The sequence below is a fragment of the Microvirga puerhi genome, from assembly GCF_020089865.1.
Classification (GTDB): Bacteria; Pseudomonadota; Alphaproteobacteria; order Rhizobiales; family Beijerinckiaceae; genus Microvirga; species Microvirga puerhi.
In genome coordinates, this window is sequence record NZ_JAIRBM010000005.1 from 115,954 (window position 1) to 172,002 (window position 56,049).

Annotated in this window: 52 protein-coding genes and 1 pseudogene (2 of these 53 cut by a window edge); 25 read left to right on the forward strand and 28 right to left on the reverse strand. The window is 62.5% G+C overall.

The annotated features are described in order from the left end of the window. The 6 genes in view from K9B37_RS08390 to K9B37_RS08415 are tightly spaced (at most 40 nt apart) and all read right to left on the reverse strand, a layout consistent with a single transcriptional unit that may run on beyond the window. Positions 1–354, reverse strand: partial view of an ABC transporter substrate-binding protein gene (locus K9B37_RS08390; protein ID WP_439651703.1) — the 5' end (the start) only. It extends 1,560 nt beyond the left edge of the window; the window shows 354 of its 1,914 coding nt (coding positions 1–354); it begins with the start codon at positions 352–354; its stop codon lies beyond the left edge, outside the window. Continuing rightward, positions 354–2,219, reverse strand: a complete 1,866-nt coding sequence (locus tag K9B37_RS08395) for an ABC transporter ATP-binding protein (RefSeq protein WP_224312635.1) — start codon at positions 2,217–2,219, stop codon at positions 354–356. Before K9B37_RS08395 ends, K9B37_RS08390 begins: the two co-directional genes overlap by 1 nt. A 40-nt stretch (positions 2,220–2,259) precedes the next feature. Further along, on the reverse strand, positions 2,260–4,188 hold the full coding sequence (locus K9B37_RS08400; RefSeq protein ID WP_224312636.1) for a glycosyltransferase: 1,929 nt from the start codon (positions 4,186–4,188) through the stop codon (positions 2,260–2,262). Continuing rightward, positions 4,185–5,321, reverse strand: coding sequence for a glycosyltransferase family 4 protein (locus K9B37_RS24885; protein ID WP_224312637.1), 1,137 nt, complete (start codon positions 5,319–5,321; stop codon positions 4,185–4,187). Before K9B37_RS24885 ends, K9B37_RS08400 begins: the two co-directional genes overlap by 4 nt. Next, entirely contained in the window at positions 5,318–6,595 is a 1,278-nt protein-coding gene (locus K9B37_RS08410) for a glycosyltransferase family 4 protein (protein ID WP_224312638.1), read from the reverse strand. The genes K9B37_RS24885 and K9B37_RS08410 overlap by 4 nt, the downstream gene beginning before the upstream one ends. 31 nt (positions 6,596–6,626) lie before the next feature. Continuing rightward, positions 6,627–7,871 carry a glycosyltransferase family protein gene (locus K9B37_RS08415; protein ID WP_224312639.1) on the reverse strand — a complete coding sequence of 415 codons (1,245 nt, stop codon included), beginning with the start codon at positions 7,869–7,871 and terminating at the stop codon, positions 6,627–6,629. A 172-nt stretch (positions 7,872–8,043) separates the two neighbouring features. On the opposite strand from K9B37_RS08415, the gene K9B37_RS08420 reads away from it, so the two are divergent. The 3 genes from K9B37_RS08420 (at position 8,044) to K9B37_RS08430 (ending at position 12,450) form a co-directional block, all read left to right on the forward strand. Continuing rightward, entirely contained in the window at positions 8,044–10,767 is a 2,724-nt protein-coding gene (locus K9B37_RS08420; RefSeq protein WP_224312640.1) for an ABC transporter transmembrane domain-containing protein, read from the forward strand. Then, the gene (locus K9B37_RS08425; RefSeq protein WP_224312641.1) at positions 10,764–11,210 is read left to right on the forward strand and encodes a Crp/Fnr family transcriptional regulator; all 447 of its coding nucleotides are present in this window, start codon (positions 10,764–10,766) and stop codon (positions 11,208–11,210) included. The genes K9B37_RS08420 and K9B37_RS08425 overlap by 4 nt, the downstream gene beginning before the upstream one ends. Positions 11,211–11,370: 160 nt before the next feature. After that, a complete protein-coding gene (locus K9B37_RS08430; RefSeq protein ID WP_224312642.1) occupies positions 11,371–12,450 on the forward strand; it encodes a transglycosylase SLT domain-containing protein in 1,080 nt (359 codons plus the stop codon). A 37-nt stretch (positions 12,451–12,487) separates the two neighbouring features. Here the strand turns inward: K9B37_RS08430 and K9B37_RS08435 are convergent, their stop codons facing one another. Together K9B37_RS08435 and K9B37_RS08440 are read right to left on the reverse strand one after the other, a co-directional pair. After that, positions 12,488–12,724, reverse strand: a complete 237-nt coding sequence (locus K9B37_RS08435) for an Lrp/AsnC family transcriptional regulator (protein ID WP_224312643.1) — start codon at positions 12,722–12,724, stop codon at positions 12,488–12,490. A gap of 211 nt (positions 12,725–12,935) precedes the next feature. Next, positions 12,936–14,243 carry a UDP-glucose dehydrogenase family protein gene (locus K9B37_RS08440; RefSeq protein WP_224312644.1) on the reverse strand — a complete coding sequence of 436 codons (1,308 nt, stop codon included), beginning with the start codon at positions 14,241–14,243 and terminating at the stop codon, positions 12,936–12,938. Positions 14,244–14,399: 156 nt separating this feature from the next. Here K9B37_RS08440 and K9B37_RS08445 point away from each other — a divergent pair, with 156 nt between their 5' ends. Then, a complete protein-coding gene (locus K9B37_RS08445; RefSeq protein ID WP_224312645.1) occupies positions 14,400–15,407 on the forward strand; it encodes an asparaginase in 1,008 nt (335 codons plus the stop codon). Positions 15,408–15,495: 88 nt separating this feature from the next. Here the strand turns inward: K9B37_RS08445 and K9B37_RS08450 are convergent, their stop codons facing one another. The 6 genes from K9B37_RS08450 to meaB form a co-directional block, all read right to left on the reverse strand. Beyond that, positions 15,496–15,885 carry a cupin domain-containing protein gene (locus tag K9B37_RS08450; protein WP_224312825.1) on the reverse strand — a complete coding sequence of 130 codons (390 nt, stop codon included), beginning with the start codon at positions 15,883–15,885 and terminating at the stop codon, positions 15,496–15,498. Positions 15,886–16,055: 170 nt separating this feature from the next. Continuing rightward, complete coding sequence (locus K9B37_RS08455; protein ID WP_224312646.1) at positions 16,056–16,478, reverse strand: DUF1801 domain-containing protein; 423 nt, start codon at positions 16,476–16,478, stop codon at positions 16,056–16,058. A 3-nt stretch (positions 16,479–16,481) separates the two neighbouring features. Then, positions 16,482–16,703: a hypothetical protein gene (locus tag K9B37_RS08460; protein ID WP_224312647.1), complete on the reverse strand. Its 222-nt coding sequence runs from the start codon at positions 16,701–16,703 to the stop codon at positions 16,482–16,484. Between the two features lie 50 nt (positions 16,704–16,753). Then, positions 16,754–17,164 (reverse strand): SRPBCC family protein, encoded by a 411-nt coding sequence (locus K9B37_RS08465; protein ID WP_224312648.1) that lies wholly within the window; start codon positions 17,162–17,164, stop codon positions 16,754–16,756. Beyond that, positions 17,161–17,484, reverse strand: coding sequence for an ArsR/SmtB family transcription factor (locus tag K9B37_RS08470; RefSeq protein WP_224312649.1), 324 nt, complete (start codon positions 17,482–17,484; stop codon positions 17,161–17,163). The genes K9B37_RS08465 and K9B37_RS08470 overlap by 4 nt, the downstream gene beginning before the upstream one ends. Positions 17,485–17,615: 131 nt before the next feature. After that, positions 17,616–18,599, reverse strand: a complete 984-nt coding sequence (meaB, locus tag K9B37_RS08475; protein ID WP_224312650.1) for a methylmalonyl Co-A mutase-associated GTPase MeaB — start codon at positions 18,597–18,599, stop codon at positions 17,616–17,618. Positions 18,600–18,938: 339 nt separating this feature from the next. Between meaB and K9B37_RS08480 the strand changes: the two genes are divergently transcribed. After that, positions 18,939–19,439: a GNAT family N-acetyltransferase gene (locus K9B37_RS08480; RefSeq protein WP_224312651.1), complete on the forward strand. Its 501-nt coding sequence runs from the start codon at positions 18,939–18,941 to the stop codon at positions 19,437–19,439. An 85-nt stretch (positions 19,440–19,524) separates the two neighbouring features. Here the strand turns inward: K9B37_RS08480 and K9B37_RS08485 are convergent, their stop codons facing one another. Beyond that, entirely contained in the window at positions 19,525–20,274 is a 750-nt protein-coding gene (locus K9B37_RS08485; protein WP_224312652.1) for a DUF3750 domain-containing protein, read from the reverse strand. Positions 20,275–20,444: 170 nt separating this feature from the next. Here K9B37_RS08485 and K9B37_RS08490 point away from each other — a divergent pair, with 170 nt between their 5' ends. The 5 genes from K9B37_RS08490 (at position 20,445) to K9B37_RS08510 (ending at position 25,185) form a co-directional block, all read left to right on the forward strand. Continuing rightward, entirely contained in the window at positions 20,445–22,142 is a 1,698-nt protein-coding gene (locus tag K9B37_RS08490) for a hypothetical protein (protein WP_224312653.1), read from the forward strand. A gap of 10 nt (positions 22,143–22,152) precedes the next feature. Beyond that, a complete protein-coding gene (locus K9B37_RS08495) occupies positions 22,153–22,482 on the forward strand; it encodes a hypothetical protein (protein WP_224312654.1) in 330 nt (109 codons plus the stop codon). A gap of 204 nt (positions 22,483–22,686) precedes the next feature. Next, positions 22,687–23,295 (forward strand): N-acetylmuramoyl-L-alanine amidase, encoded by a 609-nt coding sequence (locus tag K9B37_RS08500; protein WP_224312655.1) that lies wholly within the window; start codon positions 22,687–22,689, stop codon positions 23,293–23,295. A 199-nt stretch (positions 23,296–23,494) separates the two neighbouring features. Next, entirely contained in the window at positions 23,495–24,475 is a 981-nt protein-coding gene (locus K9B37_RS08505; protein ID WP_224312656.1) for an alpha/beta hydrolase, read from the forward strand. Positions 24,476–24,558: 83 nt separating this feature from the next. Then, positions 24,559–25,185 (forward strand): LysE family translocator, encoded by a 627-nt coding sequence (locus K9B37_RS08510; RefSeq protein WP_224312657.1) that lies wholly within the window; start codon positions 24,559–24,561, stop codon positions 25,183–25,185. A gap of 38 nt (positions 25,186–25,223) precedes the next feature. On the opposite strand, the gene K9B37_RS08515 is transcribed toward K9B37_RS08510, so the two are convergent. Together K9B37_RS08515 and scpA are read right to left on the reverse strand one after the other, a co-directional pair. Continuing rightward, a complete protein-coding gene (locus tag K9B37_RS08515; RefSeq protein ID WP_224312658.1) occupies positions 25,224–25,982 on the reverse strand; it encodes a class I SAM-dependent methyltransferase in 759 nt (252 codons plus the stop codon). Positions 25,983–26,027: 45 nt separating this feature from the next. Further along, positions 26,028–28,196 (reverse strand): methylmalonyl-CoA mutase, encoded by a 2,169-nt coding sequence (gene scpA, locus K9B37_RS08520; protein ID WP_224312659.1) that lies wholly within the window; start codon positions 28,194–28,196, stop codon positions 26,028–26,030. A 166-nt stretch (positions 28,197–28,362) separates the two neighbouring features. Here scpA and K9B37_RS08525 point away from each other — a divergent pair, with 166 nt between their 5' ends. After that, positions 28,363–29,271 (forward strand): DUF817 domain-containing protein, encoded by a 909-nt coding sequence (locus K9B37_RS08525; protein ID WP_224312660.1) that lies wholly within the window; start codon positions 28,363–28,365, stop codon positions 29,269–29,271. Between the two features lie 43 nt (positions 29,272–29,314). On the opposite strand, the gene K9B37_RS08530 is transcribed toward K9B37_RS08525, so the two are convergent. The 3 genes from K9B37_RS08530 to K9B37_RS08540 all read right to left on the reverse strand — a co-directional run bounded on the left by K9B37_RS08530 (position 29,315) and on the right by K9B37_RS08540 (position 32,671). Further along, on the reverse strand, positions 29,315–29,710 hold the full coding sequence (locus K9B37_RS08530; RefSeq protein ID WP_224312661.1) for a hypothetical protein: 396 nt from the start codon (positions 29,708–29,710) through the stop codon (positions 29,315–29,317). Positions 29,711–29,762: 52 nt separating this feature from the next. Further along, positions 29,763–31,649, reverse strand: a complete 1,887-nt coding sequence (locus tag K9B37_RS08535) for a methylmalonyl-CoA mutase family protein (RefSeq protein WP_224312662.1) — start codon at positions 31,647–31,649, stop codon at positions 29,763–29,765. An 80-nt stretch (positions 31,650–31,729) separates the two neighbouring features. Continuing rightward, the gene (locus tag K9B37_RS08540; RefSeq protein WP_224312663.1) at positions 31,730–32,671 is read right to left on the reverse strand and encodes a LysR family transcriptional regulator; all 942 of its coding nucleotides are present in this window, start codon (positions 32,669–32,671) and stop codon (positions 31,730–31,732) included. A 104-nt stretch (positions 32,672–32,775) separates the two neighbouring features. On the opposite strand from K9B37_RS08540, the gene gstA reads away from it, so the two are divergent. Beyond that, the gene (gene gstA, locus K9B37_RS08545; RefSeq protein WP_224312664.1) at positions 32,776–33,393 is read left to right on the forward strand and encodes a glutathione transferase GstA; all 618 of its coding nucleotides are present in this window, start codon (positions 32,776–32,778) and stop codon (positions 33,391–33,393) included. Positions 33,394–33,599: 206 nt separating this feature from the next. Here gstA and K9B37_RS08550 read toward each other — a convergent pair whose 3' ends face one another. Beyond that, positions 33,600–33,980 carry a DUF2267 domain-containing protein gene (locus tag K9B37_RS08550; RefSeq protein WP_224312665.1) on the reverse strand — a complete coding sequence of 127 codons (381 nt, stop codon included), beginning with the start codon at positions 33,978–33,980 and terminating at the stop codon, positions 33,600–33,602. Positions 33,981–34,100: 120 nt separating this feature from the next. Here K9B37_RS08550 and K9B37_RS08555 point away from each other — a divergent pair, with 120 nt between their 5' ends. From K9B37_RS08555 to K9B37_RS08565, 3 genes are all read left to right on the forward strand, one after another. After that, complete coding sequence (locus tag K9B37_RS08555; protein ID WP_224312666.1) at positions 34,101–35,642, forward strand: helicase HerA-like domain-containing protein; 1,542 nt, start codon at positions 34,101–34,103, stop codon at positions 35,640–35,642. 217 nt (positions 35,643–35,859) lie between these two features. Beyond that, positions 35,860–37,245, forward strand: coding sequence for a M20/M25/M40 family metallo-hydrolase (locus K9B37_RS08560; protein ID WP_224312667.1), 1,386 nt, complete (start codon positions 35,860–35,862; stop codon positions 37,243–37,245). A 6-nt stretch (positions 37,246–37,251) separates the two neighbouring features. After that, positions 37,252–37,944, forward strand: a complete 693-nt coding sequence (locus K9B37_RS08565; RefSeq protein ID WP_224312668.1) for a glutathione S-transferase family protein — start codon at positions 37,252–37,254, stop codon at positions 37,942–37,944. Here the strand turns inward: K9B37_RS08565 and K9B37_RS08570 are convergent. Beyond that, complete coding sequence (locus K9B37_RS08570; protein ID WP_224312669.1) at positions 37,941–38,618, reverse strand: haloacid dehalogenase type II; 678 nt, start codon at positions 38,616–38,618, stop codon at positions 37,941–37,943. The genes K9B37_RS08565 and K9B37_RS08570 overlap by 4 nt on opposite strands. Positions 38,619–38,707: 89 nt before the next feature. On the opposite strand from K9B37_RS08570, the gene K9B37_RS08575 reads away from it, so the two are divergent. The 3 genes from K9B37_RS08575 (at position 38,708) to K9B37_RS08585 (ending at position 41,883) form a co-directional block, all read left to right on the forward strand. Beyond that, positions 38,708–39,412 (forward strand): SDR family oxidoreductase, encoded by a 705-nt coding sequence (locus tag K9B37_RS08575; protein WP_224312670.1) that lies wholly within the window; start codon positions 38,708–38,710, stop codon positions 39,410–39,412. A 292-nt stretch (positions 39,413–39,704) separates the two neighbouring features. After that, positions 39,705–41,306, forward strand: a complete 1,602-nt coding sequence (locus tag K9B37_RS08580; RefSeq protein WP_224312671.1) for an ABC-F family ATP-binding cassette domain-containing protein — start codon at positions 39,705–39,707, stop codon at positions 41,304–41,306. Positions 41,307–41,742: 436 nt separating this feature from the next. Beyond that, complete coding sequence (locus K9B37_RS08585) at positions 41,743–41,883, forward strand: hypothetical protein (RefSeq protein WP_224312672.1); 141 nt, start codon at positions 41,743–41,745, stop codon at positions 41,881–41,883. Between the two features lie 241 nt (positions 41,884–42,124). Here the strand turns inward: K9B37_RS08585 and K9B37_RS08590 are convergent, their stop codons facing one another. Then, the gene (locus tag K9B37_RS08590) at positions 42,125–42,937 is read right to left on the reverse strand and encodes a M15 family metallopeptidase (protein WP_224312673.1); all 813 of its coding nucleotides are present in this window, start codon (positions 42,935–42,937) and stop codon (positions 42,125–42,127) included. Between the two features lie 509 nt (positions 42,938–43,446). Further along, complete coding sequence (locus tag K9B37_RS08595) at positions 43,447–44,205, reverse strand: nucleotidyltransferase domain-containing protein (RefSeq protein ID WP_224312674.1); 759 nt, start codon at positions 44,203–44,205, stop codon at positions 43,447–43,449. 71 nt (positions 44,206–44,276) lie between these two features. Here K9B37_RS08595 and K9B37_RS24890 point away from each other — a divergent pair. Further along, positions 44,277–44,435: pseudogene (locus K9B37_RS24890) on the forward strand (GNAT family N-acetyltransferase); the annotation flags it as partial. A 71-nt stretch (positions 44,436–44,506) separates the two neighbouring features. Here the strand turns inward: K9B37_RS24890 and K9B37_RS08605 are convergent. Continuing rightward, positions 44,507–45,226: a winged helix-turn-helix transcriptional regulator gene (locus K9B37_RS08605; protein WP_224312675.1), complete on the reverse strand. Its 720-nt coding sequence runs from the start codon at positions 45,224–45,226 to the stop codon at positions 44,507–44,509. A 104-nt stretch (positions 45,227–45,330) separates the two neighbouring features. On the opposite strand from K9B37_RS08605, the gene K9B37_RS08610 reads away from it, so the two are divergent. The 3 genes from K9B37_RS08610 to K9B37_RS08620 all read left to right on the forward strand — a co-directional run bounded on the left by K9B37_RS08610 (position 45,331) and on the right by K9B37_RS08620 (position 47,483). Then, positions 45,331–46,191, forward strand: a complete 861-nt coding sequence (locus K9B37_RS08610; RefSeq protein WP_224312676.1) for a class I SAM-dependent methyltransferase — start codon at positions 45,331–45,333, stop codon at positions 46,189–46,191. A gap of 232 nt (positions 46,192–46,423) precedes the next feature. Beyond that, positions 46,424–46,708, forward strand: coding sequence for a TetR/AcrR family transcriptional regulator (locus tag K9B37_RS08615; RefSeq protein ID WP_224312677.1), 285 nt, complete (start codon positions 46,424–46,426; stop codon positions 46,706–46,708). Positions 46,709–46,886: 178 nt separating this feature from the next. Further along, positions 46,887–47,483 (forward strand): tetratricopeptide repeat protein, encoded by a 597-nt coding sequence (locus K9B37_RS08620; RefSeq protein ID WP_224312678.1) that lies wholly within the window; start codon positions 46,887–46,889, stop codon positions 47,481–47,483. Positions 47,484–47,568: 85 nt separating this feature from the next. Here the strand turns inward: K9B37_RS08620 and K9B37_RS08625 are convergent, their stop codons facing one another. After that, complete coding sequence (locus K9B37_RS08625; protein WP_224312679.1) at positions 47,569–48,351, reverse strand: hypothetical protein; 783 nt, start codon at positions 48,349–48,351, stop codon at positions 47,569–47,571. A gap of 203 nt (positions 48,352–48,554) precedes the next feature. On the opposite strand from K9B37_RS08625, the gene K9B37_RS08630 reads away from it, so the two are divergent. Beyond that, a complete protein-coding gene (locus K9B37_RS08630; protein WP_439651699.1) occupies positions 48,555–49,472 on the forward strand; it encodes a metallophosphoesterase in 918 nt (305 codons plus the stop codon). Positions 49,473–50,029: 557 nt separating this feature from the next. Here K9B37_RS08630 and K9B37_RS24775 read toward each other — a convergent pair. Then, entirely contained in the window at positions 50,030–51,319 is a 1,290-nt protein-coding gene (locus tag K9B37_RS24775; protein ID WP_305072142.1) for a right-handed parallel beta-helix repeat-containing protein, read from the reverse strand. A 934-nt stretch (positions 51,320–52,253) separates the two neighbouring features. On the opposite strand from K9B37_RS24775, the gene K9B37_RS08645 reads away from it, so the two are divergent. Continuing rightward, positions 52,254–53,138 (forward strand): branched-chain amino acid aminotransferase, encoded by an 885-nt coding sequence (locus K9B37_RS08645; protein WP_224312681.1) that lies wholly within the window; start codon positions 52,254–52,256, stop codon positions 53,136–53,138. A 106-nt stretch (positions 53,139–53,244) separates the two neighbouring features. Further along, positions 53,245–54,591, forward strand: a complete 1,347-nt coding sequence (locus K9B37_RS08650) for an esterase-like activity of phytase family protein (RefSeq protein ID WP_224312682.1) — start codon at positions 53,245–53,247, stop codon at positions 54,589–54,591. Between the two features lie 311 nt (positions 54,592–54,902). Here the strand turns inward: K9B37_RS08650 and murJ are convergent, their stop codons facing one another. After that, positions 54,903–56,049: the 3' portion of a murein biosynthesis integral membrane protein MurJ gene (murJ, locus tag K9B37_RS08655; RefSeq protein ID WP_224312683.1), read on the reverse strand. Its footprint extends 380 nt past the window's final position; only the last 1,147 of its 1,527 coding nucleotides appear in the window; its start codon lies off the right edge, out of view; its stop codon occupies positions 54,903–54,905.

Below are 56,049 nucleotides of genomic sequence, written 5' to 3' on the forward strand. Positions count from 1 at the left end.
GCGGATCGTGAACGTGAAGACCCGGTCATCCTCGTCGCCGACCTTTTCGAGAATGTCCGGCTTGAGCTCGAGGTTTCGGTCATAGCCGACGAGGCGGGAATACGCGAATGTGGAGATGTAGCGGATGTCGCGGGCACGGGCGACCAGGGTGACGATGTCGCCGCCGTAATCTCCGTTCGCCTGTTCGGACACGAAGGGAGCCTGAGGAACACGATCGGACACCGGCGGCATCTCGCCTTTGGACACCTTGTCCTTGAAATACGGCTGTTCCACGTAATCCGCGGCAAGGGCGGGCAGGGGAAGGGTGAGCAAAAGAGCCAGCAGGCCGGATCTCAGACGTGCGTTCGTCCACATCATGCAGCCTCCTCCACAGAGAGCCGTCCCAGGCGGACCAGGTGCCCCGGCTCGATCTCCTTCATGAAACCTTCTTCGCCCTCTTCGAGACAGAACGGTTCCGGCCATTCGTTCGGGTGAGAGAAGCGGTCGGCGCGCAACTGCGCGAAATCGAGCGGCCGGTCGAGGTCCGGGTCCGGAACGGCGGCGAGAAGGGCCTGGGTATAGGGATGCACCGGATTCCTGAACAGGGACGTCTTGGGCGCCTGCTCGACGATGTAGCCCCGGCACATAACCGCGATGGTGTCCGCGATGTAATCGACCACCGCGAGGTTGTGAGACACGAAGAGATAGGAAAGGCCGAGTGCCGTCTGCAGATCCTTCAGAAGGTTGAGGACCTGTGCCTGGACGGAGACGTCGAGGGCGGAGACCGGCTCGTCGCAGAGCAGGACGCGCGGTTCCAGAGCCAGTGCGCGCGCGATGCCGAGCCGCTGCCTCTGGCCGCCGGAGAAGGAGTGCGGATAGCGGCGCAGCGAATGCCGGTCGAGGCCCACCATGTCGAGCAGCTGCTTGGCGCGATGATAGCGCATGTCGGCATCGCCGATGCCGTGAATGATCAGCGGCTCGGTCAGGATTTCATAGACGGTCATTCTCGGATTGAGGGACGAGAACGGATCCTGGAAGATGAACTGCACGCAGCGGCGATAATCCTTCAGGGCATCGCCTTCGAGTTCGTGGACGTTTCTCGGGCCATTGCCGTCGTCGAAAAGCACCTGTCCCGAATCCGGAGCCATGGCGCGCATGATCATCTTCGACACGGTCGTCTTGCCACAGCCAGATTCTCCGACAAGGCCGAGGGTCTTGCCCACCGGTAGTTCGAGCGAAACGCCATTGACTGCGTGGATGGTCCTGAGATGGCCGGAGAACCATCCGGAACGGAGGGTGAAGGATTTCGTCAGGTTGTGCGCGCTGAGGATCGGCCCCTTCGGCTCGATTCGCTCGGGCTTGTGCGCTTCGGCGAGCGTTGCGCTCTTCACCTCGCGGATCGGGGTCAGCCGCTCGTCTTCGGCCATGGCGAAGCGCGGCACTGCCCGCATGAGAGCCTGCAGATAGGGATGCTCCGCGTGACGGAAGATAGCATCCCGCAAGCCGGATTCCATGATCCTCCCGCGATACATGACGACGACTTCGTCGGCCACGTTGGCGACGACGCCGAGATCGTGCGTGATGAGCAGGACCGACATACCGGTTTCGGCCTGGAGTTCCTTGATCAGATCCAGGATCTGCGCCTGCGTCGTCACATCGAGGGCGGTGGTGGGTTCGTCCGCGATCAGAAGCGCCGGGTGGGTGATCAGCGCCATCGCGATCATCGCGCGCTGCCGAAGGCCGCCGGACAGCTCGAACGGATAGGTTCTCAGCGCGCGGACCGGGTCCGGGAATCCGACGCGGGCCAGAACCTCCTTCGTCCGCTCCAGGGCTTCCGCTTGTGAGGCTTTCGCGTGGATGACGAGCGCCTCGGAGATCTGGTCGCCGATGGTGTGGAGCGGCGACAGGGATGTCATCGGCTCCTGGAAAATCATCGAGATGCGCCCGCCGCGCAGCGCGCGCATGGCGTCCGAGCTCGGTGCTAGAGTCGCGATGTCGACGGGCTCGCCCTGCATCGGGTCGTTGAAGAGGATGGACCCGCCCGCGATATGCGCCTTCTTCGAGAGGATCTGGAGGATGCCCTGGGCAGTGACCGACTTGCCGGACCCGGATTCGCCCACGAGTGCCACGGTCTTGCCCTTGGGAACATCGAAGGACAGGCCGTCCACGGCCCGGAAATGTCCGGTCTCGGTCTCGAAATCGACCGCGAGGTCGCGGATCGACAGGAGCGGCTTCTCCATGAACTCCTCCGGGTGTGACCCGTCACGCCACACTAACGCATTATGTGTCGACGACGATCCTGTTCTTGTTACAAAATAGCTCGTCGATCGCAACGAAACTCTCATTGTTTCGTGACAGATAAACCAACAGGTTCTCGCAAAATGTCCAGACCTTCTCGTCATGAACGAGATGGTGCGTCAGGAAGCCGATGGGCTCCTCCGGATCAGCCGCACCGGAAACCCGACGCTCCACGGCGTCCGTAAGGTTGCGGATCAGGCCCAGGGGATCGGAGAGGCTTCGGCTGCCGTGCCAGTCGATGGGATCCACATGGGTGTTGACGATCGCGAGGCCTTCGGCCGTGCGCGCCGTCGTCCGATCCTTGAAGATGGATATGGCCCTGTAACCCGCCTGCGGCAAGTTCTCGACCAGTGTGGGAGTGATGCGGTTCCAGGGCGGCACGAAAACCGGCAGAAGGCGGTCGCCGAGCATCGCCGCCGAACGCCCTAGGCCTTCCGCGACCTCCTTCGCCATCTCTGTCACAGGGCGATGAGCGCCGAATTCCGCTTTCTTTTCGCCGTGCGGCGCATGATTGGCGTGGCTCGAGCCATGGACGAGGGCAAAAGCGCCCTCGGCGCCACGAAGGCTTTTCGCAAGCGAGGGTTCGAGACCAGCCGGCACGCAGGCGATCCCGAGACCGGCCTGATATCGTCCTGCAAGCGCGAGCAGCCTGTCGAGTTGCGGCGTCCGCGCCACCGCGTCGTCGTCCCGCCACCAGAAACGGATGGGGCAGCCGCGATCCCGGGCGCGATGCAGGGCATCGGACAAGGGCGACCAATCGAGGCGTGCATGATGCTGCGGTGCAGCAAGGATAAGCGACTCGACGATGGCGACACTCCGCCTCGCACCGTCGAATCCGAGAGAGAGAGGCTGCGGGTATGGAGCCGCGAGACTATTCCGAACCGCGTCGGCAATCTTTGCGCCGGTTATGTCCTCCTCGGGCACGACGCGAGCGAGGCCCATGGCCTGGAGCCGGTCCGCGCGCAGGCGTTGCTCGGTCTCGCGGCCAGCTTCGAAAGGCACCAGAATCTGCCTGACGCTAGTGCGAAGGAGATCGACACAGGTGTTGTAGCCGGCCTGGCTGATCGATAACTCCGCGGAGGCCAGCAACATCCGGAAATCGGGTCTCGTACGCTCCACGCTCACGTGAGGTGGGGCGTCTTTCATCAGACGTTCGACATCCTCTTCGCTGACGCCCCGTCCGATCAGAAGGCGCCAGGGCCGATCGTCGACGATGTGTGCCGCTGCCATGGCGGCCCGATAGAGCGGTATTCCAGCTGCACTCGAGCCGCCAGAGACGACGATGCCGTGCCTTTCTTTCGAACCGACAGGATCGACGCCTTCATCCACATAGCCGGTGTAATGCAGAAGAGGGCGCAGCACGCCGCTGACCGGCCATGACGCGTCGAGGGCGACGAGTTCCGGATCACCGTGAACCAGCACCGCATCATAGAGATGCATAAGCCGACGATGGGTTTCCGCGACGCGCTCGGGCTTCGAGGGTGCTACGAGAATGTCTCGGATCGAAGAGGCGATCTGCGGCCTCGGCGTCATTACCCGCGCCGCCTCCAGCAGGGCCATGAACTCATCGGCGAGAGCCCGGCGGCCGAAGGGGAAGAGTTCGGTGATCAGCACATGCGGCCGTACGGCGTTCAGGGTCTGGAGAAGAAGGTCGCGCCGCTGGTCGAGATAGGCGCCGGAAACCGGACGTCCCGCCTCATCAAGCAGGGTCCGGAAGTCGGTGCCGATTGTGCGAACCGGCGGAAGCTGCACCATTCGAACGGTGTCGAGGAGCACTTGGGCTGAAGCACCGCCCGATACGAGAACCGTCTCGTGGCCTGCCTCGGCGAAAGCGCGGGCGAGGGCGGCCGCGCGGGTGAGATGGCCGGCGCCGAGAAGGTGAGTCACGACGATCAGGACACGAAGGCTCATGTTTCGGCCTTCTCGATGAGCGGCATCAGCGTTTCTCGCAGGCGAGACGCAGCGCCCTCCAGGCTGCGCTCCGTTCGTACGAATGTGTGCGCCGCCTCTCCCATATGGCGCAGTCCCTCTGGTGCGTCGAGGAGCGTCGCAAGTCCCCGTGCGAAGGCGCGTGCGTCGCCCGGCTGAACGAGCAGGCCGGTCGTTCCGTCGCGGACGACGTCGGCGACGCCTCCATAGGCGCCGGCAAGGACGGGGCAGCCGAAGAGCTGGGCCTCGAGCAGCACCATGCCGTAGGCTTCGTTGACGGCGGGCCAGACGAACAGGCTGGATCTCTCGTAGAGCGCACGAAGATCCCGCCGGTCATCGATCTGCCCTTGGAAGTCGACACGCTTCCCGAACGGGGCAAACAGGGCGCGTACGTTCTCCAGCTCCTCGCCGTCGCCCACGATGTCCAGCGTCCAGGCCCTGTCCATGAGGCGGCTCAAGGCTTTGGCGAGGATCCGGTACGAGGCGAACTTGTCGCCCTTGCGCATCATGGCGACGGTGAGAAGCCTTGATCCCTGCCGGGCAGGAGCAGATTGCGACGCGGAAAACTCCCATTCCGCGAGATCCAGAAACGGGGGCAGGATAACGGTGGCCTGGTGCGACGGCCGGAAGGCATCGAGCGCCTCCTTGTCATGCCCGGTCATGGCGAAGACGACGCGGGCGTGGTCCAGGGCGGCCTCTGCTCCCCGATGGCCGAGGGCCCAGGGACCTTCTGCCCGCTTTCGCGCCCGCGACCCCTCCGCGACCACGTAGGGAATGCGCAGAGCCTGCGCCACCTGCGGTCCGATCCAGTCGGGGGCTTTGTAATAGACGTGATAGGTGAACCAAAGGCGCGGACGTTCGTGCGGCGGTAGGTGCCGATATCGCTCGATCAGGCCATCGGCTTCTGCCAGGGACCGGTGTTTGATATCCGCCTGAAACGCGGGAGTGCCCTCCCGGTCCAGCGTCCGGAATGTGCTGGCGAGATGCGGCGAGAAGCCTGCCCGCTCCAAGGCCTTGAGAAGCAGGCGCGCCATGGTCCGGTCGCCCGAGGGTGAGAGATGATCCGGGCTCTTGAGGGGCGCATAGAATGCGATGGGTCTTCTCTGGCTGCTCACACCGCTACAGGCTCGCTCGTGATCCTCTGATCGCTGATGGTGCGGAAGCGTTCCTCCAGCATGTCGATTCCTCCGTCCATGGAGAAATCGCGCCGCAGGCGCTCAAAGGCGGCGGCACCATAGGAGATCCGGCGCTCCGGCTCCCTGGCTAGGAGATTGAGGGCGTTGGACAGGGCCTCCCAGTCTCCCGGCGGCACGAGCGCCCCTTCGATATCGTCGCGGATGAATTCGGGAATGCCTGCAAAGTCACTTGCGACGATGGCGAGTTTCTGGCTGGCGGCCTCCATCAGAACGTTCGGAAGGCCATCCTGATCACCGGAGCGCGCCTTTCTGGAGGGCAGGGTGAAGATGTCGGCCTGCTGCAGGAGGGCGACGACGTCGGGCTGCGCCTTGGGTCCGAGAAACGCCACCTTGTCGGCGATGCTGTCGCGCTTCGCCTGCGCCTTGAGGCTGTCCAGCAGTTCACCGCCACCCACATGGACGAAACGCCAATGCAGGTCGGGCGGCAGGGCGGCGAGGGCCTTGAGGAGATCTCCGAAGCCTTTCTTCGCGACCGCCCGGCCGATGGATACGATACGCACCGGATCGGCTGGATCCGAGCCGTCCCTCTGCGCGTGGCTTTGAGGCGCCTCCGGAAAGCGGGACAGATCGAGGCCGTGATAGACCAGAGAGACGTGGTCGGGTGTGGGGGAGAGAGCTTGCAGATGCCTGGCGCCTTCTGCCGTGCAGGTGACACCCCACCGGGCTTCGGCCAGTTTCTCGCGCTTTTCCCAGTCCGGCGTCGTCCAGATGTCCTTGGCATGGGCCGAGAAGGTCCAGCTGCGGCCGGTCAGCAGAGCCGCATAACGGACGACCGAGGCGGGGGTGTGCAGGTAATGGACGTGCAGATGTCCGACCTCCGGGCTGAGCTCCCGTCCCATGACGAAAGCCTGGCCGAGACGCCGCACTCGGTTGGGCGTGAAATCGCGCTTCAGGTCGGCCCAGAAGGCCCGCATGAGGGCGCCGAAACGGCGCTGTCGCAGACTCCAGAATGCGCCTTTCAGCACCCGGATCGGCTCCTCGTAGAGGTATTCCGGCAGATACGTGACTTTCGCCCGGATGGCCCGGTTCATCGGATGCATGGCCTTCTCCGTCGGATGGCGGAGAGACCAGATTTCCAGCTCCAGGCCGCGCTGCTCCAGAGCGAGGATTTCCTGCGCAATGAAAGTCTCGGAAAGGCGCGGGTAACCCTTCACGGTGACGGCGATGCGGCGTTGAGGCGAAGACTGTGGCATGCAGGCTGTCTAGCGCAGCGAAAAGCCGCCGTCACTCGGCGGCTTGCCGCGGAGCCATAAAGGGCTGCTCGATATCCAGGAGGGACTTCAGCCTTTCCTGGACACGATCCAGCCCGTCGAGCAGGCCGGGAATCACGACCTCGGAGGGCCGGGGCTGGTCGGCGAGACCCTTGAGCGCGAGCGCCATTCTGTCCGGCGTGCGCGCGGCATCGTAATCGCTCAGCATGCTCGCCAGTCCGAGGCGTTCGGCGGCTACAGCGCGGATGTGCTGCTCCAGCCTTGGACGCGTCCGCGGCACGATCAGGGCGCGCTTGTCGAAGGACAGGATCTCGCAGAAGGTGTTGTATCCGCCCATCGCGACGATCGCCGCCGCCTTCTGCATCAGGTGCTCGATCTTGGTATCGAAGGCGATCGCGTCGAGCTTGGGATGGCGGGCGATCCGCTCCATGAAGGACCGGCGCATGTCCCGGTTCACGAACGGGCCGAAGACGATCAGCGCCGGCATCTCGATATCGGCATCATGCTCATAGGCCGAGATCACCCAGTCGATCAGGTCGTCCCCATCGCCACCGCCGCCGGTCGTGACCAGTATGAAGGGCTGCTTGGTGATCTTCGGGTAGCGCGTGAGAGAGGGGGTGGGGGGAACTTCGCGGCGCAGATAACCGGTATAGGTAATGCGGTCGGTGACCGTAGCAGGCAGGTCGAGGGCGTCCAGCGGACGGTACACGTCCTCGAGCCCATAGACCCAGACTTCGTCATAGGAGCGGACCAGGATCTCCTTCGCACCCTTACGTTCCCATTCCGGAACGAGAAGCGCAGGCTCGTCCATGACGTCGCGAATTCCGAGTACCCGGCGGCAGCCCTGGCTCTCGAGATAGTCCAGAGCGGGCACCACCTCGCCACGAAAGCCCGTAGGTTCCTTATCGACGATGAAGACGTCAGGGCGGAAAGATTGCGCGGCTTGTAAAATAAGGTCCTGGCGCAGCCCGACAGCTTCATCCAGGTTCACGTTGAGGTTGAGGCTGCGGTAATCGCCATCGGGAAGCTTGGTGACGCCCGGAATGCGGATATAGTCGACGCCGCTGCCGAACTCGAAATTGCCGATCACCGGTGAGCCGGAGATGATCACGATGGAGCAGTCAGCCCGTTCCTCGGCGATGGCATTGGCAATCGCCCGTGAGCGGCGCAAATGGCCCAGCCCGAACGTGTCGTGGCTGTAGATCAGGACCCGGGCGCCGTTCTGGCGCCCCGATGGAAGCGGCAAAGGGTAGTCCATCTTCAAGTCCGTCAGAAGGGTTGCTGTTTGGGCACTCAACCTGTGACTGCCCGGCGAACGTTACGGCACCGTCCTCTAGCGTTGCAATAGCCCCTGGAAAAGAAGCTAAGGCGGCACCCCTCGCAGGGAAAGAGGGGTGGTTTGACGAATTGAAGATGGTATCGTCCCGGCAATGGAAAAGAGCCTGTTTCGATATATCTGGACGCATTCGAAGCGCGATCAGCTGATCGTGTGCGCCGTCGTGCTCGCTTCCCAGCCGTTTTATTTCGCATCCCTCGACCTGCCCCGCCAGATCGTGAACCAGGCGATTCAGGGGGAGGCGTTCCGAGAGGGGCAGGCGCTCGCCCCTTTTCTGAAGCTCGACCTCCATATGCCGAACTGGCTCGGCGGCCATACTTTCCACGTCTTTGATGGCTTCGAGGTCGGGCGTATCGGATTGCTGCTCGGCCTCTCCTGCCTCTTCCTGTTCTTTGTGGTTATCAACGGCGCGTTCAAGTATTGGATCAACGTCGCCAAGGGCGTTCTCGGCGAGCGCATGCTAAGGCGAATGCGCTTCGACCTGTTCAGCATGGTGCTGCGCTTCACGCCGGAAGCCTTGCGGACCGTCAAATCCTCCGAGACCGCAACCATCATCAAGGATGAGGTGGAGCCGGTCGGCGGCTTTATCGGCGACGCCTTCATTACCCCGATCTTCCTAGGGACTCAGGCCCTCACGGCCATATTCTTCATCATCATCCAGAATCTCTGGCTCGGGCTGATGGCCATCGGGGTGGTGGGCGTTCAATTCACCGTCATTCCGTATCTGCGGCGCGAACTCCTTCGGCTGGGCAAGCAGCGACAGCTCGCCTCTCGCGAGTTGGCCGGACGTATCGGGGAGGTGCTCGACGGCATCGAGGCCGTACACGTTCATAATGCTTACGGCTGGGAGAAGGCGGAGATCGGGCATCGGCTGTTCCGGCTCTTCGACCTTCGGGTGAAGATCTACAACCGGAAATTCGTCGTCAAATTCCTCAACAATTTCCTGTCCCAGCTGACGCCGTTCTTCTTCTATGTGGTCGGTGGTTATTTCGCGATCCGGGGCACTTTGGACATCGGCCAGCTCGTTGCGGTCATCGGGGCCTATCGGGAGCTGCCGCCGCCCCTCAAGGAGCTGATCGATTGGGACCAGCAGCGCCTCGACGTCCAGGTCAAATACGATCAGGTGACCGAGCACTTCGCGGAAGAGCGGCTTCTGCCATTCGTATCGGCCCGCGAAGAAGAGGAGCAGGACAAGCCCCTCGTCGGGCCTCTCAAGGTCGAGGAGCTTCGGATCAGCGATGCCCATGGCGGTCTTATCCTCGACAACGCCTCCTTCGAGATCGAACTGCCCGCGAAAGTCGCGATCATTTCAAACGGCGGAGGGGCGGCGAGCACTCTGGCGCGGATCCTGGCACGCCGCATGAACGGTTTCAGCGGCCAGGTCCGGATCGGCGAGCGCGATCTCCTGCAGCTCCCTCTGGCGGTCGCCGGCGACAGGCTCGCCTACGCGGGCATCGACCCGATCCTGTTTCCGGGCTCGATTCGCGACAACCTCATCTATGGCCTGCGCCACAAGCCTTTGGGGTCGCCGGGATCACCCGATTCCCGTGAGGAAATGCGCCGGATCGTCGAGGCGGAGCGGACCGGCAATCCGGTCGATAGCATTGCCGATCAGTGGATCGATTACGAAAAGGCGGGCGCCAAGGATGCGGAGGATCTCGACCACATTCTCGTGACGCTGCTCAACAGGCTCGGGATGGGAGGGGAGATCTATCTCTTCGGCCTCACCGGATGGATCGTGCCGGAAGACGAGCCCGAACTTGCCGAGCGCATCGTCGAGGCCCGCCATCGCCTGCGCGAGACCTTCCAGGCAGAAGGAATGGCCGGTCTCATCGACCCGTTCGATCCCGAGAGCTACAACGAGCAGACCACGATTGCCGAGAATCTTCTGTTCGGCGTGCCCAAGACCGATGAGTTCAAGGGCCGGAACCTCGCCTACAATCCGGATTTCCGGGACGCCATCGACCGTGCCGGTCTGACGGATGATCTGGTCCATATGGGCCTTCAGATCGCCGAGACGATGACTGAAATCTTCCAAGGCCTGCCTCCGGGACATTCTCTGTTCGAGCAGTTCTCCTTCATCGGCGCGGAGGAGCTGGCGGAATTCGAGATGATCCTGCGCAGGCATGCGCGCTCCGATGTGGCCCTGTCGAAAGAGGATCGAGCAAAGCTCCTCTCCCTGCCGCTGGCCTATATCGAGCCGCGTCACCGCCTCGGACTTCTCGATAATCATCTCCGGCTGCTGCTGGTGCACGCCCGCCGCCTGGTGCGCGAGATGCTGCAGATGGCGGATGCGGACGGAGTAGAATTCTATGATCCGGAAAAGATCTGTGCGGCTGCGCCGTTGCGGGATAATCTCCTGTTCGGCCGCATCAGCTACCGGGTCGCGAACGCGCAGGCCCGGGTCGCAGAAGCGGTGTCAGCCGTCGTTCGGAACATGGAATTGCTGGAAGATATTGAGCGGATCGGCCTCGACCATCAGGTCGGCACCGCGGGGCGGCTTCTCACACCGCAGGAGCGGGCATGCGTCAACCTTGCCCGGTGCGTAGTGAAACGTCCCGACATCCTCATTCTCGACGGCGCTCTGTCGCCTTTCGACGAGGCCCGGAGCCAAAAGATGGTTGAGGTACTCTTCGGGCTATGCGAGGGACGGTCTCTTCTCGTCGTCCTTCCCAACGATCGGCAGGCCGATCCTTTCGATGTTCTGATACGCTTCCGGGATGGACAAATCGTCCTGGAAGAGCCGAGAGGCCCGGCGCAGCGCGCCAGACGGCCCGCCCCTGAAAGCTCTCAACCGATAGCAGGAGAGGTTGCATGACCCTTGAGGCCGAGGTTCAATCGCTGCGCCAAGTCCCGATGTTCCGGGACATCGACCCGGCCCGCTTGAAGCTGCTCGCCTTCACCAGCGAGCGTGTTCAGTTCGCCGGTGGGCAGCGGTTCTTTTCGCAGGGGGATGCGGCCGATGCTGCCTATGTGATCCTCGACGGGCGGGCACAGGTGCTCCTCGATACGCCGCATGGCGAGATCCGTGTGGCGGAGTTGGGCGAGAACGCCCTCGTAGGGGAGATGGGTATTTTGTCGGACACTCCGCGCTCCGCCACGATCATGGCGGCCATTCCGACGACCGCGCTGCGGATCGACAAGCGGGTCTTTCTCGAGCTCCTGGCTCAGTTTCCGCAGATGGCGCTCGCCGTCATGCGCGAGCTGGCCAAGCGCCTCGAGCAGACCAATGCGCAGCTCGTGGCGCAGTCGGCTTCCTAATTTCCGGTTAAAAACCCTTCCTTAACCAATAATTTCCCAGGAATTTCACAATCTTACGGTCAAGCTGACCGATTCTCGACACATCTCCCGGCCAACCCTTGTCTCAGAATGACACAAGGGAAGGTCCTGCCGTCCGGCAGGGCCGTGCGGGAAAGTAAGTATGTCGACCAATGTGAGGACGCCGCAAGGCGCTGCTTCGCGTTTCGCGCGGAGCGTCTCCGCAGCATGTGGGCGATGGAGCCGTCGCCCGTTCCATGCCCTTCTGGCCATGAGTGTTCTAGCCGGTACCCAGGTGCTGGCGGCAGGTCCAGCAGCCGTTGCGACCGTGCCGAGCGCGGTGATGGCAAGGCCGTTCCTCCCGGCGCCCGTCTCCCACGTCGAAGCTGCTGTCTTCTCGCCGCAGCTGGGTACGATTCCGGGCCTGTTCCGCTCGATCCTCGAGGACGCCTTTCCTAGCCTGAATGTGGCGCGGGCTTCGAGCCGCGAGGAGGAAACGACCGTCGCGACAGGCAATCCGGATGAGATGATTCCGTTCAGCGGCCGCAGCGCGCCGAGGTGGCTGGTCCATTCCATCCTGAAGGCTGCGCGCGTGACGGGGGTCGACCCCGTCTACATGATGACCCTGGCCGACGTGGAATCGAGCCTCTCGCCGGAGGCGAAGGCGCCCACATCCACGGCGGAAGGCTTGTTCCAGTTCATCGACCGGACCTGGCTCGAAACGGTCTATGCCCATGCCGCCGATTACGGCTTCGCGGCTGCTGCGAAGGCGATCCGGATCGTCGACGGCGAACCGGCCGTGGAACAGAAGGATAAGGCTTGGATCCTCAGCCTGCGCACCGATCCCTACTTTTCCGGCCTGATGGCCGGGGAGCTGATCAAGGATGTGGAGCAGGCCCTTCGGGCGCAGGGAGAGCGTGAACTTGCCGAGGCGGAGCTCTACTTGGCCCATTTCCTTGGCGCGAGCAGCGCCGTGCGGTTTCTCGACGTCCTCGACAAGGATCCGAGCACCAAGGCAGCGAAGCTCTTCCCCCAGGCCGCCAAGGCCAATGCAGCGCTCTTCATGGATGGGAAGGGACGCAAGCGCCGGTCCGTGAGCGTCGCCGAACTCTACAACCGGATCGATTCCAAGATCGTGCGGCGCATGGACCGCTACGAGGATATTCGGCCGCTCCTCGCTGAAATCTCGCATCCACAGCGGATAATCGAGAAGACATTGGAGGCGAGTGCACTCGCCCAATGACGAGGGACGGCCTCTAAACCATTGTCCGGATTATTCTTCAGAACGCCTTGAACGTAATGATCGTGTGCGTGTCGGCAATGCCTTCGACCGACTGCACGTTCTTGGCGATGAAGTGGCCGATATCCACCTCGTCATCCACGTGGAATTTGGCGAGGATGTCGTAGTTTCCGGCCGTCGAATAGATTTCCGATGCGATCTCCCGGTCGGCGAGCTGACTCGCCACTTCGTAGGTCTTCCCGAGTTTGCACTTGATCTCGACGAAGAAGGTCTGCATCGGGCACTCCGCTTTCGGATGGGATGGTCTTGAGCTTGATCGTCTATGCCACGAGAGCGCGGTCGCGTGAACCTCGGAACGCGATCAGGTGGCAGGTTCTAGCGCATCGTGCGGAAAAGTGGATCCGGTTTTCCGTTCTAACGATGCGCTCTTCAAAGAGCGGAGCATCGGATAGGATCCCAAAAGTGGGTCCACTTTTGGGTCCGATGCTCTATGACGGGCGTCCGATGGACACATAGGTGAAGCCGCTCTGCTTCATGTCGTCGGGGCGGTAGATGTTGCGCAGGTCGACGATCATGGGACTCTTCATTCGCCCTTTCAGGCGCCTGAAATCCAGCGCCCGGAACAGGTCCCATTCGGTCACGATCACCAGAGCCGAGGCTCCTTCTGCGCAGTCATAGGCGTCCCGGGCATAATCCACGTCCGACAGGAGCGCCTGTGCCGCCGTCATGCCTTCCGGATCGTAGGCTCGCACATGCGCTCCCGCATCCTGCAGCGTACGGATCACGTCGATCGCGGGGGCTTCGCGCATGTCGTCGGTGTTGGGCTTGAAGGTCAGTCCCAGGACGGCGATCGTCTCGCCCCGCACCGAGCCGCCGCAGGCCGTGATCACCTTGCGGCCCATGGCCCGCTTGCGCTGGTCGTTCACCGCCGCCACCGTCTCGACGATCCGCATCGGTGCATCGTAGTCCTGCGCCGTCTTGATCAGCGCCAGCGTATCCTTGGGAAAGCAAGAGCCGCCATAGCCAGGGCCAGCATGCAGGAATTTGCTGCCGATGCGGTTGTCGAGCCCGATGCCGCGGGCCACGTCCTGGACGTTGGCGCCGACCTGCTCGCACAGATTGGCGATCTCGTTGATGAAGGTAATCTTGGTGGCGAGGAAGGCGTTGGCCGCATACTTGATCAGTTCGGCCGTGCGCCGCGCGGTGACGAGCAGGGGAGACTGGTTGAGATAGAGCGGCCGATAGATTTCGGTCATGACCCGAGCAGCGCGTTCGTCCTCGGTGCCGATGACGATGCGGTCGGGGCGCTTGAAGTCGGCGATAGCGGCTCCCTCGCGCAGGAATTCAGGGTTGGACACGACTGCGAAGGCAGCGTCCGGGCGGGTTTCGTGGATGATGCGCTCGACCTCGTCGCCAGTGCCGACCGGTACCGTGGATTTGGTCACCACCACCGTATAATCGGTGAGCGCCATGGCGATCTCACGGGCAGCCTGGTGGACATAGGAGAGATCGGCATGGCCGTCGCCGCGGCGGGAGGGGGTCCCGACCGCGATGAACACCGCCTCGGCGGCCGAGACGGCCTCGGGTAGGGCGGTGGTGAAGGTCAGGCGGCCTTCGCGGACGTTCTTCGCCACCAACTCGGCCAGGCCCGGCTCGAAGATCGGGATCGCGCCGCGGTTGAGGGCTTCGATCTTGGCCGGATCCTTGTCGACGCAGCACACCGTGTGGCCGAAATCGGCGAAGCACGCTCCCGACACAAGACCTACATATCCAGACCCGATCATCGCAATGCGCATAGGAAAGTCCCGTTCTTGACGCCCGAGGGTTTAAGGGGCAGTGGGCTTGGCTGCAAGCGCGACGTGATCGACTTACGAAAGCGTTTTGAAACAAGGATTCCTTTGACATCCGGTCCGCTCGCGGACAAAACACCGCCGTTCAAAACGGGGCCATTCATGGACAATCCTATTCTCGTCGAGGTTTCTCGCGGTCGCCTGGTCGAATCACGGCATCGGGGCAGTGTCGCGGTCGTCGACGCGGAGGGCAGCACGGTTTTGACCCTGGGAGACGTGGAGCGGCGCGTCTTCCCGCGCTCGGCGGTGAAGGCGCTGCAGGCCTTGCCCCTGGTGGAGAACGGTATCGCCGACAAGTACGGCCTGACGGATGAGGAGATTGCGCTCGCCTGCGCCTCGCATTCCGGGGAACCGGATCATGTGCGGGTGGCGGCGTCCATGCTGGCGAAGGCCGGCCAGAACGAAAGCTGCCTGGAATGCGGCGCCCATTGGCCCCTCGGCGACGCGGCGACTCGCGCCCTGGCGGCCTCGGGCGGGCAGCCGACGCAACTCCACAACAATTGCTCCGGCAAGCATGCGGGATTCATCTGCCTCGCCTGCGGCCTTGGCGACGATCCGAAGGGCTATGTGAAATCCCAGCATCCCGTCCAGCAGGCGGTGCGCCATGCCCTTGAGGACCTGACTGGGGCCTCCCACACGGAGGATGTGAGCGGCATCGATGGCTGCTCCATCCCGACCTATGCCATTCCGCTGCCGGCGCTCGCCTTCGGCTTCGCCAAGTTCGGCTCCGGCGTTGGAATATCGCCCGGCTGCAAGGCTGCCTCGGAGCGCATCCGTACGGCTGTCGCGCGCCATCCCTTCATGGTTGCGGGCACCGGTCGGTTCGACACGAAGCTTATGGATATCCTGGGCGAACGGGCTTTCGTGAAGACCGGGGCCGAGGGTGTCTACTGCGCGGCCTTCCCGGAACTCGGCTATGGAATCGCGCTCAAGGCGGATGACGGCGCAGGCCGGGCCGCTGAGGCCATGATGGCCGCCCTCATCCTGCGCTTCCTGAGGCTCGACGACAACGAGCGGGCCATGATCGACGCCATGGCGCAGCCGATTCTGAAGAACTGGAACGGCATCGAGGTCGGCCGTATCCGCGCGACACAGGAACTGATGGTCTAGGGTCTGGATCGAGCCAGGGTGTTGCCGCGGCTTCGGTTTCGTGGAGGGCGGACTCTCGGCAGAAGCGCCGACAGCGTGTCCACACGGGCTATGCGGGCGGTAACTCAAGGCCGTTCGGGAGTGAGATCCAGATGACAGTCTGCGCCTCTGGCGAATGGCGTGACAGATGGCCCTTGCCGTGTGTGTCCTCCACTAACACGAAGCTACCCGCCGGAACGTGACGCACCTCTCCGTCGCTCGTCTCGTATTCAACCGAACCATCCAGCCTGACCGTCAGCACCGGCTCTGGGACCGTATGCCAAGCAACCTCGCGCATGCCCGCCGGGATGTGGGTGATGCGGACGCGAGACGCCGGATAGCTGCCGGTAACGTCGAACGGCACGGCATCGGGGTGCACCGACCTCTCCGTCGTCGGCAATTCGACCTCGTCGAAATGCGACTCGCCATCCGGGGTGGCATAGATGCGCAGGCACTTCATTGCGGCCGACTCCTTCATGATAAGCATGCCGAACGAAGCGTGCCTACCATGAAGGAAGCGGGGTAGACCATGGGTCCGGTGCGAGAGCCCGGTGTGGGTCGTGAGCCGAATCGCGCCGTTCGAGCGGTCGTGTCCAGACCCTAGAGGGCCTTACGCCTCAAGCCTTTCGTTTACATTTTCTCGCCGGGCAGAAGGCTTGCCTGTTTCACCCACTCGGTAAACTGCGCAGCATCGAAGGGGCCATCCTCAGGAATGTCGAGATAGCGCACATCCTTCTGTTTCGATGGGCCGGGAGGCAGTGGGCAAAGAGCCGAGCCGCGGAAGAAGGCAACCTTCACGGACTTGGTCAGACAGTGGAACCCGAGGAACCAGCCTCGATCAGCGATTCCATAGAGAGGTGAGTTCCATTTGACGGCCTTCTTCACGTCAGGGATGGCTTCCGTGATGAGCGTGTCGATGCGGCGCCCGACGGCGCTTTTCCAGCCGGGCATCGCTTCGATATAGGTCCGCACGGGTCCGTCGCCAGAGCCTTTCGAAATCTGCGGGTTGCCACCGGCCAGAAGTCTCGGCTTGCCGGCGTCTGCCTCATTCATGGCTCAGGCTCTTGCCGGTGCGCTGCGGCCCCTTCTGCGCTTGCCGACATAGGGCTGCACGAACAGGTAAAGGCCGCTCGGCAGGAGCAGGACCAGCGGAAAAGCGGGCAGATAGTAAAACCATTCCGGCATGGTTCCGAGTGCGGGACCGGTAAAGATGGCGACCACCGCCAATGTGAAGGCTAGGGAAACCCAGCGGTGGATTTGTCGTATCGCCATGTTCATTCCATATACTCCTGTACTGCACGCAAAGTCCGATCCGGAGGTTCCGGAGATCATTCCAGGTTCGCCAGAACCCGTTCCATCTGCTGGAGAAACCGTGGCCATCCGACTGTGGCGCCCTGGAAATACGACCGTTGCTCTGGCCTGAAGCCACGCTGCTCCATGCGCAGCGTCGTGCCTTCGCCCGTTCGGGTCAGAGTCCAGGTGACGACGCTCCGGAGATCCTTCGTGTCCCACGAATAGGAGAGGGATCGGTTCGGCTCGACCGTCTGCACCTGACATTCGACCGCCCCCCAGTCTGCTGTCAGCGAGAAGCGATGCCCCGTCTCAGGGCTGAAGTCATTCTTCATCAGCCATTCGGCGATCAGATGCGGTTGGGTCAGCGCACGCCAGATCTTTTCCGGCGGATAGGGCAAGCCTCGCTCCACGATGATGGAGCGCGTCTCGGCCATGACTTCGTTCATTGGTCCATCCTTTTGAGAAGATCTTCGAGATCGTCGAAACGATCCTGCCAGAAGCCGGTCATCTGGTTCGTCCAGTCGATCAGCGGGGCCAACGCGTCGCGCTGCGCGGTGTAATAGGTGTAGCGACCCTCGTGGCGGTCGCGAACCAGTCCGGCGCCCTTCAGCACCTTCAGGTGCTTCGAAACCACCGGCTGCGAGACGCCGGCCCCTGCCAGCAGCCCCACGACGGTCGTGTCTCCCTTGCGGCAAAGGTGTTCGAAGATCCCTCGACGCGTCGGATCGGCAAGGGCCCTGAAAACTACATCCTGACCGTATGACATCGCATTCATACCTGTTTGGCTATGGATTATGCATAGCCAAACAGGTATGGGTCGGTCAAGCCTCGCTTGCGCCGCGTCGTGGGAATAAACGGATCGGAGACGTGAAAGGCGATAGCGCGACGCGCTGCGCGTCAGATCCCCAGAAGCCGGACGATCTCGTCCGCGCCCGCCGTCGGAGAAAGCTCTCCACGGGCGATCTGCCGCTCGATGTCCGGAACCCGCCTGCGCAGGGCAGGGTCGTGGGTGAGCCGGTCGTGCAGGCGTTCGTGCACAAGCGCCCACATCCATTTCGCATCCTGCGCCCGCCGCTTGGCCTCAAGCTCCCCGGTGGCCTCGAGGCGACGGCGATGGTCGAGGACCTTTTGCCAGAGCGCGTCGAGCCCCTGACCGGTCAGTCCTGAGATCATCAAGACCGGTGGCGTCCACGCAGCGGAGGCGGGCGTGAGGATCCGGAGCGCCGCCCGGTATTCGGCCGCCGCGGCTTTCGCCCGTGCCTCGGCATCGTCCGCCTTGTTGACGGCGATCATGTCGGCGAGCTCGAGAATGCCCTTCTTGATCCCCTGCAATTCGTCGCCGGCGCCGGGCAGCATGAGGACGAGGAAGAAGTCGGTCAGATCGGCCACGGCCGTTTCCGACTGTCCCACTCCGACGGTCTCGACCAGGATCACGTCGAAGCCTGCAGCTTCGCACAGCAGCATAGTCTCGCGGGTCTTGGCCGCGACGCCCCCGAGAGTGCCGGAGGAGGGGGAAGGGCGGATGAAAGCGTTCGGATCGACTGCGAGGCGCGCCATGCGTGTCTTGTCGCCGAGGATGGCGCCGCCGGTGCGGGTGGAGCTCGGGTCCACGGCGAGCACGGCAACCTTATGGCCCTGTTCGGTAAGCATGTGGCCCAGGGTGTCGATAGCGGTCGACTTGCCGACGCCGGGAACGCCGGTGATGCCGACCCGCACCGCATGTCCCGTGCGCGGCATGAGAGCTTGGAGAAGTTCCCGTGCCGCAGCGCGATGGTCGGCGCGACGGGATTCCATCAGCGTGATGGCGCGCGCCAGCGCGGCGCGGTCGCCCTTGGCGATCATCTCAGCCGTCACTGCCGTTTTTTGAGTGGCGTTGGTCACGGGACAGCTTTAGCGCATCGTGCGGAAAAGTGGATTCGGTTTTTGAGCTCCTTGGTGCCGACTACATCCGCTATGGCAAGAGAGATCGGCTTGCTCCATCTAGGTCGCTCGATGACCGGCTTCTGCCGAATCATCGCTCTAGGGCTTTCCGATCAGCCTTTCTCCAAAATAATATGACCAATCCGTTCATGTTCGTTTCGAGAGGAAGCCTCCGTTTGAGATCAGCCTCGGTTCTATTGGAAAAGGGCTGCATGAATAGTTGCATCTGGCACCGCCGTATTGAATTGTATCGACGGTTTCATGGTGGCAGTGCGGCCGAGTCCTGCCCAAGGAAGTCTCATGACTGAAGTTGACCACTCCGATTCGTTTTTGAACCGTATTTCTGTCAGGTCGCATGTGCCTCAGGACTTCGAGTTGTTGGGGCGAATGAACCGGGAGTTGATCGAGGATCAGGCTCACCGCAATCCTATGACAATTGATCAGCTCAGGGATCGTTTTAAGCGGCTTGTGGCAGACGGCTGGAAGGTCGATCTCTTCGAAGTCGATGGCGAGGTCATTGGATATGCCGTCCATCGCTATGAGCCTGATCCGGCAGAGCCTCGCGGCGAGCGCGTGTTCTTGCGACAATTCTTCATAGCGCGCCATCGCCGACGCGGGGGAGCGGGCTCTGTCGCGTTGAAGGAACTTATGCGAGCCCGTTTCCAAGCCGGTGACCGCATTTATCTGGACGTCATCGAAGCAAACCCCGGAGGGAAGATGTTCTGGACGCGGACTGGCTTCGTCCCATACGCCACAATCATGGAGAGAGTCGTTTCCGCTGAGGAAGTGGAGACGATCTGATTGCAATAGACCCTTCATAACCCTGATAACGTCCTGGCCGAACCCTCCGTTCTCTTAGAGCAGGCGCATCCCGGCGCTGCCTTCATCAGATGATCGGATCCATGCCGATCCGTCCCCAACCAGGCAGCTTGATGGCGGGCCGGCGCAGATCGACGCCGGCCACGAGGCCCAGCAGATCCACCTCGATGCCCTCGACCCAGCCGACGGAGAGGCCCGCATAGCCGCCGAGGGAGACCTGAAATCCTGTATGGCTCGGAGTCAGTCCGACGATGTCGTGGAACGGCTGCCAGTCCTTACCGAGCGCGGTGGGTGGCATCGCGGCGCCCAGTTCGGGCACCGAGCGCATCACATGCGCCACGAAGGTGTTGGAGTTCGGTCCCGGCCAGGCGTTGTAGTCTCCCGCCTTGCTGTAGGGATAACGCGCGACCGCCTCCCGGATCTGCGGAATAAGGCGGGCCGCTGCTTCGCCCTCAAGATAGACGATCGGCTGCGGCGGGTTGCCGAACCAGCGGCCATCGGCCACCCATCCGTTGGTGCGCACCGGACTGCCCCATCCGACCTTGTCGAAGCGCGTATAACGGTCGGCGCCGTTATCCTTCACGACGATCCAGCTGTGATGCGCGAAGATTCCGCGCCAGCGCCCGACGCGTGCAGCATAAATCGCAACGATTGCCTGCGGCGCCTCGCGGGGCGCCGGCAAGAGTTTCGCACTCGACCAGTCCGCATCACGCCAATTCGGTGCCACATCCCGGAAGGACCACCACAGGGCATGGGCTCCAAGAGGAAAGAAGAACAGACCAACGATGAAAAGGAGTGCACGCGCAAGCAATATCATTGCTCGAAAGATAGAAACCGGCCGGTACCATATCAAGGCGCTGTCACCGTCCATGCGGCCCTGCGGCTGCGCCGGTTTACCAGAAATACCCAGATTCCATCCTTCCTTTCCTATTCGCGCGGAGGATCTCTGTCGCGATCCTAGAGGCGCGGTGCATGCGGAGGCATCTGATGCCCTGGCCTCAGTTCAAAGCGGTTCTCAACACGTTGAAGTTGGCGGTGATTGCGACTTTGACCCTCGGCATCGTCGTCGTCGTGTCCCTGCTGATCGCTCTCATGCAATTTCAGATCCGGTTGTCAGAGGCGCAGAACCGAAGTCCGGATTTCTCGCTGAGCCAGGTGATCCATCTGGCGAATGTTGAGCGCGGAATTGAGAAGGATCTGGGTTCCTTCCAGTCCGGTTCGGTTCTCAACGACGATTCCATTTCCGTACGACGGATCGTCGAGACATACCGCATCAAGATCAGCGACCGGAGCAACTACATCTGCGAGTACGTCCTGAGACACGGGACGAGAACCAATGTCTCGAGAGTGACAGGAGCTCCTGCGCCGAAAGCCGAGACAGAGGGCGGCGACGCCACGGGGGCAGTGACCGCCGCTGTGGCGTTATCGGCGCAAGCCTCCGACAGAGAGGCCGCGGAGCGGTGTGCCAAGAATATCTTCGATTCCGTGGACGTGGATCTGATCTCTGTCGCGCACAGCACGCAGCCGAAAGTGGTCGCGCTGTCGAATCCCAATTTCATGGAGCCGGCAGCGCTGCTCGACGCGATGACCATCGAACTGTCTCCCGAGTATCAGGGATGGTTCGACCTGGAGCTCAGGAAAATCCGCGACGATGCGAAGAGGCTGTTCGATTTTCTCTACGAGCCCAAGACGGCTTCGGCCTTCCAGGTGGTGCTGCGCGCCTGCGACAGGCTCAAGGATATGGCCAATGCGGTGCAGATCGCATCGAGCGTGCAGTTCGATGCCTTGGCGATCATCCAATTCTATTCATCCCAGAATTGCGGCGCCGTCATCAGCCTCGGATCTCCCGCTCCGAACGCCCAAAAGAGCGTCGACCGCAACCTGATGTCGGAGCTGATCTCCTATTATCGGTTCTATAGCTTCCTGTTCGGTTCCCTGCTGATGCCGGATCATGCCCAAGCGTCTACGCCTGTCGCAACCGGGCAGATCGCGAGCGCAAGTCTTGATGGCGGGGCCGTCCTGTCGGATGCCGTGATCAGGGAGAACGCATCCTTCAACGATGTCCATACCTCGCGGCAGCAGGGACTGATCGATATCGTCTTCGCACCACTCGATTTCACCTATGCAGTTCTCGTGGTTTTCTCCGGCATCCTCGGCGCGCTGTTGCGGTATGTCTGGGAGGTTGCGACACGCTGGGGGATCTATCGGACCGCGGCTGCGAACGCCGCCGATCGCGCTGCAGGTCAGCCACAACGGCTTTCTCGCATGAACATCCAGATTCAAGAGGTTCTGGTACGGATCCTCCTCGCCATCATGTGCGCCCTGACGATCTATGTGCTGGCGCGCATTTCTCTCGTGGCGTTGGGAGACCGGACAGCCCTTGCGGGCGGATTGCAGCTGAACCCGTTTCTCGTCGCTTTCCTGGCCGTGATCTCGGGAATCATGACGGACGAGACCTTCGGCCTCATTCGGCGCCGGGCGGAATCGATCCTCGACAATGTGGGGTCGGACATCTCCGCTGTCCGGCGAAAGGAAGAGGTCGTGATCGAGCGCGAGACGCCGAACTCCGCCAAGACGCCGAACGCGAAGACGGAGGGAAGCCGAAAGAGAGGCGAGGCGAAGACCGAGACCAAGGCCGACCCTGCGCCGCCGCGTGCGCATGAAGGCAATGGCGAGGGACAATAGGACGATGGCGATGCTGATACAGGTCGGACTGCTGCTGAGCTTGACCAACGGAACGCTGCCGCTTGCGCCCGCACAATATTATCCGCCGCCGATCGTCCCGGCATTTCCACAGGCGCAGCAATATGCACCGCAGGGCAATTATGCTCGGCCGAATGTAGGACCGAACTACAACGGCGGCTCGGCATTCGGAGGTCCACCGATACAGCGTCCGGCAGTACAGCCGGGCTTTCGCTGCGCCACGCAGGCCCTGGTCTGCATGATGGGTTCGCCGGGCCCGGTCGGAGGACCGTGCACCTGTCCGACGCCCTATGGCTTCGTACCGGGCCAGATCATCAACTGACGAGAGGCGTGATTTTGCGACATTCTTGGAGAGTTTTTAGTTTTATAGAGTGATTGTTCAGATAATTCTCACTCTAAAAGAATGGAAAATTTTCATCGTATAAAATAGTTACCTCTGAATATTCGAGGTTTAGGCTTGTTTATTACTTAGTTTGTTCTTCCATAATTCATAAAATCCTTCTCTTCGAGAAGAAGGGAGGAACAAATGAGCTTTCAGGTAAAATCGCAGAGACTTGAATCCAACGGAAGGCCTGTCACGTATATCGAGTCGCCCAATCGGGGCGGGAACCTGCGGCCGCTCTACCTGATCATGCATTATACGGCCGGGGGCTCTGCCGAGGGGGCCATCAGCTGGTTCAAGGATCCGAGGGCAAAGGCCTCGGCTCACCTCGTGATCGGCCGGGATGGGGAGGTGACTCAGATGGTTCCGTTCAACCGGGTCGCCTGGCATGCCGGCAGAAGCAGCTGGAACGAACTGGAGGGGATGAACAGCTACGCGATCGGCATCGAGTTGGCGAATGCCGGGAAATTGCGGAAAAATGAACAGGGGGATTGGGTGAACTGGGCGAGCAACAAGGTCCCCCCTGCCGAGGTCACTGTTGCGACCCATAAGGACGAGACCACACCGGCGGGATGGCAGCTCTATACGTCAGAGCAACTTGAAGCGGCCCTCGGCGTTGCGATGGCCCTCCACGAAGCCTACCGGTTCCTCGATATCCTCGGCCACGAGGACGTATCTCCGCGACGCAAGGTGGATCCAGGCCCGGCCTTCCCGATGATCAGCTTCAAGTCGAAGGTCCTGGGCCGGCAGTAACAGGTCCGCGAATGAGCGGCCTCTACGGGAAACACTGTCGTGGAGGCCCCTGGGCTAGCAGGCGCTGAGCGGGAGGAACCGGGTTCACGGATGATTCACCAAGGTGGGCAAGTTCTTCGAACTTCGGCGCTGCTCGCCTTGCCCTTGCCATCATCCCTGGCAAAAGAGCCGGTCCGAACTCTTTTGCCCTCTCGGTTCCATGTTTTCACCCATCGCCCGTTTTCCGGTCATCGGCATTGTCGCACTTGCCCTTTCGGGCTGCCTCGGCGACGAATCGGCTCTGACGAGTGCGCCATTGGCCCCGCGTCCGGGTCTTTCGGCCGATCCGCGTCTTCTGGTCGCCACGACGCGCCTGCCGGTCGGCGATCCGATTCAGAAGCCCTGGTTCAGCGGCGAGCGCTCCGCAGACCTCGTTTTCGCCGAAGCGCGCCTGACGCCTCCGAGCCGCTCGCTGATCGGGAGCGGGGGATGGAGCATCGCATCCGTCGAGAACGTGACCCGCAATAACGCTGCCGGGGCCTTCGCGCAGGCGGCACTCGGGCGAGACCTGCTGCTCTACATCCACGGCTATCGCGAGAGCTTCGACACCGCCGCCACGTCGACGATCCAGCTTTCGGAAGGCATCCGCTTTCCCGGAGTGACGGGCCTCTTCACGTGGCCGTCCGCCGGCTCGACCTTCAGCTATGTGGCGGACCGCGAGGCCGCCATGTGGTCGCGCGATTCACTGGAGGATCTTCTGGCGGCCATCGCCAAGACGCCGAGCGGCGGGAAGATTCACATCGTGGCGCACAGCATGGGAACGCTGCTGACCCTCGAAGCACTTCGGATGCTGCGCACCGATGGCGGCACCAACGCCATGGAGCGGATCGGCGCCATCGTCATGGCGGCGCCCGATATCGATATCGATCTCTTCGCCCGCGGTCTCGAACGCCTGGGGCCCGATGCCAAGAAGATCACGGTCATCAGCTCCACGAACGACCGGGCTTTGGCCGTCTCGAGCCGTCTTGCCGGCGGAATCGTCCGGGCCGGCGCCGCCGACCGGGAGCGGCTGGAGGCGCTCGGTGTGCGTGTTGCCGATGCGTCGGAATTCGGCAGCGGCATCATCAACCACGATCTCTTCCTCTCGAACAAGGAGGTGGAGCAGGTGGTTAAGCGCGCCATCGAGCGCGCGAGGATGTAAGGGCTGTCCTCTGTCTTTCTGAACGCCTCTCGACACATCGCATCGCGTATGGCTTGCTGACCTGTCATCACAGGGACCTTGCCATGACCGTCGAAACCTGGCTCGCCTTTGCCGCCGCCTCCGCGATCCTCCTCGTCATTCCGGGACCGACCATTCTGCTCGTCGTGTCCTATGCCTTAGGCCAGGGCTGGCGCACCGCGCTGCCGATGGCGATCGGCGTGGCCCTGGGGGATTTCACGGCCATGACCCTGTCGCTTCTGGGACTTGGAGCCTTGCTCGCCGCCTCGGCGACCGTGTTCACGATCCTGAAATGGGCAGGCGCGGCCTATCTCGTCTGGCTCGGGATCAAGCTCTGGCGAGCAGGCGGGGCCTTGGATGCGAAGCCGCGGACGGATGCCGTATCCACCCTGAAAATGCTGAGCCACGCCTGGCTGGTGACGGCTCTCAACCCCAAGGGCATCACCTTCTTCGTAGCCTTCCTGCCGCAATTCATCGATCCCAAGGCGGATCTCTTTCCGCAGGTCGGCATCTTCGCCACGACCTTCCTGGCGCTCGCCTTTGCCAACGCCTTCACCTACGCGCTCGTCGCGTCGCGCGCCCGCAACGCCGTGCGCAATCCGAGAGCGATGGGGATCGTCAACAAGGTCGGCGGAAGCCTGCTGATCGGTGCTGGCATCGCGACGGTGGGATTGCGGGCCAGTCAGTCCTGAAGCGATCTGGAAGTGATCGACGGCCGGAGAACGCAATCTCACGCCAGGCGACCGACCGGGATGATCTCTTTCGCGCCGGAGTGGTAAGGGCCGCCCCGCCAATCGCCGAGCCATTTTTCAACCACGAGGCCGGCGGACGTGATCATGTCCGCCAGCTCCTCCTGCGGTGTGTAGTGGATCTTTGCCGATCCTGAATGTTCTTGCCCGGTGCTGATGATCCGATAGCCGTTCTCGTAGGTCAGAACACGGGTGCGCGGATCGTAGGACGAGACGTTCCATGCTTCGACCTCACCGAGCTGCGGATGATTGAGGCGCTGCATGGCGTCGTTTCGCGTTCGGTTTTCCTTCACGCCGTTGGCCAGATTCCGGCTGTCGAAGATGAAACGTCCGCCGCGATCGAGGTGAGCGGCGATCGTGGCAAGAACTGCGCGCTGATCGTCGGGCGTCAGAAAGACCTGGAACACGTGCCCGGTCAGGACGACGAGATCGAAACGCTCGCCAAGACGGACCGAGCGGGCATCGCCCTCGATCCAGGCGACCTTGTCTCCGCCTGGTCGCTTTCGAGCGATGTCGAGCATCGCTGCCGCAGGATCGACACCCGTAACCCTCTGGATTCCTAGGTGCTGCGCGATTGCGCTTGCAAGTTCGCCGGTTCCGCAACCGAGATCGAGAACCGACTTCGCCTCCGCCGCGAGGGCCATGCAATAGTCGAAATCGGCATCCCATCGATTCACGGCATCGTAGAACAGTGCAAGATCAGGGGCGCCGTAGAGGGTCTTGTGCCCTTGGTCGCTCATCTGGCGGTCTCTCGCGAAGATCCGTGTCGATGAAGCAGCGTCATGCTACTCCGCTGCCGCCTTCGATCCGTACCCGAGCCTGCGGTTCAATTCGCCGATGAGATTGACGGCGGCTTCCGCGATCACCGTGCCGGGCGGGAAGATCGCGGAGGCGCCAGCGGCGTAGAGGGCATCGAAATCCTGCGGCGGGATCACGCCGCCGACCACGATCATGATGTCGTCGCGGCCGTATTTCGCGAGCTCCGCCTTGAGTTCGGGCACCAGCGTCAGATGTCCGGCGGCGAGCGATGACACGCCGATGATGTGGACATCGTTCTCCACCGCCTGACGTGCAGCCTCGGACGGCGTTGCGAAGAGCGGTCCGATATCCACGTCGAAGCCGAGATCCGCGAAGGCGGATGCGATCACCTTCTGGCCGCGATCGTGTCCGTCCTGGCCCATCTTGGCGACGAGAATACGCGGGCGGCGGCCATCGTTCTCCTCGAATTCCTCCACGAGCTGGCGCAGCTTCGCCAGCACCGGCGACTCCATGCCGACCTCCCGCTTGTAGACGCCGGAGATCGCCTTGATCTCGGCCCGGTGACGTCCCCAGACCTTCTCCAGGGCATCCGAAATCTCGCCCACCGTCGCCTTGGCCCGCGCCGCCTTGACGGCGAGATCGAGCAGGTTGCCTTCGCCGGAGGCCGCGCCTTGCGACAGCGCCGCGAGTGCTGCTTCCACGTCGGCTCCGCTGCGCTCGGCCTTGAGACGTTGCAGCTTCTCGATCTGGCGCGCACGCACTGCGGCGTTGTCCACTTTCAGGATCTCGATCACCGCTTCGTCCGATGGCCGGAAGGCGTTGACGCCGACGATGATCTGATGACCGGAATCGATGCGCGCCTGGGTGCGGGCCGCGGCTTCCTCGATCTTGAGTTTCGGGATCCCGGCCTCGATGGCCTTCGCCATGCCGCCTAAGCTCTCCACTTCCTGGATGTGGCCCCAGGCCTTCTCGGCCAGTTCCTGCGTGAGACGCTCGACATAGTAGGAGCCGCCCCACGGATCGATGATCCGCGTCGTGCCGCTTTCCTGCTGCAGGAAGAGCTGCGTGTTGCGGGCGATCCGTGCGGAGAAGTCGGTCGGCAGTGCCAGTGCCTCGTCGAGGGCGTTGGTGTGCAGCGATTGCGTATGGCCCTGTGTCGCCGCCATCGCCTCGATGCAGGTGCGCGACACGTTGTTGAACACGTCCTGCGCGGTCAGCGACCAGCCGGAGGTCTGCGAATGCGTGCGCAGGGGCAGCGATTTCTCGCTTTGCGGGTTGAACTGCTTCACGAGCTTGGCCCAGAGCAGGCGCGCAGCGCGCATCTTGGCGACTTCCATGAAGAAGTTCATGCCGATCGCCCAGAAGAACGACAGGCGGGGCGCGAACTGGTCGATGGTGAGACCGGCCTGCAATCCGGCGCGGATATATTCGACGCCGTCGGCGAGCGTATACGCGAGTTCGAGGTCCTGCGTCGCTCCGGCCTCCTGCATGTGGTAGCCGGAGATCGAGATCGAGTTGAACTTCGGCATGTGCGCCGAGGTATAGGCGAAGATGTCCGAAATGATGCGCATCGACCCTTTCGGCGGGTAGATGTAGGTGTTGCGCACCATGAATTCCTTGAGGATGTCGTTCTGGATCGTGCCCGCGAGCTTCGCGGCCGGTACGCCCTGTTCCTCGGCCGCGACGATGTAGAGCGCGAGCACCGGCAGAACCGCGCCGTTCATGGTCATGGATACGCTCATCTGGTCGAGCGGAATGCCCGCGAACAGCGTGCGCATGTCGTAGATCGAGTCGATGGCCACGCCCGCCATGCCGACATCGCCGGCGACCCGTGGATGATCGGAATCGTAGCCGCGATGGGTTGCGAGATCGAACGCGACGGACAGGCCCTTTTGGCCCGCGGCGAGATTGCGTCGGTAGAAGGCGTTCGAGTCCTCGGCCGTGGAGAAGCCGGCGTACTGGCGCACGGTCCAGGGCTGGTTCACGTACATGGTCGGGTAGGGGCCGCGAAGATACGGCGCGATGCCCGGATAGGTGTCGAGAAAATCAAGGCCTGCCCGGTCCGTCTCGCCATAGGCCGCCTTGACTGGAATGCCCTCCGGCGTCAGCCAGGGCTCCGCCTGACGCGCGCCCTCGATCGCCGGGAGCGGTGCTGACGCCCAGGAGACGCTCATAAAGTCCGGAATGCTGGTCATGACGGGGTTCAAATCTCGATCGGTCTCAAAGAACGGCAATCTTAGTCCCGTCGCGTTGAAGGAGCCACCCCTCCCACTCGTCGGAATCGCGCTCAAGTTGCCGCTGCGTTGCGTTTGACTCCGACGGGCTGCACGTCTAACCATCGGGTGCGCAACATCATATCGCATGCTCCTCCGCCGCCCTGTTCCCCAAATTCCGAGTGCCGCTTTTGCATGGCCATTCCTGGCGCGATTCATCGCCAGGGAGGAAGCGTTGGGGCAGGCTGCCGAACGCCGTGGGCCGATCGCGGCCGGGCTCTACGAATTCCTGCGTTTCGGCATCAAGGAGGGATGGGCCTGCTTGTTCGGCGGCGCCATGTGTGCGCTCCTTCTCGGAACCCATTTCTTCTATCCGGCTGACGCGGCGCTCGCGCGGTACGATTTCCTCTTCCTCGCCGCGCTCGCGATCCAGGCGCTTCTGATCGGGCTCAAGCTCGAGAGCCTTGACGAGGCCAAGACGATTTTCATCTTCCATGTGGTCGGGACGGCGATGGAGGTCTTCAAGACGCAGGTCGGGTCCTGGATCTATCCGGAGCCGAGCCTTTTTCGTCTCGGAGGCGTCCCGCTCTTTACGGGCTTCATGTACGCGTCCGTCGGATCCTACGGAGCAAGAGCCTGGCGCTTGTTCGACTTCCGCTTCACGAACCATCCGCCCTTTGCGGCGACGCTGCTGCTTTCTCTCGGGATCTACATCAACTTTTTCAGCCATCATTATGCGGCCGACATGCGATACGTGCTGTTCCTGGCGGCAGCGGCGCTTTACGGACGAACAATCCTTCACTTCAAGGTCTGGCGGACCTATCGCCGGATGCCGTTGCTCCTCGGCCTCTTCCTCGTGACGATCTTCATCTGGTTCGCGGAGAATATCGGCACCTTCACGGGGACGTGGCTTTATCCGTCCCAGCTCAAGGGCTGGTCGATGGTTCCCTTGAGCAAGCTCGGCTCCTGGTTCCTGCTCACTATCATCTCGTTCGTGCTGGTCTCCGCCGTAAACCGTCCGCGCGAGATGTCCGGCTCCGATATCGGCCGCACATAAAAAAGCCGCCCTGCGGGGCGGCCTTCGCTTCGGCGTTGAGAGATCAGCTTTGCACGACGCTGGAGCGTTTCTGCGCCGTCCAGCGGCCGGAGCAGCCGAGCATGTTCAGCTTCCAAGTTCCGGAGCCGCTCGACCCGCGCAGCTGTCCGTTGGCGTCGACCTTGGCGATGCTGCGGTAGATGTTGAGTTCCACGAGGCCGTTCGGCTGGACCTGGCCCTTCACGGTGGTCGGCGAGTCGCCGGGGGCCAGCAGGTAACGGACGTTCCCGTTCTCGATGGCAATGGAGTAGTTGTAGGTGCTTTCGCAGAGGCCGGAATCGGTCACCATCCGCACGCTCCAGGTCCCATTATGAGGCGAGGACCCGGAGGCGGCCAGGGCGGCGCCCGCCGGCAGGGCGGCAAGGGTGCAGGCAATCATCAGATGTTTGGCGGCAATCATGCACAGTCTCTCATTGTCTCGTTGGGACGATGGTGCGCGATGCCGCCGGGTGTTACGCCCCCGCGCGATCAAGGGCCTCGTTCAGAAGCCCCAGGACATCGCATCCACCATAAATAAAATCGGTAACGCCGGCGGCCCTCAGGTCCTGTTCCAACTCTGCCGGGCGGCCAGCCAGGTAGATGGGTTGAGCCATTGCTGCGCGCAAGGCTTTTACGGCTTCAATCGCCTGCTCCCGATAGATTTCATCCGATGAACAGAGGCAGATAAGCTGTGCTTGACTGTCGAGCGCGCCTTGCGTCAGCTCAGATAAGCTTGAGTGTCCGTCGGCGGAGACGGATTCTATGCCTCCAGCCTCGAAGAAATTCTTCGCGAATGTGGCGCGGGCCGTGAAGGCAGCCAGCGGTCCGAGATTGGCCAGGAAGACCCGAGGACGCGCTCCCGTCTGAGCGAGGAAAGCATCTGACCGGTCGCGTAGCTTCTCGAAAGGCGCGGCAGTGCGGAGGCTCGGCAGGGGCGCGATGTGGACCGGCTCATGGACGGAGGGGGCGCTCTGCCTGGACTTCGGCCCGGCATTCGCGCCCGGCTCGGGGAACGGGAGCAGCACCGAGACCGGAGCCTCGCCGAGGTTGGGGAATTCACTGGTGCCGGTGATCGGCTCCCGCCGTGTCGCAACGGCACGCTCCCGCTTGGACCGCGTCTCGGCAATGCGCTCTTGCAGAGTGCCGCGCATCAAGCTCTCGACGATCCCGCCATCGCTCTCGATGTCCTGGAACAGGCTCCAGGCCCGCTCGGAGAGCGCCTCGGTGAGGGCTTCGAAGCCGCCGGCGCCGGCGGCCGGATCGGCGACCCGCCAGAGGTTCGACTCGTGGAGGAGGATGGCTTGCGTGTTGCGGGCGACGCGGCGGGCGAAGGCGTCGGGCAGGCCGAGCGCGGCCGTGAAGGGCAGAACCGTAATCGCATCGGCGCCGCCGATACCGGCTGAGAAGGCTGCGATGGTGCCGCGCAGCATGTTGACCCACGGGTCGCGCCGGGTCGTCATCCGCCAGGCGGTCTCGGCGTGGATGCGGATCGGCTTCGGCGCGAGGCCGGATGCCTGCTCGATCCTGGCCCAGAGGCGACGCAGGGCGCGGAATTTGGCGATCGTCAGGAATTCATCCGCGTCGGCGACGAGAAGGAAGGACAGGGCGTTTCGCGCGGCATCGAGGGAGTGCCCGTAGGTTTCGAGCGCCCGCAGATAAGCGACGCCGGTGGCGAGCACGGCCGCCAGCTCCTGCGCCTCTCCTGCGCCCGCTTCATGATAGGGCCGTCCGTCCGCAAGCGCCGTCCGGCCTGAAAAGCCGCGCTCCGTCAGATCGGCGAGGGTCTCGCCGAGTCGTCCCGCCACCACGGGCCAGGGGGCGGAGAGAATGCCGAGCGCAGCCATGGCGCCGATGGGATCGAGGCCGAGATCTGCGGAAATGCCGGAAAGTGCATGGCCGCGCCGCTCCGCGAGGGTCGCGAAATGGCCGGCCACGATCCGGCCCTGTCCGCCTGCATCGAGACGCACATGGATGAGGTCGAGCATGACGCCGGCGAGCGTGCGATCGAGATCCTCGACGGTCAGCGCCTGCACGCCGAAGCCGCGCGCCGCGGGAGCCTTGCGGGTCACGAGGGTCAGCGAATCCGCACCGCCCTCGAGATCGGCGAGCGCTTGCGCATTCGCGGCTTCGGGATCCGGATGATCAACCCGCTGCGCGACGCGCCACGGCGCCACCTCGGCGCGGGCTGTGAGGGGAGCATGCTCGGCCTTGGGATAGAGCGGCTGAATCGACAGTCCCTCGGGTGTTCTGGAAACGAGCTTCTTCTCGAAATCCGCGCCCTTCAGCACGCCCTCGACCAATCGGAGCCATTGCTCGCGGGAGGGAGTGGGGAAGTCGGCGGCGAGGGAAGGATCGTCCATGGCTGATATCCGTCAGGGGAAGCGTCTTGCCTTGTAGCTGGTTCGCAGCGCGAACCAAAGCCTGCATGGCCTCCGCGTTTTCATCCGTCGGAGGGCAACGACCCGGTCAGGAGCGGGCGCGCCGCCGTCATACCCTCTCCGATCACGTCGAGGAATGCGCGGACCCGGGCCGTGCGACGCAGATCCGCATGGGTCACGATCCACAACTCGCGGCCGAGCGCGGAGATCGGCTCGCGGACGAGGCGCATGAGATCCGGCTCCGGATCGCCGAGATAGCAGGGCAGGACCGCGACGCCGATGCCGGCTTTTGCGGCGACGAGCTGGCTGACGATGCTGTTGGTGCGATAGACGATGGCCTGCGACGGCACATGCTCGGCCATCCATTCGGCCGCGTTGATGCCGCTCGCGTTTTCCTCCCAGCCGATCACCGGATAGGCGGCAAAGTCCGTCGGCCCGGTCGCCGGCGCGCCTCCTGCGAGCAGGCTTCGGGAGCCATACGCGGTCCAGGCGACGTCAGAGAGCTTGCGCCCATAAAGATCGCCCTCACGTGGGCGGTTGATCCGAAGCGCAATGTCGGCTTCGCGCCGCGACAGGTTCAGGACCCGGTTGTCGATGACGAGCTCGACGAGAATTCCGGGGTGAAGCTCTCGGAACTTGGCGATTTGCTTCGTCAGCACCCGATACGCGAGCGTTTCGGAGGAGGTCACGCGCAGCCGTCCTGTCAGGCTGGTGTCGCGGCCGACGATCTCGCGATCAAGGGCGTCGGTTTCTGTCTCGATCCGCTCCGCGGTCGCAGCCATGCGCTCGCCCGCCTGGGTCGGAGCATAGACGCCGCCGGGAAGCCGCTCGAACAGCCGGACCCCGATGGCATCCTCCAGCGCTCCGAGCCGGCGAAACGCTGTAGAGTGATTGATCTCGAGGTCTTTCGCGGCTCCTGTCAGGCTGCCGTTGCGGGCAATCGCCAGCACGAGCCGCAGATCGTTCCAGTCATCCATCGGAACAGCGTAGGCTGGCGCTTGCATGGACGCAAGTGTGACTTCTGAAAATGCTGATGGCTATGCGCCAAGGCAAGGGATATTTCTGTCTCATCCCGCCGCCCCGGCGGCCCATCCAAGGAGATGATTTCATGAAGCTCTATTATGCCCCCGGCGCCTGCTCCCTTGCCGTTCATATCGTGGCCCGCGAGGCAGGGACTCCCGTCGATCTGGTGAAGGTGGATCTGAAGGCCCACAAGCTGGAGAACGGCGCCGATCTGGCAAGCGTCAATCCGAAGAATGCCGTCCCGGCCATCGCGCTGGACAATGGCGAGGTCCTGACGGAGGCGGCGGTTCTCGTGCAATGGGTGGCGGAGCAGGCCGGCAAAAGCGATCTGCTGCCGGCGGCCGGCACGATGGCGCGCTTTCGGGTGCAGGAATGGTTGAACTTCGTCGCCACGGAGCTGCACAAGGGCTTCAGCCCCTTGTGGCACCCGGAGACGGAGGAGGGGACGAAGCGGGCCGCGCGCGAGAAGCTGGCGAGCCGCTTTGCCCAGTTGGATGAGCGCCTGGGCCGCAGTGCCTATCTCGCCGGCGAGCACTTCACGGTGGCCGATGCCTACGCGTTCACCATTGTGAACTGGTCGCATTTCCTGAACGTGGACCTCAAGCCCTTCCCGCGTCTTTCAGCCTATCTCGACCGGATCGCAGCCCGTCCGGCCGTGCGTGAGGCGCTGATGGCTGAGGGGCTTTTGAAGAAGGCCGCATAGGAGCTGGATCGTTGCAGCGGGCCATGAGGCCCGCTGCCCTAACCCATAACCCGTCATTCCGGGGCCGCGCAGCGGAGCCCGGAACCCATAAACGTCAACCTTTCGGGCCAGAGAGCGGCAATAGCCGCTGCTCTTCATTCTGTGACGTCATGGTTATGGGTTCCGGGTCTGGTCCTTTGGACCATCCCGGAATGACGGTGTATCGATCAAACGAACTGCGACAGGCCGGGAATGGCGCCGACGATGGGACCCATGACGTCCTCGCCGGCCTTTTCGCGGCCATAGGCGAAGAGCTCGCGGCCGAGGGGCTGCATCTGGCCCATGGAGACGCCGGCGCTCATCAGTTGCCCACCCAGGGCCATGACGCCGCCGCCGAGCGAACCCACCATGCCCATGAGGCCGCCACCGCCGCCGGAACCGGCCTGCGCGATCGCCTCCTGGGCGCCGGGAAGGGCCGCGATGAGCTGGTTGACCTCGTCGGTCGGGCCTTCCTTCTGCAGGAAAGCCAGGATGAGCCCGATGGCCTTCGTGATGACCGAGGCTTCGAGGCCCGTTTTCTCCGAGATGCGGGCGACAAGCTCTTCCATGAGATTCTCCTTGGGAATGTTGGTGCGGTTAATTCGCGCTGGACGGTTCCGAAATCAAGGCGGGCAAGAGTGGAAACCGGAGGAGGGATTTTCTAGACTAGTCCCATCGGGAGGACCACGATGCTTCAGGACGGCAAGATCTTCATCGGCAAAAGCACCAAACCGGAATACCTGGATCTGGCGCTCGCCAACCGCCACGGTTTGATCACCGGGGCAACCGGCACCGGAAAGACCGTGTCGCTGCAGGTCCTTGCTGAAGGGTTCTCGCAGGCCGGCGTTCCGGTCTTTGCCTCGGACATCAAGGGCGACCTCTCCGGCATCGGCGCCGAGGGCATTGGCAAGGACGCCTTCGTGAAGCGCGCGAAGGAGATCGGGATCGACTACAAGGCCGACCGCTTTCCCGTGGTCTTCTGGGACTTGTTCGGTGAGCAGGGCCACCGGGTGCGCGCGACGGTCTCGGAAATGGGACCGCTGCTTCTCTCGCGCCTCCTCGACCTCAACGACACCCAGGAAGGTGTCCTCAACATCGCGTTCCGCATCGCCGATGAGCAGGGCCTTCTGCTCCTCGACCTCAAGGATCTGCGCGCGCTGCTGCAGTTCATCGCCGACAGGGCGCAGGAGCTGACGACGACCTACGGCAACGTCTCGAAGGCGACGATCGGCACCATCCAGCGCCAGCTCCTCGTCCTTGAGAATCAGAAGGGCGACGAGTTCCTCGGCGAGCCGGCCCTCAACATCAAGGATCTGATGCGCACAGATCGGGATGGACGCGGCATCGTCAACATTCTGGCCGCCGACAAGCTGATGGCCAATCCGCGCCTTTATGCGACCTTCCTCCTCTGGCTGATGTCGGAATTGTTCGAGGAATTGCCGGAAGTCGGCGATCTCGACCAGCCGAAACTCGTGTTCTTCTTCGACGAGGCGCATCTGTTGTTCAGCGATGCGCCCAAGCCTCTCCTTGAGACCGTGGAGCGGGTCGTCCGCCTCATCCGCTCGAAGGGTGTCGGCGTTTATTTCGTGACGCAGAATCCCGCCGACGTGCCGGAGACGGTGCTGGCCCAGCTCGGCAACCGGGTGCAGCATGCGCTCCGGGCTTATACACCGCGCGAGCAGAAAGCAGTCCGCGTGGCGGCGCAGACCTTTCGGCAAAACCCAGCCTTCGACACGGAAAAGGCCATCACTGAACTCGGCGTCGGCGAAGCGCTTGTCTCTACCCTGGAGGGCAAGGGCGTGCCGTCGATGGTCGAGCGGACTTTGATGGCCCCACCCATGGCGCAGGTCGGTCCCATCGATCCGTCCTTGCGCCAGCAGATCATCGCGTCGAGCGTCCTGCGCGGAAAGTACGAGCAGTCAATCGATTCCGAATCGGCTTACGAACTTCTGGCGCAGCGGGCGGAGAAGGCGGCTGCCGATGCGCAGGCCGCGCAAGGCGGCGGCGGGCTCCTCGACATGCTCGGCGGCCTCTTCGGCACCAACGGGCCGCAGCGCAAGGGCACGCTCACCGTTGGCCAGCGTGTGACCCGGGAGGTGACGCGCACCGTGGTGAACCAGACAGTCGGCTCGATCGCCGCCGAACTCGGCAAATCCATCGCCGGCCGCCAGGGCGGTTCCATCGGCCGCGCCATCGTGCGCGGGACGCTTGGCGGGTTGTTGCGGCGGTAACCTAGTCATTCATGAGTGGTGCTCAGCGTCATCCCCGGGCTCGTCCCGGGGATCCACGTCTCCTCTTGCCACCGTTTCCAAAGACGTGGATGGCCGGGTCAAGCCCGGCCATGACGGGAATGAGGGAGGACAGCAGGTTTGCGCCATCCCCCTTGCCGCGCCACGCCGATAGGCGCACCGTGGCGCGCCTCGATTCGATCCAAGTAGCGAAGAAGCCATGTCCCAGCTCGACCAAGTCCTGACCCGCATCGATACCGATCTCGACACGTCCCTGGAGCGCCTGTTCCAGTGGCTGAAGATCCCGTCGATCTCGACCGATCCCGCCTACAAGGATAATTGCCGCAAGGCCGGCCAATGGCTCGTGGACGAGCTGAAGGGACTGGGTGTCGACGCATCCTTACGCGAGACCGGCGGTCATCCGGCGGTGGTCGGACACGCAAAGGGCAATAAGAAGCCGCATGTGCTGTTCTATGGCCATTACGACGTGCAGCCGGTCGATCCGCTGGATCTGTGGGAGCGCCCGCCCTTCGAGCCGCGCATCGTCACGCTGCCTGATGGCCGCAAGGCCATCAGCGCCCGCGGCTCTTCCGACGACAAGGGCCAGGTGCTCACCTTCGTCGAGGCGTGCCGCGCCTGGAAGGCCGTCACCGGCTCGCTTCCCATCGACATCACCTTCCTGGTGGAAGGTGCCGAGGAGGACGGTTCCAAGTTCCTTCCTGAATTCATCGAGGCCAACAAGAACGAGCTGAAGGCCGACGTGGCGCTCGTCTGCGATACCGGCATGTGGGATCAGAACACGCCCGCCATCACGTCTTCCCTGCGCGGCATGGTGTATGAGGAAGTGATCGTGCGCTGCGCCGACCGCGATTTGCATTCCGGCACCTTCGGCGGAGCGGCGCGCAACCCCATCCATGTTCTCGCGAAGATTATTGCCGCCATCCACGACGAGAACGGACGCATCACCGTCAAGGATTTCTACGACGGTGTGCACGAGACTCCGACGCAGGTCCTGGAACAGTGGAAGAAGCTCAATCTGACGGAAGAGGAATTCCTTGGTCAGGTTGGACTGAAGCATTCGGCGGGTGAGAAGGGCCGCCTGCTCCTCGAGCAGATCCAGTCGCGCCCGACCTGCGACGTGAACGGCATCATCGGCGGCTATACGGGCGAGGGCACCAAGACCGTCATCGCGGCGGAAGCGCGCTGCAAGGTCTCGTTCCGCCTCGTGGGCGATCAGGACCCGGCGAAGATCTCCGCCAATTTCGAAGCCTTCGTGCGCGAGCGCATTCCTGCGGATTGCTCGGTGGAATTCATCCATCACAAGGGCTCGCGCGCACTTTCGCTGCCGCATGATTTCTCGGCGCTCACCGCCGCGAAGGGCGCCCTCCACGATGAGTGGGGCACCGATCCCATCGTCATCGGCATGGGCGGATCGATTCCGGTCGGCGGCGACTTCAAGCGCACGCTCGGCCTCGATACGCTCTTCGTCGGCTACGGCCTCGACGATGATCGCATCCATTCGCCGAACGAGAAATACGACCTCAAGAGCTTCCACAAGGGTACCCGTTCCTGGGCCCGCATCCTGGCGGCGCTAGCACAGAAGTGAGGCGCCATGTACGAGCTCTTCATCGGCAACAAGAACTACTCGTCCTGGTCGCTGCGGCCCTGGGTGCTGATGCGTGAATGCGGCATCCCCTTTGAGGAACGGATCATGCCGTTCCCCGAGGGCGGCAGCTACGACACGTTCCGGAATTTCTCGCCGACCGGCAAGGTGCCTTGCCTGAAGGACGGCGAGACGGTGGTGTGGGATTCCCTCGGCATTGCCGAGTACCTCGCCGAGCGGCATCGTCGCGTGTGGCCCGAGGACGCTCAGGCGCGTGCCTGGGCGCGCTGCGCGGCGGCGGAAATGCACTCGGGCTTCACGGCCCTGCGCAGCGCATGCCCCATGAGCTGCGGTATCCGCGTGCGGCCGAACCCGATGACCGATGCATTGAAGCAGGACATCGCCCGCATCAGCGAGCTGTGGAACGAGGGATTGTCCCGCTTCGGCGGGCCGTTTCTGGCAGGTGCGAATTTCACGGCTGTCGACGCCTTCTTCGCGCCGGTGGCGTTCCGGGTTCAGTCCTACGGCCTGCAACTCGGAGGGCAGGCGATGGCTTATGTGGCGCGCCTTCTCGCATTGCCCGCGATGCGAAGCTGGTACGAGGCCGGGCTCGCTGAAACCTGGCGCGAGCCGGATCACGAGCGGGAAGCTGCGGAGGCGGGAACGCTGCTCCAGGATCTCCGCGCGAAGCCTGCTGCTTAAGCGTCGAGCAACGCATCGAGGGAGGAAACGACTGCGCGGGGCGCCAGCTCCGCGTATTCGTCCGGCAGGCCGGCGCGATTGATCCAGATGGTGCGGAAGCCGAATGCCGTCGCGCCTGCAATGTCCCAGCGGTTCGAGGAGACGAAGACGATCTCGTCCGCGACGGCCGCGAAAATTGCAAGGGCGATTTCGTAAGCACGCGGATGGGTCTTGAAGATGCGCGCTGCGTCGACGGAGAGCACGGCATCGAGGCTTCCTCCCAACTCCGCCGAGGATACGGATGCGTCGAGCATCTCGGTATCGCCATTGGAGAGAATGGCGGTCCGCAATCCGCGATGGCGCAGGCCGTCGAGGGTGGCTCTGGCGTCATCATAGGCATCGAGCCGGCGATAGGCATCGAGCAGAGCGGGTTTCAAGGTGCGATCCACTGCTGGGCATCGCGCGAGCGCGTAGTCCAGAGCCCGTTCGGTCAGCGTCCAGAACGGTTCGTAGCGTCCGGCCAGCGAAAGAACCCAGGAATATTCGAGCTGCTTGGTGCGCCAGAGATCCGACAGGCGCGTGGCGTCGGGGCCGATCGCCGCCCGGTGGCGCATCACCGCCGAATGCACGTCGAACAAGGTTCCGTAGGCGTCGAAGACGACGGCTTTGGCGTCTGAGAGCAGGGATGGGGCCATGGCGGCATCAGTCTGGACTGGGTGTCGAGGCCGTGCAAGACAACGGTTGGGGCGACCTTCGCGCCTCGACCTGAATGAGGATCGGGATCATGGCAACGGATAAAGTGGCGATTGTGACCGCGGGCGGCAGCGGTATGGGCGCGGCTGCAGCGCACAGGCTGGCAGCCGATGGATTCAAGGTCGCGGTTCTTTCTTCCTCCGGCAAGGGCGAAGCACTCGCGAAGGAATTGGGCGGCATCGGGGTAACCGGCTCGAACCAGTCCCAGGACGACCTGAAGCGCGTGGTCGACGAAACGATGGAGCGCTGGGGGCGGGTCGACGTCCTGGTCAACAGCGCAGGTCACGGGCCGCGCGCGCCCTTGTTGGATCTCACGGACGAGGACTGGCACCGGGGCATCGACGTCTATTTCCTCAACGTGGTGCGCGCCGCCCGGCTTGTGACGCCAGCCATGGTGAAGCAGAAATCCGGCACCATCATCAACATCTCGACGGCCTGGGCCTTCGAGCCGAGCCCGATGTTTCCGACCTCGGCCGTCGCACGAGCCGGGCTCGCCGCCTTCACGAAGCTCTTCGCGGATCAATATGCGGCCGACAACGTCCGGATGAACAACGTCCTGCCCGGCTGGATCGACAGTCTGCCCGCGACCGAGGAGCGCCGCCAGGGCGTGCCGATGCAGCGCTACGGCCGGAGCGAGGAAATCGCCGCGACGGTCGCCTTCCTCGCATCCGAGGGAGCGGGCTACATCACCGGCCAGAATATCCGCGTGGATGGCGGCCTGACGCGGGCGGTGTGACCCCGATAAAGGGGAGCGCCCTGCCGGCTGCGCGTGTTCCTCGGTTTTTTACTGGTCTTCGCCTTCGCAGAGGGCACGTCCCGATTGTCTCCGCGTTCGACAGCAAAGACCATCAGACCGGAGCCATCGTCGCACTTTGAGCTGAGAGCTTGCGGCCGGCAGGTTGCCCCTGTATATCCGCCACCTGACGCCGACTCTCCAGGATGCGTCACGTTGAACAGGATGGAAGCATCAATGGATCTCAACCCGACAGCACTGCAAATCCGCTTTGCCGCCGGGAGAATCCGAATCCATGCCTGCCTCAATCACCCTGTCCAAACTTACCTGGTCCACGCCTGACGGCCGTGCTCTTCTTTCCGATCTCGATCTGACGTTCGGCCCCGAGCGGGCGGGACTTGTCGGCCGCAATGGCGTCGGCAAAACCACGCTCCTCAAGCTGATCTCAGGCGAGATGCGTCCCCGCTCGGGCAAGGTCACGGTCAGTGGCATCCTGGGTGTTCTCCGCCAGACCGTTCAGGTCGAGCCAGGCGAAACCGTTGCAGATCTGTTCGGTATTGCCGAAGGCTTGGCGCTTCTTCGGCGTGCCGAGAGCGGTGAAGCCACTGCCGAAGAGCTCGCGGAAGCCGATTGGACCCTGGAGTCCCGAGTTGCATCGGCTCTCGCCAGCCTCGGGCTGAATGCTGCACCCGAAACGCGTTTAGCAACAATGTCCGGCGGGCAAAGTACGCGGGCTCGCCTAGCTGCGCTCATCTTCATGGAGCCTAACTTCCTGCTGCTGGATGAGCCGACGAACAACCTCGACCGCGAGGGACGCACCGCAGTGATCGATCGTCTCGCCGCTTGGCGGGGCGGAGCAATCATCGTCAGCCATGATCGGGAGCTGCTCGAAACCATGGATTCCATCGTCGAGCTGGCCCCGCTGGGCGCCACACGCTATGGCGGCGGTTGGAGCCGGTATCGTGAGCGCAAGGCCCTTGCGCTCACCGCCGCCCGGCGTGATCTGGCAGATGCCGAGAAGCGCGTCGCCGAAATCGCCCGAGGGAGGCAGGAAACCGCCGAGAGAAAAGCGCGCAAGGACCGCGCAGGGCAGGGGAGACGTGCAAAGGGCGACATGCCACGGATCCTCGCAGGTCTGCGCAAGGACCGAAGCGAGGACACAAGCGGTGAGAATGCCCGTCTCGCAGAGCGGCGGCGCGCGCAGGCACTCGAAGCCGCCGCTTCCGCGCGTGAGCGCATCGAAGTCCTTCAGCCGCTCTCCGTCGTTCTCCCGCCGACAAACCTGCCGGCCAGCAAGTCGGTTCTGGTGATCGATGCGGTGAGCGTTGGTTACGAGCCGGATAGACCCATCATCCAGGATCTCTCCCTTGTCATCACCGGCCCGGAGCGCATTGCCGTTGTCGGGCCGAACGGCTCCGGCAAGACGACGGTTCTGGCACTCGTCACCGGACAATTGCGGCCTTGGAGCGGGACAGTGCAGGTCATGACCGACTCTGCGATGTTCGATCAGAAGGTGAGCTTTCTCGATCCGTCGGACTCGATCCGGGATAACTTCCGGCGCCTCAATCCAAAAGCGGATGAGAACGCCTGCCGCGCCGCTCTCGCCCGGTTCATGTTTCGAGCCGATGCCGCACTGCAGGTCGTTTCCGAACTCAGCGGCGGGCAATTGCTGCGGGCTGGTCTGGCTTGCGTGCTCGGCGGGCCGATACCGCCTCCGCTCCTGATTCTGGACGAACCGACTAATCATTTGGACATCGATTCCATCGAGGCCGTTGAAGCCGGATTGCGGGCCTATGATGGCGCGCTGCTGGTCGTCAGCCACGACGAAACATTTCTCGATGCCATCGGGGTCGCACGCAGATTGGATCTCGCATGCGCGCAGACCCGATCGCTTTGACCAGGGGCGAGCCTTGCCGTGGTTGGTCGGACCGCTGCGCCGCACTGGAGTCTCGTCCCTCATTTCCAAGATCGCCAAGCGGCGGCCTGCTCAGTCATAGCCGCTTTCGCAACCAGAAAGACACTTTAGAGACAAGGATTTAGGGCTGAATGCGTCATCTATGACGCGAATTGCGCCTAATAGATGAGTTTTGGCCATGCTATGGTGTTGTGAAGTATCCCATAATTTGGCGCAATGCATGGAACACGCCTCTTGAGGCTGAGTTGCGCCAAGCGGTTGGGCACAAAAAAGCCCGGCGCTAGGCCGGGCCGACTCTGGGTCTTGAGCTGCCGATCTGGGTTCGTTCGGGTCCCTGTCAGGGAGCGGCGTCCGACGAACTCAGGCGGTTGCGCCAGTGCCCTGTCCGTTCGAGCCTCGATCCGAACAGGAGAAGGCAATGGAAGAACTTGAGGCGCGTCTGGATGAAATCGCTTTTCTCGAGTCTTTGCGGCAGTCTCTTGCGTTCGGCTTTTGCCGCAACTTGCAGACAAAAATCGATCGCCTCGGGACGGCGGCTAGCGGCGTCAGCGGACAGTGACATCAGGTCAGCGTACGCGGCGATCCGAGAGGAAGCCGAAGTAGCGTTCCGAACCGAGGCAGTGCACGGAACAGGTTGCCTTCTCCAAGAGAAGTTGCCCCCGCCGATGCCTGCGGCCGTGATGACTGACCGCAACGCGTTGCATTCAGGCTCGATGACCTGATGTCATTTGTCGAGGTGACTGTTCCTCTCCCTGTCCTTCAGAAGCCGTGCTTTGAGCTTCGCCGGACCGAAAGAGGGGCTACGCGACGACGTTGCTTGTCTTGAACGTATTCGCCGCCACCGCGACCGCGGCCTTGGTCAGGTCGTATTCCCAGTGCCATGGCTCGCCGTTGACAGTTCGAATGAAGCCGAGGGCCGGAGCGTTCGTTGTGAGCCAGTCGTAGGTGGGATTGCCCTTTCCGCCAGCCACCGCGATATCGAACGCGATCCCGTTTTGGTGCTGAGACCGACCGGGTTTGGCTGCCATGTTGAAACCAGGAACGCCTTTGATGAAACCATCGTACAGCCGTTGCTGTTCGGGGTACGACCGGAACCCGCTGTTGATCGCGACCTCCACGCCGGCAGCCGTGCCGGCTTCGACCATGGCAAGATAAGGCGCCAGCGTGTCCTCGGCGATGCGCTCGATTTCGAGTTTGACGTCTACAATCTTCACAAGCGTCAATTGGCGGCTGAACTTCCCCGCGATCCAGGCCGCGTTCGGTCCTTTCCTGTCTTCGCCCGCCGGTGGCGGTACTGATCCAAGGGTCTCGTTGACGAACTTGCCGAGGAAGTTGCGTGTCGAAGTCCACCCATAACGGGCCGTGCCGTCCGCAGTCAGTGCATGGGCAAACACAATCGACTCCGTGCTGCCGGTCGGTACGATCTTGATCTGGTCGACCTTGATCTGCGTGTTCCTCGGAATACGCTTGAAATCTCCCAAGACGGCCCGGGGAGGCAGCTCGGCGTCCTTGGTGTATCGTTCGAAACTCATGAGATCGGCTGGCGTACGGATACGAGCATCCGGGTCCATGATCGTGAAGGTCTTGTCTCGATAGCTCTCGGTCAGGCTCATCTGCCACCCCTGCGCGGCGCATCCCCGAACCTGATCGTGCCATAGGAGGCGATTCCACGCATGGGGCGTCAGGTGTACCCCGAACGTAAGAGTGCCCAGCGACACCTACCCGTAACCTTCTATGTTCCTGCTTTGCCCGGCTTACCGACGATTATTACGCAAACCTTGCATGCTCCCCCCTTGCTAGATTTCTCGCCACAGGAAGCTTGACGAAATGAAGATGCGCTCACATGCATTCTTCCTGCATTTTCGTCGCAGATTGCTGGCGCGCGATTTCACCTGCGGTCGATACACCGACACCGGCAGCGACATTTGCGACGCCAGACGCGGATCCGCCAAATGGCAGGAGTCCTATAGCGCTTGAAAGCACGGCCGCGCCCGTCGCCGTTGCTTGGGCATTCTTCGCGGCTTCGTCGCATCGCTGCGCGTCACGCTGTGTTTGCTGGGGGCTCTGACTTTGTGGCTTTTGTTGCTTCTGAGAACCTCACACCGATTCCCGAGTATCCTTCTTATAGAGTGTGTGATTTCCTCGACGACCTAGCCTCGAGTGGAGCCTCTACTTTGTAGCCTGCAAAATAGCGTCCGCCATGTCGGTCAAGCTCACTTTCTGCGAGGGCCAACAACGGCCCTCCGTCGCCATTAGCAGCGTGTCGGAACGCTTGCTCAAAACGGCTTACGATTTCCGAGTCCAGTTCCTTCAGCATTCTCGGTAGCCACTTGCCGCGCCCCGTCCAGGCGCTTCGCCCTAACAGGATTAGATCGCCGAGCTTTTGGTAGAGCGCGGTCGCAATGGCGAACACTTCGTCCGGCGGCCGCTTGCCCCGCAAATCGTCGATGAGATCACTGATTTGGTAGCGCAGAGCATCATAGGATTGCCCTGACAGCGGAGGGGGACCCTTGGCCAATGTCGCCTGTGCTGCCGTCTGTAGCCGTATCGCAGCTGCCATTCTGCGGCCAATGATTTCTCCTGATGCCACCATGTTGACCATGACTGGACACCCGCTTTTGACATCGAGGTCCATGAAATAGCTCAAGGTCTCCAGATCATGGACAAAGGCTTCGACAGGGAAGGGACCTTCGTCAAACGACTCCCGCCAGGCCCTTTCCAAACTTGGGAAAACAACGACCACGTCGATGTCCGAGCCGACTGTGCCGGTACCTCTCACGATGGAGCCCGCCACGAATGCGAAATCCGCTTCGCGATAGCGGCTGAAGAGAGCCGTTCGTGCGGCGTTGAGAGCCTGCTCCCTGAGATTTTCTTGAATCATGTCCCTGACCCCGGGCCAAGATTGCAGGATGAGCCGGGATCGGACAATGTGCTCTGACCCGTTTCCCCATCATGGACGTACCCGTGACAATCCTGAACACCCCGCGGCTGCTCTTGCGGCCCTGGATCGAGGATGATGCCGAGGACCTGTTTGTCGCGTTCTCCGATCCGGAAGCAATGCGGTATCGGGATGGACCATCGAAACGGAGCGTCCAAGAGATCAAACAGGACATTTGCCGCTCCCGGATGGGCGTTGAATCCATGCGGAATTCTTTGCCTCTCGTGTACCCGCTCTCAATGCATCATCCCGACCGGGGCGGGATGAGGGGGAGATCGCGGCCAACGATCCGGTCGAGCCGCAGCCATCGCTCCAGGTGGTCGGTCACGTCTCGGCTGCCGTCGATCGCGAGGGCACCCTGCGTCGCTTCGCGCCAGCTCACATGCCCGAGATAGACGTCGATCAAGGTCGCGATGCCGCCGGAGACGATACAATCGACCGGGTGTCCCGGATCTTTCAGGCAGACGTCCACGAGGGCGCGCTCCAGCACGAGCCAATGGAGCCGCACACCCGTCCGGCAGCGGGGGATCCCCGACAGATCAAACCGGACAACGACGCGACGGGCGGGGAGGGCATCGCGGTCAACCCGCCGCCGCAGCGCCCACATCAACACAGTCGAGTCGTAATCGTCGTCTGTGACCCTTTGGCGGCCGTGGACCAGCCCCCAGCGCCCCAAAACCTCGATCACCTCCCGCAGCGCCTCTCCGGCATCTGTGAGCTTCCACAGATTCCCTTTGTCAGCGCCACCCTCTCTCGGTACCCGTGTGATGATGCCGCCGCTTTCGAGTTGCCGGAGACGCTCTGCCAGGAGCGCGCGTGACATCCGGGGCACCCCCCGGTGGATGTCGTTGAAGCTCATTTCTCCGCACATGAGTTCGCGCAGCACCAGCGGCGTCCACCGCGTCGCAACGATCTCGGCGCCCTTGGCGACAGGACAGAACTGGCTGTAACCACCCTCATCCATGGAGGAAGATGAGCACAAAAGCCGAGAGCGCACCAGTTCAGAAAGTGAACTTGAGGACCGGGGAGGATTGCGTGAGCGTGAGCTCTCCCCAAAAGGAGACTCTCATGACGTCCTCAGCCCAGCCGGTCAATCTTTCCAGACCAATAGTCGATCTGCCGCCAGTGACGCCGCCTGATTTCGCTGCACTCAAGCAGCGTCAACAGGCGATCTGGGCCGCCGGCGATTACGCCGTGATCGGAACGACGCTCCAAATCGTCGGTGAGCGCCTGTGCGAGGCTGTTGACCTTCGCGCCGGCGAACGGATGCTCGACGTTGCGGCCGGGAACGGCAACGCGTCGCTCGCCGCGGCACGCCGCTGGGCCGAGGTCATGGCGACAGACTATGTCGGAGCGTTGCTCGACCGGGCAAAGGAGCGGGCCGCAGCCGAACGTCTCCCTATCCACTGTCAGGAGGCCGACGCGGAGGCACTTCCCTTCGCGGACGGAAGCTTCGATGTCGTCCTGTCCACGTTCGGTGTGATGTTCACGCCCAACCAGGAGCAGGCGGCAAGCGAACTGGTCAGGGTTTGCCGCCGCGGTGGACGCATTGGCTTGGCGAACTGGACGCCCGACGGCTTCATCGGGCAACTCTTCAGGACCATCAGCCGATATGTGCCGCCGCCAGCAGGTCTGAAGCCGCCCGGTCTGTGGGGCACGCAAGCACGCCTCGAGGAACTGTTTGCCGGGAACACCATCGGCGTGACCCCGCAGACCTTCACCTTCCGCTACAAGTCGCCTGATCATTGGCTCGAGGTGTTCGAGACCTGCTACGGTCCGACACAGCGCGCGTTCGCAGCGCTTGATGCGGATCGTGCAGCGGGGTTGAGATCCGACATCAAGGACCTGCTCGCACAGTTCAATCGGGGCGGGAGCGACACGCTGATCGTACCGGGCGACTATCTTGAGGTGGTCGTTACAAAGCACTGAGTAGGCAAGCTGACACCAGGCAACGTGGTCTTGTCGAAGTGGCGTCTCCCGATGGACGCTCTTCGCTATCAGGTGGCCATAAGACCTCGCCCTTAAAGGCGAAGTCTTGAAGAACGAGACGCAAGTCGCGTCTGTGCCTCTTCCAGATAATTAGAGTCACTAACGGTGACTCTAATCGATGGCGATCAAATTTAATGACACATGCAGTTTCACGGCATTTGGAGCGAGGCGCATGTCCAGTGTTCGTGCCTACAACAGCCCATTGCGCGAAGAAAAAACGCGTGAGACGCGCGAGGCGATCCTCGCCGCGCTGTTCGAGCTGATGGATTCGGCGAGCGCCCCGGACGAGATCAGCACCGAGGCTATCGCTCAGAAAGCCGGAGTGCAGCGGCGGACCATATTTCGTCATTTCGCGACCAAGGACGATTTGCTGGCCGCATTCTGGCCTTGGCTGAACGCCCGGATCGGTGCGGCCATGCAGCGCCATGGTATCGAAATGCCGACATTGGCGGCCTGACCTGCGGTGCAGCTTCGAGGTAGTAGGCCGTAGCGTAGAGCGCTCGGCGTCCTACCTCATCCGGTGAGCGGGACGTTAGAAAAATGGTATGTCCCTGCCGATGATCCTGACAGAATCTGCTCCCGCAGGTTCTTGACGGGGTCTAGGCAGGGACGGTTCATAAGTTCGGATCACACCCATGTTCATCAGGCCCAGTACCATTCTCTTCTTTGTCGTCTGCTGTATCAGCCCTGCCGTAGCCCAACCGATCGGATATGGCATGAGCTTCCGGAGTTCCCGGGCCGATTGTGAGAACGGGCGCCTGGATGAGCTTCGTAGGAAGGCCGAGCAGGGGGATGCCACCGCCCAGAACGATCTCGGTGTGATGTATGCCGGCACGTGCCCCGTCGGGCTGGACGGCGTGCCTTCCGTGGCTTGGCTTCGCAAAGCAGCCGAGCAGGGAAATCTGACGGCACAGCACAACCTTGCCCTGACTTACGAAAAGGGGCATGGGGTCCCACAGGATCTGGCGCAGGCCGTTTACTGGCACCGCCAGGCGGCTGAGAAAGGTCATCCTTCGGCACAATATGATCTCGGAAGCATGTATTCCGAGGGACGTGGCGTCCCCAAGGACGACGTGCAGGCAGTCTACTGGTTTCGCCAGGCCGCCGAGCACGGACACAACCCAGTAATGTTAGCCTTGATGATCGCCTATGCCAGTGGACGGGGCGTTGCCGAGGACGGGGAGCAGGCACTCCACTGGTACCGCAAGGCCCGGGCAACGGACCGGCGATGAACCGACGATGCCGCGGCTCGTTCATTGTTTGAAGACAGGTAGGCTATCTTCCTTCTTAGCGGTGAAGCGAATGTTCAGCCCCACGCTAGTTGCAGATGAACTCGAACGTATCGATCCGCTGAATGCCTCCGTGCCAATATCGGATGAGCGTCTGGTCTCCGCTCAAGCCGCTGCCGCCCTTGATCAGCAAAGCGAGCTCTCCTGATCCGGGAGCAATGGGGACAACGCCTTTGATGGTGACGTCGCCGATCGCGTCGGTTCCTCCCAAATAGTCGCCGCGATCATGGAAAAAGAGCATGGGGAAGGTGGAGTCTTTCGCCAGCACTCCGGCGTAGACGAAGTATGGGACCGGCTCGTCGCCGGAGTAGTGTTCGGCTAGGCGGTTGAGATTGGATGCAGCGAACACGATCTCCTCTTTGCCGTCACCATCCAAATCCAGCGCGAAGGCCGCGATGTCGTTCTCGACAGCATCGGCGTCCTTGAGCAGGTTCTGCTTCATGCGCTCTAGCAAGGCAGACCGATCAATCTTGGCGATCTTTCGTCCGGTTGAAACGACTTCTTCACTCTTTGGATCCCACTTCGCGTGGCTTAGCGCGCATCCCGCATTTGGCGTATCGTTTTCAAGTGACACCGTTCCGATCGCAGACCGCCAAACGACCGTGCCCTCTTTGATGGGTTGCACGATCGATAGTCGTCCGCTCCCCTCACAACGATCGGCGAACAGGAGTGCGCCCTTGGAGAGGCAGAGCGCGACGATTCCTTCCCGTTCCACGACCGCATAGAACTCTGCGGCGGAGACAGGAACGTTAGTGAGGCACCATAGCCAGAGCACGTGAATAGCGAGCAGACGGGGCACGTATCCGAACATGCTTCGTACCTCTTGCAGCTTCCAAGTTAACGCATCCGTCCGCTGGACGAATGTATTAAGCGGCCTCTTACTATCACAGCTAAGGCTCAGTTCGGAATTGATTTCACCGGATGTCTATGGGAGGTCTTTGACATGAGCGAGTTGTCTCTCAGGTCGCTCCGCACGATACTGCATGTTAAAACCTGGCTCGGGCCTTTCCCTTCATGCGCTTCTCGCCGAAACGACGGTGGTTCCTCAAAAGCCTGCTAGGCTCGGCAGCGGCGATGACGTCGCTCGGCGCCTATGCCTTCGGCATCGAGCCGGCGTATCGGCTGAGGATTCAGCGCTATGCCCCTGTGCTGCCGCGCTGGCCGGAAGACCTTGCGCTGACGATCGCGGTCATCGCGGATCCGCATGTCGGCGAGCCCTACATGTCCGTTCGGCGGTTGGAGGAGATCGTTGCGGTAACCAATAACCTCCGGCCAGATCTGATCCTTCTACTCGGGGACTACGCGGCCGGCCACCACTTCGTTACACGCCCCGTATCCATGCGGGAATGCGCGGGAGCCTTTCGTGCGTTGAAGTCTCCCCTTGGCACCTTCGCGATCCTCGGCAATCACGACTGGTGGGACGACAGGTCGGCCCAGCGTAGTCGACGTGGCCCGGTCATTGCGCGGACAGAGCTGGAGGCGGCCGGCATTCCGGTCCTCGAGAATGATGCTGTGCGTCTCGTCAAGGACGGGCGTCCGTTCTGGCTGTTAGGGCTCGGCGATCAGCTCGCGCTTCTCGGCAAGCCGATCCGGGGCGTCGACGACCTGAGGGGGACGCTTGCGAAGCTGACGGACGATGCCCCGGCCATACTGATGGCGCACGAGCCCGACATCTTCCCGCTTGTTCCGAGGCGGATCGCCCTGACCTTGTCGGGGCACACTCATGGCGGACAGGTGCGCTTTTTCGGCTATTCGCCCCTGGTGCCCTCCAGCTATGGCAATCGGTATGCCTATGGGCATATCGAGGAGCACGGCCGACATCTGATCGTCTCCGGCGGATTGGGTACGAGCATCATGCCCGTGCGCTTTGGGGTGCCACCCGAAATCGTTCACCTGAGCCTTGGCACGGCATCTCCAGCAGCGGGGGCTTGATGGCGCTTCGCCCATGCCTTCTCGGATTGGTCGCCATTGGCCCGCCGGCGGTTTCATCGAACGCCGCAGAGATGTTGAATGTCGTCGTCGGCATGAACGTACACGGTCTTGCGATTCAGAACCGCAACTCGTTCGAAATAAGCGAGTGCGAGGTTCATGTGAACTCTCGCTTCAGGGCCACGTTTTCGAAAATCGGGGCGGGGAGCATGCACGAGATTTCGCTAGCGGAATTATCCGCGAGCGATTCCCAGCGGTTCGATCCGCGCTCGGAACTCGTGCAGCGCGTCTTCATCGTGTGCAGCAGACCGTCAGTTTCGGGCGCAACGTTCGGTCCCTGATCATAAGGGGAGGCACCGTAACAACCCCAATCAAGAGGTTAGACGGACGGTTCCGGCTCTGGGGCATGTGAGGTAGCGAGTTGCCGGAACGATAGGCATCGGGACTCTCGCCAACAATCCGGCCCGAGTCCGACAGTCCGCCGCACGTGTGCGGCGGACTTTGGCTTCAATGGAGGCGCCGTTGACCAGATTCTAGCCAACCTTTGGGAGCGTCCTCTTTCAGAGATAGAAGTCGGATGCGGTCAGGTTGTGGTTCGTGCCCGCGAGATCGACGTAGCTCACGTTGCCGTCGATCTTGAAGTAGATATGCGTGACGTCACGGGCGGTGTCCTTTACCGCCCACATGTGCTGCACCGAGCCATTGTAGGAGGCACTCTTGTAGCCGTCCCAAATGAAGGCCTGATCGCCAGAGCGCGACAGGTTGGCGTCGATGAGATGGAAGTCGAGCTTGTCCTCGCCCTTGCGGAAGTCCATCACCTTGTCGCCGTAGGCGCTCCAGCGGTCGGAGAACTGGAACGTGTCGCGCCCCTCGCCACCCCAGAGGGTGTCGGAGCCGCCGCGCCCATTGATCAGGTCATCGCCCTTGCCGCCGTGGTAGAACTCGCCCGTCGTGCCGCCGAGCCACGTATCTTTGCCGTCCGTGCCATAGATGTGTCCCGGGATCTTCTCAGGATCGGGGGTGGGCGTCGGGGTGGGGGTTGGCGTCGGATCCGGGGTCGGCGTGGGCGTCGGCGTTGAGCCACCGGCATACTTGTCGGGGGCCTTGTCGGGGGAGAGGCCGCCGGCAATCATGGTGTTGCCGGTGCTACCCGGCTTATGGCCCTGGCTGTCATTGCGGATGTACTCGTAGCCATAGCCGCCCTTGACGACATAGTTGTTGTTCCAGGCGACATTGGTCATCGCCGCGCTGCTCTTGGTGCCATCGAAGTAGAGCGGGAAACCGCCGCCGGCAAAGTAGTTGTCGTGGATGTTGACGTTGTTGACCGGCCCGAAGGTGTTGGCGACGAAGATCGCCGAGACACCGGTGTGATCGGCATCCTGCACCACGGTGTTGTGCACGACCTCGATATTGCCCATCGTACGGCTGTCGCCGAAGATCTGAATGCCGTCGAAATGCGCGCTGGCCGAGCCCTTGAAGCCGTGGATGTAGTTGCCTTCGATCTTGGTGGCGACGGGGCCTTCGACGTTGATGCCGTTCTCGCAGCCGTAGATGTTGTTGTTGAGGAAGTTGCCGGCGCCGCCGATGCCGTTGAGCACCTTGCCCTGGCCATCGATCTCGCAATTCTTGACCGTGACGCCCTTGAGGCCCTGGTCGATGCGCACGCCGTAATAGTTAGAAGACGTGATCTTGCAGTTCTGGATCGTCACGTTCTCGGCCCGGACCCAGATCTGGCCGGTGACGTTGAGGTTGCTGAGAACCGTGCCGGCCTTGGTGACGACGATGTCGCCCGAGGCCGTCAGCTTGACGCCGTCAGGAAGGCCCGTGGTCGCTGCGGTGGGAAATGCCATGATGAATCCTTTGGGTAGTGAGTTTTGAAAGAGGTGGATTGGATAGGGCGGGACGACTGACAAAGGTCAGAGAGCGTCGTGGATCGACCAGCCAAGCTCTCCGGCACCGCTCAGGAACGCAGGCGGATGTCCTTGGCCCACTGTAAAGGGCGCCATGGAATTGCCTTTCAAGAGACGGCTTTACTGAGGCTTTACTGATTGGCGCAGGCGCGGCAGCAGAGTCGGTCGCGCGGGACCTAGCTCTTCCATGCCATGGAAGAAGGAATGTAAGCACAAGCGCTGTCCCGCCATCCAGGAAATGGACTGCTCGTGCTATTGATCTGGAGTAAAACGAGTGATTGCATAAATGCCCCTTATGGTGTCCGTTCGAACGCACAGGATCAAAAGATGTCTACTTTTGTTCCGGTGTGTATCGCACTTTTGGATGCGCTTTCAGGAGTAGTTATTTACAAGGACAAGACCCCAAATATCCCCTTATTTAGCCTCTCAAGTCGTGTGGTGCGCTGAAAATATTTGATTTCCAACAGCACAGCTTCCGACTACACATTCAAATCATTGCTGGTCTTGTGATGAGCGGCCACTTATTTGATAAGGTGCGCCAAATTGCCAAAAATGAAGTATAAATTGCGGTGCGTCAGCAAAAGTGTTCAGATTGTGGCAGGTGTTCCGACTTGGATATTGCAAGTATTAAAGGATGTATTGGTTGAGGCGCGTCATGCGGAAGCACGCCGCTGTCACCGGAACGGCTGTACGCGCTGGTGGAGGCAATGAATGGGGTGCAGCACGGTTTGTTCCGTCCGTCGGCATGATGCGCCGGGATGGATCAGGTCCATTCATGCCATCCATCACAAGACTTTATGTCCGTGAGCTCCCCTGAGCAATTGACGCTTGGCCGGGGAGGGGATTCGATAGGGCAGCAGCATTGACCTGAAGGATGACGACAGTGGCCTGGTATTCGCAGACATGGAACTGGTTCAACGGCGCATGGCATGAGGGCAACCCGCCCCTGATCGGACCCCGGTCCCATGTCTCCTGGCTCGGCTCGTCGGTCTTCGACGGCGCCCGCGTGTTCGAGGGCGTGGCGCCGGATCTGGACCGTCATTGCGAGCGCGTGAACCGCTCGGCCACGACCATCGGCCTGAAGCCGACGATGGATCCCAAGGTGATCCAGGATCTCGTGGTCGAGGGCGTGAAGAAATTCACTCCCGGCACGGCCCTTTACGTGAAGCCCATGTATTGGGGCGAGGCGGAGGGCATGGCCACCATCGCGCCCGATCCGGAATCGACCCAGTTCTGCCTGTCCCTGTTCGAGGCGCCCATGCCGGTGCCGGGCGGGCTTTCGGTCATGAAGTCGAGCTTCCGCCGCCCGACCCTCGAATCCATGCCGACCGATTCAAAGGCCGGCTGCCTCTATCCGAACAACGCCCGCGTGATCCGCGAAGCGAAGGAGAAGGGCTTCGACAACGCCCTCGTGTGCGACGCCCTCGGCAACATCGCCGAGACCGGCACGTCGAATGTGTTCATGGCCAAGGACGGCGTCGTCCATACCCCGGCAGCGAACGGCACCTTCTTGAACGGTATCACCCGCCAGCGGGTCATCCGGCTCTTGCGCGACAACGGCGTGGAGGTCGTGGAGGGAACGCTGCGCTACGAGGATTTCACCAACGCGGACGAGATCTTCATTTCCGGCAACTATTCGAAGGTCATGCCGGTCCTGCGCATCGACAGCCGCGATCTCCAGCCCGGCACCTTCTACCGCAAGGCCCGCGAACTCTATTGGGCCTTCGCGCACGACAAGGGCGTCAGCAGGGCGGCGTGAGGCGCCGGCCTCGGACGTTATACAATTGTCGCGTTTCTGTTAACGGACGGACATCGAGCTTCTTCAGAGAACGACCTCGCTTGACCAAGCAAACGAGGTTTTCACGATGTCTGTCCGTTTTCTCGCGGCTCTGCCGCTGACCGTGCTGCTCTCGACCAGCGCTCTCGCGCAGCAGCCATTTCCCGCCATCCTCGAAGGCCATGCCATTCTTCCGGCGGAGAGCTTCGTCGAGGCGCCCGCCGACGCGCCTGCGGATCTCAAGGTGTCCGGCAAGTTCACCACCGGCAAGCGCATCGATGCCATCGGCACCATTGAGGGCACTTCGGGCGACCGGCCGACGGGCGTGAAGCTGCCGTTCCGCGGCCAGCCGCTCCAGGGGCATTCCGGCATCAAGTCCATGGGCGACGGCACCTTCTGGGTGCTCACCGACAACGGCTTCGGCTCCAAAGCCACGTCCCCGGATTCGATGCTCTACCTCAATCGCTTCCGCATTGATTGGACCAAAGGCACGGTCGAGCGTCTCGAAACCGTTTTCCTGCACGATCCCGACAAGAAAGTGCCGTTCCGCATCGCCAACGAGGCGACCGAGAAGCGCTATCTCACAGGCTCGGACTTCGACACCGAGAGCTTCCAGCTCATCGGCGGCAAGATCTGGATCGGCGACGAGTTCGGACCGTATCTGATCAAGGCCGACATGTCCGGCAAGGTCGAGGCCGTGTTCGAGACGCTCATCGACGGCAAGGTGGCCCGCTCGCCGGACCATTACGCCGTCACCACGCCCGCCGCTCCCAACGGTCCCGTGAATTTCAACATCCGCCGCTCCAAGGGCTTCGAGGGCATGGCCGCCTCGAAGGACGGCCGGTTCCTCTACGCGCTTCTCGAAGGACCGGTCTGGGACGCCGAGACGAAGCAGTGGGAGAACGTGGACGACCGCGAGTATCTGCGCATCGTCGAATTCGACGTGGCACAGGAGAAGTGGACGGGCCGCCACTGGAAATACGTTCTCGACCAGAATGGCCTCGCCATCGGCGATTTCAACATGATCGACGCCACGACCGGCCTCATCATCGAGCGCGACAACGGCGAAGGCACCGCGGACAAGGCGTGCCCGCAGGGCGAGAAGCGCCCGGATTGCTTCCAGGAGCCGGCGAAGTTCAAGCGCGTCTTCAAGATCGAGCTTTCGGATGCCAACGTGAACAAGCCGGTGCGCAAGATCGGCTACATCGATCTCATGCAGATCGCCGATCCCAACAAGAAGGCGAGAAAGCCGCTCAACGACAACGTGTTCACCTTCCCGTTCTTCACGATCGAGAACGTGGATGTTGTCGACGACCGCCACATCATCGTCGGGAACGACAACAACCTGCCGTTCTCGTCCAGCCGCATCGCCAACAAGCAGGACGACAACGAATTCATCCTGCTCGAGGTTGGGGATTTCCTGAAGGCGCGGTGATCAGGAAGAGGCGATTCCTACCCGTCATTCCGGGGCAGCCGGAGGCTGAACCCGGAACCCATAGCCGCGACAGGACATGATTAAAGTGCAGCGACTATCTCAGCTCTCTGCCCTGAGACGTTGATGTTTATGGGTTCCGGGCTCTCGCTGTCGCTCGCCCCGGAATGACGGTGCAGCGGGGCCCGACAAACTTGTGATCACCCCACAAGGCGTCTCACCATCGACAGCGCCAAGGCTGGCGGATGCTCAGGATAAGGGCTTCACCATCAATGCCCTGTCGATCTGCGCTCCCGTTTCGCCGAAGGTCGAGATCAGCGCCGCGCTAGCCGCACTCCAAGCATCCTCATGCCAGCGAGCAGAACCGCGCCGTAGATCGCGGCGCCGCATGCGCCCAGGATGGCGAGCTGCGTTTCGCTGCGCCAGGCAGGGAGGGTGAGCGTCCAGCGGGACAGGGGCGCGGGCGCCAGCCATGCAAAGGCAGCGAGCACAAGGCTTGCGATGACGACGGCGATGCAGGTTCGGATCAGCCCCTTGCTCGGATCGTTCCAGCCGCGCCGATAGGCGAGGGCGAGGAGGAGCAGGAGATTGATCCAGACGCCGAGGGCCGTTCCGAGCGCCAGACCGACGACCCCGAAGGGGCCCATCAGCACGATCTTCAAAAGCACGTTCGCGGCGACCGCGGTCAGCGAGGCATAGAGCGGCGTCACCGTGTCGGAGCGCGCATAGAAGCTGGCAAGTGCCGAGCGGATGAGCACGGCTGCCGGCAGGCCGATGGCATAGGCGGCAAGGGCCGCGCCGGCGCGTGAGGCTGCCTCCGCATCGAAGGCGCCGCGCTGGAACAGCGCCGTCATGATCAAGTCGGGCATGGCCACAAAGGCCACGAGGAACGGAGCGGCGAGCGCGAGAGTCAGACCGACGGCGCGGTTCTGCGCCGCATGCGCGCCGGCGACATCTCCGCCGGCGATGCGACGGCTCATCTCCGGCAGAAGAACGGTTCCCGCTGCGATGCCGATGACGCCGAGTGGCAATTGGTAGATGCGGTCGGCGTAATAGAGCGACGACACGGCGCCGGTCGGCAAGAAGGAGGCGATGATCGTGTCGGCGAAGATCGCGATCTGCACGCCGGCGGAGCCGATCACGGCAGGTCCCAGCGTCTTGAAGAACCTGCGCATGGCGGGATCGGAGCGCGGCGCCTCGAGCCGGGGCGCAATATGCTTGCGCTGCGCATCCCACCAGACGAGACCGAGCTGCAGCACGCCCGACACCGTGACGCCCCAGGCTGCCGCGTGTCCCGCGTTGGGAAACAGGAAGGCGAGCGCCAGCGCCACGATCAGAGAAAGATTGAGCAGCACCGGAGCGCCTGCGGCGGCAGCGAAGCGCTCATGGGCGTTGAGGACCGCCGAGAGGATCGTGGTCAGCGTAATGAACAGAAGATACGGGAAGGTGATGCGCGTCAGC

Bases quoted from the DNA above. Each gene is read 5' to 3' on its own strand.
- K9B37_RS08395 (WP_224312635.1), bottom strand. From the start codon at position 2,219: ATGGAGAAGCCGCTCCTGTCGATCCGCGACCTCGCGGTCGATTTCGAG.
- K9B37_RS08400 (WP_224312636.1), bottom strand. From the start codon at position 4,188: ATGAGCCTTCGTGTCCTGATCGTCGTGACTCACCTTCTCGGCGCCGGC.
- K9B37_RS08410 (WP_224312638.1), bottom strand. From the start codon at position 6,595: ATGCCACAGTCTTCGCCTCAACGCCGCATCGCCGTCACCGTGAAGGGT.
- K9B37_RS08415 (WP_224312639.1), bottom strand. From the start codon at position 7,871: ATGGACTACCCTTTGCCGCTTCCATCGGGGCGCCAGAACGGCGCCCGG.
- K9B37_RS08420 (WP_224312640.1), top strand. From the start codon at position 8,044: ATGGAAAAGAGCCTGTTTCGATATATCTGGACGCATTCGAAGCGCGAT.
- K9B37_RS08425 (WP_224312641.1), top strand. From the start codon at position 10,764: ATGACCCTTGAGGCCGAGGTTCAATCGCTGCGCCAAGTCCCGATGTTC.
- K9B37_RS08430 (WP_224312642.1), top strand. From the start codon at position 11,371: ATGTCGACCAATGTGAGGACGCCGCAAGGCGCTGCTTCGCGTTTCGCG.
- K9B37_RS08435 (WP_224312643.1), bottom strand. From the start codon at position 12,724: ATGCAGACCTTCTTCGTCGAGATCAAGTGCAAACTCGGGAAGACCTAC.
- K9B37_RS08440 (WP_224312644.1), bottom strand. From the start codon at position 14,243: ATGCGCATTGCGATGATCGGGTCTGGATATGTAGGTCTTGTGTCGGGA.
- K9B37_RS08445 (WP_224312645.1), top strand. From the start codon at position 14,400: ATGGACAATCCTATTCTCGTCGAGGTTTCTCGCGGTCGCCTGGTCGAA.
- K9B37_RS08450 (WP_224312825.1), bottom strand. From the start codon at position 15,885: ATGAAGTGCCTGCGCATCTATGCCACCCCGGATGGCGAGTCGCATTTC.
- K9B37_RS08455 (WP_224312646.1), bottom strand. From the start codon at position 16,478: ATGAATGAGGCAGACGCCGGCAAGCCGAGACTTCTGGCCGGTGGCAAC.
- K9B37_RS08460 (WP_224312647.1), bottom strand. From the start codon at position 16,703: ATGAACATGGCGATACGACAAATCCACCGCTGGGTTTCCCTAGCCTTC.
- K9B37_RS08465 (WP_224312648.1), bottom strand. From the start codon at position 17,164: ATGAACGAAGTCATGGCCGAGACGCGCTCCATCATCGTGGAGCGAGGC.
- K9B37_RS08470 (WP_224312649.1), bottom strand. From the start codon at position 17,484: ATGTCATACGGTCAGGATGTAGTTTTCAGGGCCCTTGCCGATCCGACG.
- K9B37_RS08480 (WP_224312651.1), top strand. From the start codon at position 18,939: ATGACTGAAGTTGACCACTCCGATTCGTTTTTGAACCGTATTTCTGTC.
- K9B37_RS08485 (WP_224312652.1), bottom strand. From the start codon at position 20,274: ATGATATTGCTTGCGCGTGCACTCCTTTTCATCGTTGGTCTGTTCTTC.
- K9B37_RS08490 (WP_224312653.1), top strand. From the start codon at position 20,445: ATGCCCTGGCCTCAGTTCAAAGCGGTTCTCAACACGTTGAAGTTGGCG.
- K9B37_RS08495 (WP_224312654.1), top strand. From the start codon at position 22,153: ATGCTGATACAGGTCGGACTGCTGCTGAGCTTGACCAACGGAACGCTG.
- K9B37_RS08500 (WP_224312655.1), top strand. From the start codon at position 22,687: ATGAGCTTTCAGGTAAAATCGCAGAGACTTGAATCCAACGGAAGGCCT.
- K9B37_RS08505 (WP_224312656.1), top strand. From the start codon at position 23,495: ATGTTTTCACCCATCGCCCGTTTTCCGGTCATCGGCATTGTCGCACTT.
- K9B37_RS08510 (WP_224312657.1), top strand. From the start codon at position 24,559: ATGACCGTCGAAACCTGGCTCGCCTTTGCCGCCGCCTCCGCGATCCTC.
- K9B37_RS08515 (WP_224312658.1), bottom strand. From the start codon at position 25,982: ATGAGCGACCAAGGGCACAAGACCCTCTACGGCGCCCCTGATCTTGCA.
- scpA (WP_224312659.1), bottom strand. From the start codon at position 28,196: ATGACCAGCATTCCGGACTTTATGAGCGTCTCCTGGGCGTCAGCACCG.
- K9B37_RS08525 (WP_224312660.1), top strand. From the start codon at position 28,363: ATGCTCCTCCGCCGCCCTGTTCCCCAAATTCCGAGTGCCGCTTTTGCA.
- K9B37_RS08530 (WP_224312661.1), bottom strand. From the start codon at position 29,710: ATGATTGCCGCCAAACATCTGATGATTGCCTGCACCCTTGCCGCCCTG.
- K9B37_RS08535 (WP_224312662.1), bottom strand. From the start codon at position 31,649: ATGGACGATCCTTCCCTCGCCGCCGACTTCCCCACTCCCTCCCGCGAG.
- K9B37_RS08540 (WP_224312663.1), bottom strand. From the start codon at position 32,671: ATGCAAGCGCCAGCCTACGCTGTTCCGATGGATGACTGGAACGATCTG.
- gstA (WP_224312664.1), top strand. From the start codon at position 32,776: ATGAAGCTCTATTATGCCCCCGGCGCCTGCTCCCTTGCCGTTCATATC.
- K9B37_RS08550 (WP_224312665.1), bottom strand. From the start codon at position 33,980: ATGGAAGAGCTTGTCGCCCGCATCTCGGAGAAAACGGGCCTCGAAGCC.
- K9B37_RS08555 (WP_224312666.1), top strand. From the start codon at position 34,101: ATGCTTCAGGACGGCAAGATCTTCATCGGCAAAAGCACCAAACCGGAA.
- K9B37_RS08560 (WP_224312667.1), top strand. From the start codon at position 35,860: ATGTCCCAGCTCGACCAAGTCCTGACCCGCATCGATACCGATCTCGAC.
- K9B37_RS08565 (WP_224312668.1), top strand. From the start codon at position 37,252: ATGTACGAGCTCTTCATCGGCAACAAGAACTACTCGTCCTGGTCGCTG.
- K9B37_RS08570 (WP_224312669.1), bottom strand. From the start codon at position 38,618: ATGGCCCCATCCCTGCTCTCAGACGCCAAAGCCGTCGTCTTCGACGCC.
- K9B37_RS08575 (WP_224312670.1), top strand. From the start codon at position 38,708: ATGGCAACGGATAAAGTGGCGATTGTGACCGCGGGCGGCAGCGGTATG.
- K9B37_RS08580 (WP_224312671.1), top strand. From the start codon at position 39,705: ATGCCTGCCTCAATCACCCTGTCCAAACTTACCTGGTCCACGCCTGAC.
- K9B37_RS08585 (WP_224312672.1), top strand. From the start codon at position 41,743: ATGGAAGAACTTGAGGCGCGTCTGGATGAAATCGCTTTTCTCGAGTCT.
- K9B37_RS08590 (WP_224312673.1), bottom strand. From the start codon at position 42,937: ATGAGCCTGACCGAGAGCTATCGAGACAAGACCTTCACGATCATGGAC.
- K9B37_RS08595 (WP_224312674.1), bottom strand. From the start codon at position 44,205: ATGATTCAAGAAAATCTCAGGGAGCAGGCTCTCAACGCCGCACGAACG.
- K9B37_RS08605 (WP_224312675.1), bottom strand. From the start codon at position 45,226: ATGGATGAGGGTGGTTACAGCCAGTTCTGTCCTGTCGCCAAGGGCGCC.
- K9B37_RS08610 (WP_224312676.1), top strand. From the start codon at position 45,331: ATGACGTCCTCAGCCCAGCCGGTCAATCTTTCCAGACCAATAGTCGAT.
- K9B37_RS08615 (WP_224312677.1), top strand. From the start codon at position 46,424: ATGTCCAGTGTTCGTGCCTACAACAGCCCATTGCGCGAAGAAAAAACG.
- K9B37_RS08620 (WP_224312678.1), top strand. From the start codon at position 46,887: ATGTTCATCAGGCCCAGTACCATTCTCTTCTTTGTCGTCTGCTGTATC.
- K9B37_RS08625 (WP_224312679.1), bottom strand. From the start codon at position 48,351: ATGTTCGGATACGTGCCCCGTCTGCTCGCTATTCACGTGCTCTGGCTA.
- K9B37_RS08630 (WP_439651699.1), top strand. From the start codon at position 48,555: ATGCGCTTCTCGCCGAAACGACGGTGGTTCCTCAAAAGCCTGCTAGGC.
- K9B37_RS24775 (WP_305072142.1), bottom strand. From the start codon at position 51,319: ATGGCATTTCCCACCGCAGCGACCACGGGCCTTCCTGACGGCGTCAAG.
- K9B37_RS08645 (WP_224312681.1), top strand. From the start codon at position 52,254: ATGACGACAGTGGCCTGGTATTCGCAGACATGGAACTGGTTCAACGGC.
- K9B37_RS08650 (WP_224312682.1), top strand. From the start codon at position 53,245: ATGTCTGTCCGTTTTCTCGCGGCTCTGCCGCTGACCGTGCTGCTCTCG.